Annotated in this window: 47 protein-coding genes (1 of these 47 cut by a window edge); 28 read left to right on the top strand and 19 right to left on the bottom strand. The window is 56.7% G+C overall.

Going from position 1 to position 53,586, the window contains the following annotated elements; all coding sequences use genetic code 11:
• The first annotated feature begins 149 nt into the window (after positions 1–149).
• The 14 genes from FNT36_RS14880 (at position 150) to FNT36_RS14815 (ending at position 16,517) form a co-directional block, all read left to right on the top strand.
• On the top strand, positions 150–1,034 hold the full coding sequence (locus FNT36_RS14880) for a cell division protein FtsX (protein WP_144849189.1): 885 nt from the start codon (positions 150–152) through the stop codon (positions 1,032–1,034).
• A 130-nt stretch (positions 1,035–1,164) separates the two neighbouring features.
• Positions 1,165–1,503 carry a DUF3098 domain-containing protein gene (locus tag FNT36_RS25925; protein ID WP_144849186.1) on the top strand — a complete coding sequence of 113 codons (339 nt, stop codon included), beginning with the start codon at positions 1,165–1,167 and terminating at the stop codon, positions 1,501–1,503.
• A gap of 190 nt (positions 1,504–1,693) precedes the next feature.
• Positions 1,694–2,524 (top strand): undecaprenyl-diphosphate phosphatase, encoded by an 831-nt coding sequence (locus tag FNT36_RS14870; protein WP_144849183.1) that lies wholly within the window; start codon positions 1,694–1,696, stop codon positions 2,522–2,524.
• Positions 2,521–3,369 carry a tRNA pseudouridine(55) synthase TruB gene (truB, locus tag FNT36_RS14865; protein WP_144849180.1) on the top strand — a complete coding sequence of 283 codons (849 nt, stop codon included), beginning with the start codon at positions 2,521–2,523 and terminating at the stop codon, positions 3,367–3,369. The genes FNT36_RS14870 and truB overlap by 4 nt, the downstream gene beginning before the upstream one ends.
• Before the next feature lie 21 nt (positions 3,370–3,390).
• Positions 3,391–4,341 (top strand): bifunctional riboflavin kinase/FAD synthetase, encoded by a 951-nt coding sequence (locus FNT36_RS14860; protein ID WP_144849177.1) that lies wholly within the window; start codon positions 3,391–3,393, stop codon positions 4,339–4,341.
• Positions 4,342–4,384: 43 nt separating this feature from the next.
• Positions 4,385–5,629, top strand: a complete 1,245-nt coding sequence (locus tag FNT36_RS14855) for a carboxypeptidase-like regulatory domain-containing protein (protein WP_144849174.1) — start codon at positions 4,385–4,387, stop codon at positions 5,627–5,629.
• Between the two features lie 297 nt (positions 5,630–5,926).
• Positions 5,927–7,147 carry a carboxypeptidase-like regulatory domain-containing protein gene (locus FNT36_RS14850; protein WP_233635937.1) on the top strand — a complete coding sequence of 407 codons (1,221 nt, stop codon included), beginning with the start codon at positions 5,927–5,929 and terminating at the stop codon, positions 7,145–7,147.
• Between the two features lie 375 nt (positions 7,148–7,522).
• Positions 7,523–9,466, top strand: a complete 1,944-nt coding sequence (locus tag FNT36_RS14845; protein ID WP_233635936.1) for a WG repeat-containing protein — start codon at positions 7,523–7,525, stop codon at positions 9,464–9,466.
• A 44-nt stretch (positions 9,467–9,510) separates the two neighbouring features.
• The gene (locus tag FNT36_RS14840) at positions 9,511–10,206 is read left to right on the top strand and encodes a CoA transferase subunit A (RefSeq protein WP_144849165.1); all 696 of its coding nucleotides are present in this window, start codon (positions 9,511–9,513) and stop codon (positions 10,204–10,206) included.
• A gap of 140 nt (positions 10,207–10,346) precedes the next feature.
• On the top strand, positions 10,347–11,642 hold the full coding sequence (locus FNT36_RS14835; RefSeq protein WP_144849161.1) for a serine hydrolase domain-containing protein: 1,296 nt from the start codon (positions 10,347–10,349) through the stop codon (positions 11,640–11,642).
• Positions 11,643–11,787: 145 nt separating this feature from the next.
• Positions 11,788–12,456: a 3-oxoacid CoA-transferase subunit B gene (locus tag FNT36_RS14830; RefSeq protein ID WP_144849158.1), complete on the top strand. Its 669-nt coding sequence runs from the start codon at positions 11,788–11,790 to the stop codon at positions 12,454–12,456.
• A 151-nt stretch (positions 12,457–12,607) separates the two neighbouring features.
• Entirely contained in the window at positions 12,608–13,759 is a 1,152-nt protein-coding gene (locus FNT36_RS14825; RefSeq protein WP_144849155.1) for an acyltransferase family protein, read from the top strand.
• Positions 13,760–14,032: 273 nt separating this feature from the next.
• Positions 14,033–15,766 (top strand): bifunctional GNAT family N-acetyltransferase/carbon-nitrogen hydrolase family protein, encoded by a 1,734-nt coding sequence (locus tag FNT36_RS14820; RefSeq protein ID WP_144849151.1) that lies wholly within the window; start codon positions 14,033–14,035, stop codon positions 15,764–15,766.
• Positions 15,767–15,845: 79 nt separating this feature from the next.
• The gene (locus tag FNT36_RS14815) at positions 15,846–16,517 is read left to right on the top strand and encodes an energy transducer TonB (protein WP_233635935.1); all 672 of its coding nucleotides are present in this window, start codon (positions 15,846–15,848) and stop codon (positions 16,515–16,517) included.
• Between the two features lie 35 nt (positions 16,518–16,552).
• Here the strand turns inward: FNT36_RS14815 and FNT36_RS14810 are convergent, their stop codons facing one another.
• Positions 16,553–17,314: an RDD family protein gene (locus FNT36_RS14810; RefSeq protein ID WP_144849146.1), complete on the bottom strand. Its 762-nt coding sequence runs from the start codon at positions 17,312–17,314 to the stop codon at positions 16,553–16,555.
• Between the two features lie 96 nt (positions 17,315–17,410).
• Here FNT36_RS14810 and FNT36_RS14805 point away from each other — a divergent pair, with 96 nt between their 5' ends.
• The 14 genes from FNT36_RS14805 (at position 17,411) to FNT36_RS14740 (ending at position 32,310) form a co-directional block, all read left to right on the top strand.
• Positions 17,411–18,376 (top strand): stage II sporulation protein M, encoded by a 966-nt coding sequence (locus FNT36_RS14805; RefSeq protein ID WP_144849143.1) that lies wholly within the window; start codon positions 17,411–17,413, stop codon positions 18,374–18,376.
• Between the two features lie 34 nt (positions 18,377–18,410).
• On the top strand, positions 18,411–19,361 hold the full coding sequence (locus FNT36_RS14800; protein WP_144849140.1) for a hypothetical protein: 951 nt from the start codon (positions 18,411–18,413) through the stop codon (positions 19,359–19,361).
• 43 nt (positions 19,362–19,404) lie between these two features.
• Positions 19,405–20,181 carry a DUF4129 domain-containing protein gene (locus FNT36_RS14795; RefSeq protein ID WP_233635934.1) on the top strand — a complete coding sequence of 259 codons (777 nt, stop codon included), beginning with the start codon at positions 19,405–19,407 and terminating at the stop codon, positions 20,179–20,181.
• A gap of 26 nt (positions 20,182–20,207) precedes the next feature.
• Entirely contained in the window at positions 20,208–21,281 is a 1,074-nt protein-coding gene (locus FNT36_RS14790; RefSeq protein WP_144849134.1) for a glycosyltransferase family 4 protein, read from the top strand.
• A 15-nt stretch (positions 21,282–21,296) separates the two neighbouring features.
• Positions 21,297–21,524 (top strand): four helix bundle protein, encoded by a 228-nt coding sequence (locus FNT36_RS25920; protein WP_317129616.1) that lies wholly within the window; start codon positions 21,297–21,299, stop codon positions 21,522–21,524.
• 161 nt (positions 21,525–21,685) lie between these two features.
• Entirely contained in the window at positions 21,686–23,065 is a 1,380-nt protein-coding gene (locus FNT36_RS14780) for a DUF4350 domain-containing protein (RefSeq protein WP_144849131.1), read from the top strand.
• 205 nt (positions 23,066–23,270) lie between these two features.
• The gene (locus tag FNT36_RS14775; protein ID WP_144849128.1) at positions 23,271–24,350 is read left to right on the top strand and encodes an AAA family ATPase; all 1,080 of its coding nucleotides are present in this window, start codon (positions 23,271–23,273) and stop codon (positions 24,348–24,350) included.
• A 129-nt stretch (positions 24,351–24,479) separates the two neighbouring features.
• Positions 24,480–25,025 carry an NADAR family protein gene (locus FNT36_RS14770; protein WP_144849125.1) on the top strand — a complete coding sequence of 182 codons (546 nt, stop codon included), beginning with the start codon at positions 24,480–24,482 and terminating at the stop codon, positions 25,023–25,025.
• Positions 25,022–26,371 carry a DUF58 domain-containing protein gene (locus FNT36_RS14765; RefSeq protein WP_144849122.1) on the top strand — a complete coding sequence of 450 codons (1,350 nt, stop codon included), beginning with the start codon at positions 25,022–25,024 and terminating at the stop codon, positions 26,369–26,371. Before FNT36_RS14770 ends, FNT36_RS14765 begins: the two co-directional genes overlap by 4 nt.
• A 116-nt stretch (positions 26,372–26,487) precedes the next feature.
• A complete protein-coding gene (locus tag FNT36_RS14760; RefSeq protein WP_233635933.1) occupies positions 26,488–28,407 on the top strand; it encodes a family 20 glycosylhydrolase in 1,920 nt (639 codons plus the stop codon).
• Positions 28,408–28,762: 355 nt separating this feature from the next.
• Complete coding sequence (locus tag FNT36_RS14755; RefSeq protein ID WP_144849116.1) at positions 28,763–29,602, top strand: bacteriorhodopsin; 840 nt, start codon at positions 28,763–28,765, stop codon at positions 29,600–29,602.
• Positions 29,583–30,635, top strand: coding sequence for a Brp/Blh family beta-carotene 15,15'-dioxygenase (locus FNT36_RS14750; RefSeq protein WP_144849113.1), 1,053 nt, complete (start codon positions 29,583–29,585; stop codon positions 30,633–30,635). The genes FNT36_RS14755 and FNT36_RS14750 overlap by 20 nt, the downstream gene beginning before the upstream one ends.
• Positions 30,636–30,682: 47 nt before the next feature.
• Entirely contained in the window at positions 30,683–31,240 is a 558-nt protein-coding gene (locus FNT36_RS14745) for a type 1 glutamine amidotransferase domain-containing protein (protein WP_144849110.1), read from the top strand.
• 164 nt (positions 31,241–31,404) lie between these two features.
• The gene (locus tag FNT36_RS14740) at positions 31,405–32,310 is read left to right on the top strand and encodes a hypothetical protein (RefSeq protein ID WP_144849107.1); all 906 of its coding nucleotides are present in this window, start codon (positions 31,405–31,407) and stop codon (positions 32,308–32,310) included.
• Here FNT36_RS14740 and FNT36_RS14735 read toward each other — a convergent pair.
• The 18 genes from FNT36_RS14735 to FNT36_RS14650 form a co-directional block, all read right to left on the bottom strand.
• Positions 32,307–32,783: a nucleoside deaminase gene (locus tag FNT36_RS14735; protein ID WP_144849104.1), complete on the bottom strand. Its 477-nt coding sequence runs from the start codon at positions 32,781–32,783 to the stop codon at positions 32,307–32,309. The genes FNT36_RS14740 and FNT36_RS14735 overlap by 4 nt on opposite strands.
• A 114-nt stretch (positions 32,784–32,897) precedes the next feature.
• Positions 32,898–36,815: a hypothetical protein gene (locus FNT36_RS14730; RefSeq protein ID WP_144849101.1), complete on the bottom strand. Its 3,918-nt coding sequence runs from the start codon at positions 36,813–36,815 to the stop codon at positions 32,898–32,900.
• Positions 36,816–36,944: 129 nt separating this feature from the next.
• On the bottom strand, positions 36,945–38,426 hold the full coding sequence (locus tag FNT36_RS14725; RefSeq protein ID WP_144849098.1) for a TlpA family protein disulfide reductase: 1,482 nt from the start codon (positions 38,424–38,426) through the stop codon (positions 36,945–36,947).
• A gap of 72 nt (positions 38,427–38,498) precedes the next feature.
• Entirely contained in the window at positions 38,499–42,257 is a 3,759-nt protein-coding gene (locus FNT36_RS14720; RefSeq protein WP_144849095.1) for a sensor histidine kinase, read from the bottom strand.
• Between the two features lie 125 nt (positions 42,258–42,382).
• Positions 42,383–42,784: a DUF983 domain-containing protein gene (locus tag FNT36_RS14715; protein ID WP_233635932.1), complete on the bottom strand. Its 402-nt coding sequence runs from the start codon at positions 42,782–42,784 to the stop codon at positions 42,383–42,385.
• Positions 42,781–43,035, bottom strand: a complete 255-nt coding sequence (locus tag FNT36_RS14710) for a hypothetical protein (protein ID WP_144849091.1) — start codon at positions 43,033–43,035, stop codon at positions 42,781–42,783. Before FNT36_RS14710 ends, FNT36_RS14715 begins: the two co-directional genes overlap by 4 nt.
• Positions 43,036–43,076: 41 nt before the next feature.
• The gene (locus FNT36_RS14705; protein WP_144849088.1) at positions 43,077–43,652 is read right to left on the bottom strand and encodes a DUF420 domain-containing protein; all 576 of its coding nucleotides are present in this window, start codon (positions 43,650–43,652) and stop codon (positions 43,077–43,079) included.
• Positions 43,636–43,944: a hypothetical protein gene (locus FNT36_RS14700; protein ID WP_144849085.1), complete on the bottom strand. Its 309-nt coding sequence runs from the start codon at positions 43,942–43,944 to the stop codon at positions 43,636–43,638. The genes FNT36_RS14705 and FNT36_RS14700 overlap by 17 nt, the downstream gene beginning before the upstream one ends.
• A 393-nt stretch (positions 43,945–44,337) precedes the next feature.
• Positions 44,338–44,691 carry a cytochrome C oxidase subunit IV family protein gene (locus FNT36_RS14695; protein WP_144849082.1) on the bottom strand — a complete coding sequence of 118 codons (354 nt, stop codon included), beginning with the start codon at positions 44,689–44,691 and terminating at the stop codon, positions 44,338–44,340.
• Between the two features lie 85 nt (positions 44,692–44,776).
• Positions 44,777–45,553: a cytochrome c oxidase subunit 3 gene (locus FNT36_RS14690; RefSeq protein WP_144849079.1), complete on the bottom strand. Its 777-nt coding sequence runs from the start codon at positions 45,551–45,553 to the stop codon at positions 44,777–44,779.
• Between the two features lie 47 nt (positions 45,554–45,600).
• Positions 45,601–46,188, bottom strand: a complete 588-nt coding sequence (locus tag FNT36_RS14685; RefSeq protein ID WP_144849076.1) for a cytochrome c oxidase subunit 3 — start codon at positions 46,186–46,188, stop codon at positions 45,601–45,603.
• 83 nt (positions 46,189–46,271) lie between these two features.
• A complete protein-coding gene (gene cyoE / locus FNT36_RS14680) occupies positions 46,272–47,123 on the bottom strand; it encodes a heme o synthase (RefSeq protein ID WP_144849073.1) in 852 nt (283 codons plus the stop codon).
• Positions 47,124–47,174: 51 nt separating this feature from the next.
• Entirely contained in the window at positions 47,175–48,284 is a 1,110-nt protein-coding gene (locus tag FNT36_RS14675) for a COX15/CtaA family protein (RefSeq protein WP_233635931.1), read from the bottom strand.
• A gap of 122 nt (positions 48,285–48,406) precedes the next feature.
• Positions 48,407–50,275: a cytochrome c oxidase subunit I gene (locus tag FNT36_RS14670; RefSeq protein WP_144849065.1), complete on the bottom strand. Its 1,869-nt coding sequence runs from the start codon at positions 50,273–50,275 to the stop codon at positions 48,407–48,409.
• 29 nt (positions 50,276–50,304) lie between these two features.
• Complete coding sequence (locus FNT36_RS14665; protein WP_144849062.1) at positions 50,305–51,405, bottom strand: cytochrome c oxidase subunit II; 1,101 nt, start codon at positions 51,403–51,405, stop codon at positions 50,305–50,307.
• A 91-nt stretch (positions 51,406–51,496) separates the two neighbouring features.
• Positions 51,497–52,810, bottom strand: a complete 1,314-nt coding sequence (locus FNT36_RS14660) for a quinol:cytochrome C oxidoreductase (RefSeq protein ID WP_233635930.1) — start codon at positions 52,808–52,810, stop codon at positions 51,497–51,499.
• 12 nt (positions 52,811–52,822) lie between these two features.
• Entirely contained in the window at positions 52,823–53,578 is a 756-nt protein-coding gene (locus FNT36_RS14655) for a c-type cytochrome (protein WP_317129615.1), read from the bottom strand.
• Positions 53,578–53,586, bottom strand: partial view of a DUF3341 domain-containing protein gene (locus FNT36_RS14650; RefSeq protein ID WP_144849059.1) — the 3' end only. The gene runs 519 nt beyond the window's last position; the window shows 9 of its 528 coding nt (coding positions 520–528); the start codon falls outside the window, past its right edge; its stop codon occupies positions 53,578–53,580. The genes FNT36_RS14655 and FNT36_RS14650 overlap by 1 nt, the downstream gene beginning before the upstream one ends.

The raw sequence follows: 53,586 nt of genomic DNA, 5'->3' as shown, positions 1-53,586 counted from the left end.
GCTGCAAGCACTACTGGCTCACCCCGGACGACTATCGCACCGAGCAAACCCTACGCGACAAGCTCGACTACCTCATGCCCAGAGTCGGAACTGAGTATACGGTTACTTTTAGCTGACCACTTAAGCTTGGCGCTGTACCTTTGCGGCCTATGCCGAAGCGCCGCAAAAAGAAACTTGGCTCCTACCCTACCCCGCTGGTCGTGTTCAGCATCACGCTGGCGCTGGTGGTTATTGGCCTGTTTGGCCTGCTACTGCTGCACGCGCACAAGCTGAGCGAGCAGGTACGCGAAAACTTGGAGGTGCAAGTGTACCTAGAGCGCAACCTGCCCGAAACCGAGCTGCTGCGCTTGCAGCAAGACCTAGAGCACCAGCCCTACGTAGCCGTGAAGGACGGCCGCGCCCAAATTCGGTTTGTGAGCAAGGAGGAAGGCGCTCGGCAACTGCTCGAAAGTACCGGCGAGGACTTCCGCACTTTCTTAGACGACAACCCGCTGCGCGATGCCTACGCCCTCAAGGTTCGGCCCGAGTACACCGATACCATGCACCTGCGCCAGCTAAGCCGCAGCCTGAGCAGCCAGCGCGGCGTATTCGAGATTCAATATCCTAAGTCGTTGTTTGACAGCATCAACCAGAACCTGACTAAAATTAGCTTGCTGCTGGTGAGCTTTGCGGCAGTGCTGGTGCTGGTGGTGGTTATTCTGATTAATAATACTATCAAGCTGGCCTTATTCTCGCAGCGGTTTTTAATTCGCTCGATGCAACTGGTGGGCGCGACCCGGTTCTTTATTCAGCAGCCATTTCTCAGGCGGGCTACGTGGCAGGGATTTGCCAGCGGGGGGCTAGCAGCCCTGGTGCTGGTGGCGCTGCTGCAGTATGCCTACCTCGAAGTGGAGCAACTGAAGCTGCTGCGCGACGACCGCCTTATTGCGCTGCTGCTGGTGGCGGTGGTGGGCCTAGGCACCATCATCGGTTTCTTAAGCTCATACCGCGCCGTCAATAAATACCTCGGCGTCTCGCTCGACGAACTGTATTAAGTTAATTGTCAATGGTTAATTGTTAATTATTAATTGCTAACGACTGAGTAAGCCTTGCTACGCAATATCCTCAAATAGGCTTCTAAGTCATTACTAATTAACAACTAACAATTAACAATTAATCACTACTATGCAACCAACCACTCCGGCCCCGCGCTTCGCTTTTGGCCCCCGCAACTACCGCCTCATGTGGGCAGGACTGGCCGTGCTGGCCGTAGGCTTCATCACGATGATGCTCGATGGTGCCCAGTACGGCGAGGGCTTCCTAGGTCTCACGCTGGGGCCCATCTTGTTGGTAATCGGGTTTATCATCGAGTTTGCGGCCATTTTGGTGCGCAGCAATCCTAGCCAAGAAGTGCCCGTGGCACCGGTGCACCCCGGTGTGGCTGCGCCCGTAGTGGCGCCCACAGCGGCGGCCCCGGTAGTGCCCCCGCCCGCCCCGGCCAAGCCTGCTTACAAGCGGCTCTAACTGCATTCCTACGTCCTACCCTACTTGTAAGTGCGAGGAGGAATGGCGAAACAACTTTTCCTTGACGTTCAGGTTAACAAGCCCACGTGACGGACGAGTTGTTTCGTCATTCCTCCTCGCGCTACTAGGCACTACCTTTCTCGCTCCTACCCGCTCCTTACCAACTACTTACTTCACTCACTACTGCTACATGACTTACTGGCACGCGCTGCTGCTGGCCATCGTGGAGGGAATCACCGAGTTCCTGCCCGTTTCCAGCACCGGCCACATGATTATCGCCTCCCAGCTGCTGGGCATTCCGGCCACGCCGTTTACCAAGCTCTTCCTGGTGGTTATTCAGCTTGGGGCTATTTTGTCGGTGCTCGTGGTGTACTGGAAGCGCTTTTTTCAAAGCTTCGATTTTTACTTAAAGCTGCTGGTGGCTTTTTTACCTATCGTAGTGGTAGGCTTGCTGCTCAAAAAGCACATCGATGCCCTGCTTGAGTCGGTAACCACGGTGGCCGTGATGCTGCTCCTAGGTGGTGTGGTGCTACTGTTTATCGACAAGTGGTTTCCGCAGGAGGACCCCAAGGCGGGGGGCCACCCAGTTACCAACCCCAGCTTCAAGGAAGCTCTATTTATTGGTTTGTTTCAATGCATTGCGGTGGTGCCCGGCGTGAGCCGCTCAGCAGCCACCATCATCGGTGGCCTCAGCCAGAAGCTGACGCGCCGGGCGGCGGCCGAGTTTGCCTTCTTCCTAGCCATGCCTACGATGGCAGCGGCGGCGGTGAAGGATATTTACGATTATTACAAAGAGGCGCACGCCCATGGCGTCGAAATCAGCCAGTTGTTTTCGAGCCAAGAAGTGAAGCTGCTGTTACTCGGCAACGTAGTGGCCTTCGTGGTAGCGCTGCTGGCTATTCGGCTGTTTGTGGGCTTCGTGGCTAAGTACGGGTTTCGGGCATTTGGCATCTACCGCATTCTGGTAGGCGGCTTCTTGCTGCTGCTACTCGGCCTAGGGGTAAATTTGCAGTTAGTATGAGTAAGAAAGCATTAGCTGATTTTGACTTCGAAGCGGGCGAGGTCCTGCTCCTCGATAAGCCGCTGACCTGGACCTCATTTGACGTGGTGCGCAAGGTGAAGAACACGTTGCGCCCGCGCAAAATAGGCCACGCCGGCACCCTCGACCCTTTGGCTACGGGCCTGCTCATCTTGTGCACTGGCAAGAAAACCAAGGAGATAGACCAGATTCAGGCGCAGGAGAAGGAATATGAAGGCACTTTCCGCCTAGGGCAGACCACGCCTAGCTTCGACCTCGAAACGCCTGTAGATGCCGAGCAGCCCTATGCGCACTTGACCGAAGCCCAAATTCAGGCGGCAGTAGCTACTTTTCTAGGTAAAATCGAGCAGATTCCGCCCGTTTTTTCGGCTGTGAAAGTAGATGGCCAACGCGCCTACGAGCTGGCCCGCAAGGGCGAGCAAGCCGAAATCAAGGCTAAGACCGTTGAAATAAAAGTTTTTGAACTGACGCGCATTGTGCTGCCCGACATTGACTTTCGGGTGGTGTGCTCGAAGGGCACCTACATCCGCAGCCTGGCCCGCGACCTAGGTGTGGCTTTAGGCTGCGGCGCGCACCTCACGCGATTGGTGCGCACCCGCATCGGCGAGTACCGCCTGGCCGACGCCTGGACGGTGGCCGAGGTGCAGGCCCTGCGCCCGCCCCGCCCCGAAGCCGCCGACGGCGCGGCGCCCCCCCGCCAGCGGCGCGAGCGGTTAAAGCCCGCCCGTGCAGGCCTCGACTTCTACGCCACCCAGCAGGCCGACCGTGCCCCCGCGGCGGGCCCTGACCTGCCGCTTCACCCGGAGGAAGCTACGCCTTCGGCCTAATTAGCTAGCGCTGCGCACCTTATGCAAGTTATTCGCGACCTAGCCGACTTCCCCTTTCTTACCAACGCCGTGGTGACGAGCGGCACCTTCGATGGGGTGCACCGCGGCCACCAGCGCATTTTGGCCCGGCTGCGGCAGGTGGCCGATGCCGTGGGTGGGCCAGCAGTGGTTATCACCTACTGGCCGCACCCGCGCCTGGTGCTGGGCCCACCGCCCACCCACCCCGAGCTACTAGAGCTACAGCTGCTCAATACCCTCGACGAGCGCATTGTGCGGCTGGCCGAGTTCGGGGTCGATTACTTGCTGGTAATGCCCTTCACCCGCGAGTTTGCGCAGTGGACCTCGGAGCAGTACATCCAGGAAATTTTATTGAAAGCAGTAGGCGCCAAGCATTTGGTCATTGGCTACGACCACCGCTTTGGCAAAAACCGCGAGGGGGGCTTCGAGTACCTGAGCCAGCACGCGGGCCGCTATGGCTTCACGGTAGAGGAGATTCCGCGCCAAGATGTAGACGCCGTAGGCGTGAGCAGCACCCGCATCAGGCAGGCACTGCGCACTGGCGACGTGGCCACCGCCACCCGCTACCTAGGCTACGAATATCCACTTACCGGCACGGTGGTGCACGGCCAGAAGCTAGGCCGCACCATCGGCTACCCCACTGCCAACTTGCAGCCCACCGAGGCGCTGAAGCTGGTGCCTGCGCAAGGCATTTATGCGGTGTGGGCCACCACGGCAGCTGGCACGCGGCATCAGGCTATGCTCAGCATTGGGGTGCGGCCCACCATTGGGGCCGGCTTGGCGCAGACAGTAGAAGTGAATCTGCTTGATTTCAGCGGCGATTTATACGACCAGCAGCTGACGCTGGAATTCGTGGCTTGGCTACGCGGCGAAGAAAAATATGACGGACTAGATGCGCTAACGGCCCAGCTGGCGTTAGATGCGCAGGCTACACGTGCCGCCCTGGCCCAGTAGTTGCTATTCTCCTCCTTATTCTTTTACGCTTTAGGTACTGCTTATGCGCTATTTGCGACTAGTTATCCTCCTGAGCTGCTGGCTGGGAGCGGCTTCGGCCGCCCGCGCCCAGGGCCGCATCACAGGTGTGGTGCAAGACTCCGTGACGCACGAGCCGCTGGCCTTTTCCAGCGTTTTCCTGGCCAACACCACCCTAGGGGCCACCACTAATGAGAACGGCGCCTTCGTGCTGGAGCGGGTGCCCAAGGGCACTTACGACATTGTGGGCTCCTACGTGGGGTATAAGTTGTCGAAGCAAAGCATCACGGTCACGGCGGGCGCTACTGCCCCAGCCGTGACGCTGCGGCTGACTTCGTCGGGGCCGCAACTGGCCGAAGTGGTGGTGAAAGCTGACGCTCATCAGGAAGATAACTATCGCAAGTTCATCGACTTGTTTGTGGGAAAAACCACGTTTTCCAAGCAGTGCCGCATCACCAATCCCGAAGACGTGGATGTGGATTTCAACGACACCACGAAGACGCTGACCGCCACCACGCCCAACTTTGTGCAGATAGAAAATAAGGCCCTAGGGTACCGCATCAAGTACTACGGGCTGCGCTTCGACTATAATACTGAGAGCGAGGCCACGGGCTTCGATGGCCAAACAGTCTTCGAAGAAATGAAGCCTAAGGACGAGCAGCAGCGCCGGCAGTGGGCCGCCAACCGCGTGGCCGCCTACAACGGCTCGCTCACGCACTTTTTGAAGAGCGTGTACGACAACCAGGTGAAGGAAAATAACTTTTTGGCCCAGCAGGTGCGCCTGGTGCAGCCGCTTCGCGCCGTGCGCGGCGAGCAGGCTTTGAAGCAGAAAAAAGGCGCCTTCACGGCTGCCGACCGCGATTCGATGCGGGCCTGGGACGAACTGCCGGCTGTGGCCCAGCTCAACCCGGCGGCTCGGCCCATCGATAGCCTGCGCCGAGTATCGGCCGATGGGCGCACGTTTTTGCGCTTCACCAACGAGCTGCAAGTCGTTTTCTTTGGCGAAGCACCCGACCCCGGCTACACGCAGCCCATGTCGCCAATTGGACCAATCAGCGCCAAGTCGCCTACTAAGCGGCAGGTGTCGCGCCTGACGCTGCTGGCACCCGAAACCGAGATTCAGCCCAATGGCACGCTCGCCAACCCGCTCGACGTGGTGAGCGGCGAATACTGGGGTTTCCAGAAAATTGGCGAGTTTTTGCCGCTCGACTATGCACCGCCCGTGGCAGCGGCGGCAGCAACGCCCGGCACGTCGGCTGCGAAGAGGTAGCTGTAGCGTATCATAGCCAAACGCCTTGGCGGGGTGACCTAAGGTCGCCCTGCCAAGGCGTTTTTGCTTAAGAGTGCTTATGAGCAACTAAGCATAAAACTGACCGCAGTGGCTTCGTAGGCCGCAGCAGGTATCGGGCTGATGGTGCGCCGCGTGGGCCGGGCGTGGCCGTAGGCGAGGCTCAGCCACAGCCACTCGGCTACGAAAGCCGTAAAAACGTAAGCTGACTCGTTCGGTATGCAAACGCCCTTGGACTTGGTTTCCGCCGGAGTTATTCCACCCTGCTTCTTCCCAAACGTGCGCCTTCGCCTTGCTTACTTATTGCTGTGGCTGCTGCCCGGACTAGCCGTCGCCCAAAGCAGTCTCAGTGGCACTGTGCGCGATTCGCTCACGCAGAAACCGCTGCCGTTTGCCAGTGTGTTTCTGGCTAATACTACGATAGGGGCTACCACCACCGAGCAGGGCACTTTTACATTTGAGCGCGTGCCGGCGGGCAGCTACGATATAGTGGCCTCTTACGTAGGCTATCGACTAGCTAAACAGTCTATTACCGTGGGGCGAACACCGCAACAGCTGGCACTAGCGCTGGCCCCAACGGGTGCTCAACTTGGCGAAGTAGTAGTGCGGCCACGCCCCAACAAACCTAGCGATTATCAGCGATTTAAGGAGCTCTTTTTGGGCTACAGTACATTTTCGCAGCAGTGCCGCATTCACAACCCCGATGATGTATTGGTTGACTTTGACCCCAAGACGACTGAGCTAACGGCCGCTGCCCGCAACTACGTGCAAGTAGATAACCAGGCCCTAGGTTACCGCGTGAAGTATTACGGCCTGCGCTTCACTTGCAATTTCACTGAGCAGGTCGTCACATTCTATGGTCAGCCGGTATTTGAAGAAATGACGACGCGCTCGGCGCGCCAGCGCCGCCAGTGGGAGGCCAACCGGGTGCGGGCCTACCTAGGCTCGCCCACGCATTTTTTTCGGAGCCTGCGCGACAGCCAGCTCACGGCGCAGGGCTTTGTGGCTCGGCGGCTGCGCATCGTGTCCAACCCGCGCTTTGCCCGTGCCGATAGCTTGCGCCAAGCGTTGCTGCGGCAGCGCCGCGCCTACTCGGCCGTCGAGCAAGACTCGCTAAAGCGCTGGGCTGGCGTGCCGCCCAGCTTCGCTATGCTCTATATGGCGCCTTTGCACGTTGATAAGTTGCGCCGCGTGGCAGCCGATGGCCAACGGGTATTTTTGCGTTTTCAGGACCAGCTGCAAGTGACGTACCTGCTCGCCGGCCCCGACGCCAACTACCGCCTTCAGCCCTCGCGGTATGCGCGCGGCCCCGCGCCGCCTCTACCCCAAGACCGGCAGGTGTCACAGCTGATACTGATGCAGCCCGAGGTGGAGATTGAGGCCAATGGCCAATTGGCAAATCCGCTGGCCATATTCACCGACGAGTATTGGGGGTTCGAAAAAATGGGAGAATTTCTGCCCGTCAACTACCTGCCTCCCGCACCCTCCCCCAACCCATGATACCTATGGCACGCGGGCTGACCTGTCTAGTATCGCTGATAGTATTATCCTGATAACAGGTAGCATATCCAAAAATATCTTGGCGGAGCCGCTGTACTTAGAGATGCGCGGCTCTCTGCGCCTAGGTAGCAGGTGTTACGATTACCGCTGTTAGTAAGCAAGGCCGGATAACAGCCCAACAGCTAGCTAATAAATCCTCTGCAGCGAGAGGATGAGCAAGTTTTACCTTTGCTTTATCAGCCAACGGGTAGTTTTAATGAGGCTGGGCAGGTGAGAATAGTCACTTGTTTTCCATAACGCCGCATGCTCTTTCGTAAATTGCTTTTCCTCGGCTCGTTGCTGAGTGCTCACGTTACCGCCTGTCAACCAATAGCTTTGCCTCAAGCGCTAGGCCCTACGGCTGTATTAGGCCAGCCGGGGCAGTGGCAAGGACCAGTAGCCGCCGTAGCTGCGGCATCACAAAAAATTACGGCCCGCGTGGTGCCCTTTTGGCAAGGTGGCAAGTACGGGTTGCTGACTCCGCAGGGCCGGGTAATACTGGCCGCCACGTCTAGCTTCATGCCACAGCCCGTATCGCGCAGCGGGCATGTGTGGGCGGCAAGTGCACCGGCCGGCGCCGCTGGGCGGCTGGTGCTGCTCACCGACAGCGGGCGGGTGCTGGGCTACTTCGAGCAGGCCCAGCCAGCAGGCGGCCGCTGGGGCTGGGTGCAGGCCCTAGGTGCCCGCCACACCATTACGTTATTCGACTCGGTAGGATACCTACTGCGAGCCACGCCATATGGCAAGCTGGAAGAACCGCATGAAAATCTGCTGGTGATGGCGCTCCCCGACTCAACCTTGCCTGGTACCAGCGGGGCAGTGCTGCCGGGCCGGCGCGGCCTCCTAGACCAGCAGGCCCGCGAAGTGGTGCCGCCGCGCTACCGCTACCTCGCAAGCTTTAGCCACGGCTACGCACCCATTGCCGAAGACCGCGGCCCCCGCCAGCCTCTCCGGCACGGCGTGCTCGACCACCAGGGCCACGAACACTGGCTGGGCACCACCGGCAGCGAGGCCGCACTCCGCTACCAGGGCGGCTTCTTCAGCGGCTACTCCAATGATAAAGGAGCCGCTATCGCCCTAGGTATCGATGGGCAAGTGCTGGTACCTTACACGGCCGGGCTGTCGCGCATCGAGCGCACCCAATCTGGTGCTCCCGGTGGGCTGATTGAGGTGCGTGGGCAAGACCGCTCGGTGCTCAACCAGCGCCGCGAAGGCTGGGGCCTCTACGATACGCTACTGCGCCCCACCCTACCCCCACGCTACCAAGGCCTGCGCGAAGGCACCCGAGACTGGATAGTATTCGAGGACTTTGCGGCCACCGGGCTGGGGGCCCCCGACCTGCCCCGCAAAGGCGCTGCCTGGCATGGGCGCTTGGCGGTGCCGGCTACCTACTCCAACGTCCAGATTACTCCCGATGGCCGTTTTGCGCTGGCGGGCGGATGGCAGCCCGACACGCGCACGGTGGTGTATGCCTTGTCGGAGCGGGGCGGGCCGCTACGCCTTTTACCAGGCTACACCGCTGTCAACTACCTAGGCCATGGGGTGCTGGCCGTGCAGCAGGGTGGCCGCTGGGGCCTACTGCGAACTGATGGCCAAGTGCTGCGCCCATGCCGCGACGAGCAGCCGCTCACCGAGTTGCAGCAGGGCCTCTACTTCAGCCAGGGACCGGGCCCCTGGAACTTACCCCTGGCCGACACGTTGGGCCGGGTGGTATTGCCAGCTGGGAAGTACGAAACGGCAGCCTGCTTTACGCCTACCCTGGCCTGGGTGCAGCAGCAAGGCAGCTACGGCATCTGCAACTTGCGCACCGGCCAGGTAGTGGTGCCGCCGTGCCTGGCCGAACCGCCGCGCTCCCTGACCGGGGGCTCCTACTGGGGCCACACGACCGATGGCACCACCCTGATAGGCCACGATGCGGAGCCGCCCATCCGCATTGCTGGCAGCGACTTTCAACCTGTCAGTATTCAGTGGCCCTACCTAATAGCGGGAATAAAAGGCCGTAATGACTGGCAGCTTTATAATGGGCAAGGCCAACTGTTGAGCACCGAGGTTACGCGCCTAGAGGGCAGCTTCCGGAACGGGGTTATCTGGGCCGGTAACGCGGCTGGGCGCTACGCCCTGCTCGACACGCGTGGCCGAGCGCTGACGCCCTTTCGCTACCAGCTTATTATGGACCTAAGGCAAAATTGGGCACCGTTTGGGGGCGGGCTGGGGCTCGCCCGCACCGAGGCTGGCACCACGGTAGTAGTAGACTGCTTTGGCCGGGAGTATGCCTGGTAGCACATTCGCCGTTCTAACTTGCCGACCCATTTCCCATCCAACCCATGATAAACAAAGTAGTGCCCGACGCCCAAGCCGCCTTGGCCGGCGTCGCCGATGGCATGACCCTAATGCTCGGCGGCTTCGGCCTGTGCGGCATCCCCGAAAACGCCCTGGCTGAGCTGCTGCTCCTAGGGGTCAAAAACCTGACTTGCATCTCCAACAACGCGGGCGTCGATGACTTTGGCATTGGCAAGCTTCTGCAAACCAAGCAGGTGCGCAAGATGATAAGCAGCTACGTGGGCGAAAACGCCGAGTTTGAGCGCCAGCTGCTGAGCGGCGAGCTGGAGGTAGAGCTGATTCCGCAGGGCACGCTAGCCGAGCGCTGCCGGGCGGGCGGCGCCGGCATTCCGGCCTTTTACACGCCCGCCGGCTACGGCACCGAAGTGGGCGAGGGCAAAGAAAGCCGCGAGTTTAACGGTAAGATGTACCTGCTCGAAACTGCCCTGCGCGCCGACTTTGCCCTCGTGAAAGCCTGGCGCGGCGACACAGCCGGCAACCTCATCTACCGCGGCACGGCCCGCAACTTCAACCCCATGATGGCCACGGCCGGCATCATCACCGTGGCCGAGGTAGAGGAGCTGGTACCCGCCGGCGAGCTTGACCCCAACCAGATACACACGCCGGGCATTTTCGTGCAGCGCATTTTTCAGGGCAAAGACTACGAAAAACGCATCGAGCAGCGCACGGTGCAGGCGTAAACGACCGTGTTTGTTTACGTTCGTCATACAGCGCTTAGCGAAGTTGCTCGCGTGACGCAGTAGATTAATAACGTTCGCAAACGTCAGCACGCGAAGTGCTTCGCTGCGCGCTGCATCACAGATAAGACCTTGTTCATACTATGAAAAATCTATTCTTTTCCCTTCTACTCCTAGGTAGCACCCCGGCGTTTGCCCAGATGGCTAAGCCGGCCGTGTTGCACGAGGCCCCGCCCACGGCGGCTGGCGTAAGCGCCGAAAAGCTGCACGACCTCGACGCGCTGCTACAAGGCTACGTGAGCGACGGGCGCGTGCCGGGCGTCATTGCGCTGGTGGCCCGCGATGGAGATATAGTGTACCGCAAGGCATTTGGGTACAGTGACGTAGCAACCAAGACACCGCTGCGCCCCGACGCCATCGAGCGCATTGCCTCGCAGACCAAGGCCGTCACGAGCGTGGGGCTGATGGAGCTATACGACCAAGGCAAGTTTCAGCTCGACGACCCTATCTCGAAGTACTTGCCCACGTTTGCCCACCCGCGGGTGTTGGCCACCTTCAATCCCAAAGATTCGAGCTATACCACGGTGCCGGCTCGCAGCGAGATTACCATTCGGCAACTGCTGAGCCACACTTCGGGCATCGGCTACGCGGTTATCGGCACGCCCGAGGCGCGGGCCATTTATGCCAAGGCGCACATTCCGAGCGGGGTGGGTTCGCCGGCCGGCACCCTAGGCCCTGCCATCGACGCGCTAGGCAAGCTACCGCTGTTCAACCAGCCCGGCGAGCGCTTCACCTATGGCTTGAGCGTGGACGTGCTGGGCCGCCTGATTGAGGTGCTGAGTGGGCAGCCGCTCGACCAATACCTGCGCGCTCATGTGTTTGACCCGCTGGGCATGCGCGACACTTACTTCTACCTGCCCGCCGACCGGCACAGCCGGCTCGTGCCGCTTTATACTGAGTACCAGGGGCGCACCGTGGCCATGCCCGCCACCGGCATGCTGGGGCTGCGGCCCGATTTTCCAACTCAAGCGGGCACTTACTTTTCGGGTGGCGGGGGCCTGTCCTCCACCATCGACGACTACGCCGTGTTTCTGCAAATGATGCTGAACGGCGGCATCTACAACGGCCACCGCCTGCTGAAACCCAGCACCGTGGTTCTGATGACGCAAAACCAGATTGGCGACGTCAACCAGGGCCTCAACAAGTTTGGGCTGGGTTTTAGCATTGTAACGCCTGCCGGCGCGGCCCAAACCGGGCAGTCGGTAGGCAGCTACGAGTGGGGCGGCGCTTTTGGCACCGATTACTGGGTTGACCCCAAAGAGCACCTAGTAGTGCTACTTTACACCCAAAAATTTCCCCACAACAACACGCCGGATATGGTGCCTCGCTTCCGCAAAGCTGTGTACGCCGCCCTGGCCAAGCGCTTGGCGGCAAAATAATTACATCTTTTCACGGTCGTCATGGGGCGCAAAGTATCCCGCGTGCTGCCGTTAACAAATGGTAGCGTTTACTGCGCCAGGCGAAATGCTTTGCTACGCGCTGCATGGCAGCTGTTTTTAACCTTCTTCCTTACCATCCCCACCCATGCCTTTAGACAAACACGGCATTGCGCGGCGCATCGCGCAAGAAGTGCCCAATAACTCCTACGTCAACCTAGGCATCGGCATTCCGACGCTGGTGGCCAACTACATTCCGGCGGGCATCAATGCGGAGCTGCAAAGCGAAAACGGCCTGCTCGGCATGGGTCCCTTCCCGACCGAAGCCGAGGTAGATGCTGACCTCATCAATGCCGGCAAGCAGACGGTGACCACACTACCCGGCTCTAGTCTGTTTTCATCGGCCGACTCATTCGGCATGATTCGCGGCGAGCACGTCGACCTTACCATCCTAGGGGCTATGGAAGTAAGTGAGCGCGGCGACATCGCCAACTGGAAGATTCCGGGCAAAATGGTGAAGGGCATGGGCGGCGCCATGGACCTGGTAGCCTCGGCCAAAAACATTATCGTGGCCATGCAACACGTGGCCCGCGACGGCAGCAGCAAGCTGCTACCCAACTGCACGCTGCCCCTCACTGGCTTGCACTGCGTGAAGAAAATTGTGACCGAACTAGCTGTGCTTGATGTCACGCCCGACGGCTTTGTGCTGCGCGAGCGGGCGCCCGGCGTAAGCGTAGACCAGATTAGGGCGGCTACGGCGGGCCGGCTAGTGGTGCCCATGCCCGACGAGGCCGTACCTGAAATGCACGGCGTATAGCACTAGAATTAGCCCGCCGAAGACAGCCGGGGGACTGCATCACCTTACTAGATTATCCTAAGCACTTGCGCCGAGTCAAGCTGTACCTTGCAGCCTTGGCTCGGCGCAAGTGCTTAGCATCGGTGCATCCTGCGTTAGCTCTAGTATTCCTATGACAAGTTTGATAGCAGCCCCAGAAAACAAAGTTTCTGCCGCATTCACGGATACCAAGCCGCACTACACCATCCTTGATGGCCTGCGGGGCGTGGCAGCAATTACGGTGGTGTGCTTTCACTTATTCGAAGCCTACGCAACCAGCCATGTAGACCAACGGATAAACCACGGGTATTTGGCGGTCGATTTCTTTTTTATTCTATCGGGCTTTGTTGTGGGTTATGCTTACGACGACCGATGGAGCACCCTGACTATCAAGGCGTTTCTCAAACGCCGATTTATTCGCTTGCACCCGATGGTTATAATGGGGGCCATCATCGGCGCGGGCATTTTTTACTTTCAGGGCTGCGCTGCCTGGGATGTTTCCAAAGTATCGGGCCCTAGGTTGCTTGTCGCCACACTATTAAACGCAGGCTTAATCCCGGCCGCTCCCAGCTTCGAGATTCGGGGCGTTGGCGAGATGTTTCCTTTGAATGGCCCAAGCTGGTCGTTGCTTTTCGAATATATCGGCACCCTCCTGTACGCGCTTTTTCTTCGCAAGCTTCCGACCAAAGCGCTGGCAACCTTGGTGCTAGCTGCCGGCTGCGGCCTGGCTGCCTTTGCCATCTGGGGGCCCTACGGCGATATCTGCGTCGGCTTTGCGCTGACCCCAGACAATATGCTGGGCGGCTTTTTGCGGCTGCTTTTTTCATTTTCGGCCGGCTTGCTGCTATCGCGTGTGTTTGTGCCTGTTAGAGTAAAGGGCGCCTTTTGGCTGGGCGGCTTGGCGATTGTTGTGCTAGCCGCGATACCACGAATTGGCGGCAGCGAACACCTCTGGCTGAACGGCTTATATGATACCCTTTGCTGCGTCGTATTCTTTCCGTTGCTAGTATACCTAGGTGCTTCCGGCAAGACTACGGATAGTGCGACAACCCGCGTGTGCAAGTTCCTAGGCGACATTTCTTACCCTTTGTACATGGTGCATTACCCATTCATCTACTTGTACTACGCGTGGGTTAAGAACAATAATCTCACCTTCGAGCAATCTTTCCCTGGTGCCGCCGCGCTCGTTATCGGCTCTATCTTACTGGCTTACTTGTGCCTGAAGCTGTATGATGAGCCTACGCGCAAATTTTTGACAAAGCGCCTTTTACGAACGCAGCCTTAGTTTTTGCTGGGCCTTTACAAAACTCCCCTCCCGCGCCTACTCCCCTATCGCTATGCGGGTGACGCAAACTGCCCAGGCCGCAAGTAACCTTCTGCACCTATCGGCTCGTTTAGCTGTTGTAAAGCCCGTTGGCCCTAGCCAGCGGGCTTTTTTAAGGGTAATTTTGACCTAGGTAGCGATTTTAGCTGCTGGCTGCTAGCTAGGTGCTTAAAACTTTACAAAAAGCTAACAACGTACTACTTGGCTTCTTGCTACTGCATTTTTAGTTAATTTATGGCTACTTCTTCCGATACCGTCAACAAAGCCACACCCGGCGGCACGCATCACAAAAAAGGCAACAAGCTGGGTCCGGCTACGGCCGCTATTGACGAGCGCTTGACCCCCACTGCCGTACCGGCCCACAAGCTGGTACTTCGCCAGCTACGCCGCAATGATTTTAAGCCTATCAAGGCCATCATGGAAAAGGTGTACTCCAATATGGAGGGCGCTTGGTCGCAGGACGAATACAATGCCCTGCTGCGCAAGTTTCCGGAGGGCCAGATTTGCATCGAGGACAATGGACAGGTGGTAGCCGCTGCGTTGGCTATTATCGTGGACTACAGCAAGTTTGGCGACAAGCATACCTACGCTAAAATCACGGGCAATGGCAAGTTTGACACCCACGACGCAGAAGGCGACACGCTCTACGGCGTCGATGTTTTTGTGGACCCCGAGTACCGCAGCCTGCGCCTAGGTCGCCGCCTCTATGATGCCCGCAAAGAGCTGTGCGAGAACCTAAACCTGCGCGCCATGGTGGCTGGGGGCCGTATTCCCGGCTATGCCGCCTACGCCAACGAGATGACGCCCGCCAAGTACGTGGAGATGGTGCGCAACAAAGAACTGGTTGACCCCATCCTCACCTTCCAGCTCTCCAACGAGTTTTATGTGCGCAAGATTATCCGCGGGTATCTGCCTTATGACTCAGAATCCAAGGCTTATGCCACGCTGCTAGAGTGGATTAATGTGTATTACGACGAGGAGTTTGACAAGCTTATTGGTAACCCCAAGTCGAACGTGCGCATTGGCATTGTGCAGTGGCAGATGCGCGCCACCAAGAGCCTAGAAGACTTCTTTCAGCAAATCGAGTTCTTTGTAGACACCGTGAGCGGCTACAAGGCTGACTGTGTGCTGTTTCCGGAGTTTTTTAATGCTCCCATGATGGCGCTCGTCAATGAGGAGTCGGCGGCAGCTTCTATCCGGGGCATGGCGGCTTTTACCGAGCCTATCAAGACGCGGATGATGGAGCTGGCGGTGAGCTACAACATCAACGTCATTGCGGGTTCGATGCCAGTTTACGAAGATGGCAAGCTATATAACGTTAGCTACTTATGCCGCCGCGATGGTACTGTAGACGAGCAGTATAAGCTGCACGTAACGCCCGACGAGGCCAGCTACTGGGGCATGCGCGGGGGCGACAAAATCAAGTGCTTCGACACCGATTTTGGTAAAATAGGCATTCTGATTTGCTACGATGCGGAGTTCCCCGAGCTAAGCCGCATTCTGAGCGATGAGGGCATGAAGATATTGTTCGTACCCTTTTGGACAGACACCAAGAACGCGTACCAGCGCGTGCGTATTTGCGCCCAGGCTCGCGCCATCGAGAATGAGTGCTATGTGGCCATCACTGGCTCGGTAGGCAACCTGCCTAGGGTCGAAAATATGGACATTCAGTACTCGCAGTCGGCTGTGTTCAGCCCCAGCGACTTTGCCTTCCCGCACGATGCCATCGTGGCCGAGGCCACGCCTAATACGGAGATGACGCTCATCGCCGACCTTGACCTCGACCTGCTGAAGGACTTGAACACTAGCGGCGCCGTGCGCAACCTGCGCGACCGCCGCAAAGACCTGTACGGCCTGAGCTGGGTGAAAAAAGCCGATTCTGCCCGCGACGAAGAGTTGCTGGCCCAAGGCGAAGAACGCCAGCCAGCAACTAAGCTCAGCCGCCGCAAGGCTATTGCAGCCGGGTAGGGCCTAGCGGCTCATTTTCAAGTGTGTTACATAGGGTAGGCTGTACTTTTACAGCCTACCCTTTTTGTTGGCACGCACTATGTTGATGAAGTACTATGCCACGACACTTTTTCTGTTATTGGTCAGCACATTATCTTTTGGTCAGATTGTCAATATTGCTACCAAGTTCGAGCGAGGTACCCTTACCAAGGGGCAGCCGACGGGTATCTGGAACTATCTGGATGAAACGGGTCAGCTTGAGTTGCGCATGAACTACGATTCAAGACGCATTAACTATCGCCGGCCCGATACAGCACGCTATGAGTTGCGCATCAACGATACGTGGCAACTAGTGCACCCAACCCGGGCTCCCGGCTTGCTAGGCAGCCGCGCTGCCCGCCGCCAAGAGTTGAGCAAGGGGCTTCGGTATCCTGTTGCAGCATTGCAGGAACATAGGCAGGGAGACGTGTTAATCTCTTACGTAGTACAGCCCGATGGAAGTACTAGTGATTATACTGTATTGAGTAGTTTGTCACCAGCCTGCGACCAAGAGGTATGGCGGATGCTACAGCAGCTGCCTAGCCGCTGGATTCCGGCTATTTACCTAGGGCAAGCTAGGGCTGCCCGCTTTTATTTACGGGTGCACTTTGAAACGGCAACCGCCCGTAGCCTTGATGAATACAAAAAAACGCATACTCAGGCGGCAGCCCCGCTTTCAGGTCCATTTACAGACGCCGTTACTGTTACGGCCATAGCCATTGAGCGGCGCTAATTCTTGCATCCAGCCAAGCCCTAGGTCTTTCCTTTTTATGCAGTGGCTGCTAGGTGCGCGTGGTCGCGCAGCACGGTGCGCAAAAATGCTTCGTCGGACATATTGCTTTGCACGTGCAGCAGTCCTTTTATTTTATTGGCTGTTTCGTTGAGCAGCACGTAGTTGCCGTGTTGTAGGCTGCGGCTCAGCAGCTGGTGCAGCAAAGCCACATCGTAATCGCTAAGGTCGGCCGCCTGCGGAAACACCGGCTGGTAGTCTTCGGGTAGTGGCGGCCCTAGGTCGGGTAGCACACTGGTAGGCGCCTTGGTACTCACAACGGTGGTGCCGGCGGCCATGTCGCCTAGGCGCTGGCCTTTGCCATTGACGGCAATGGTGATGATGGCCACCAAGCCGCCCGCGAAGGGTAGATACAAATCGACAAGGCGCAGCAGCCAGCGCAAAAAATAGTCGCCTAGGCGCGGAGCGGTGCCGTCGAGGCGCACCACGCGCAGGTGGCGGGCCTTTTTGCCCAAGCTTTGGCCATTGAAAAAGATTTCGCTGGCCAAGCTGTAAAAGACGAAAGGCGCTACGATACAAGCAATAATAATGATGGCGATGATGCCTGCAGCGCTACTCCAATCTGTGGGCTCGTGGCTGCCCGCATCAGAGTCTACGCTTCGGAAAATAAGGCCCCACAGCACGGCCCAGGCCACCAGCACCAAGGAGTCAATTAGGGTGGCCACGATGCGGTCGCCGATGCTGCCGACCTCATATTCGAGGGTGACATTTTGCGTGGTATGAATGCGAATAGTAGCCATAAAGTAGCCGGAAGTAAATAGGTCCGAAAAATACACCGGGCAGCTTTAGCTGCCACCAGCGGCTGCCTACCTTTAAGGCCTAAACCTTGCCGACTTATGCGCGAAGCCGCTTTTCTGCGCCAAAATCAAGCCCGCTGGCAGCAGTACGAAACCCAGCCACCGGCTAGTCCCGACGAGCTGGCCGCTCGTTTCATTAGCCTCACTGACGACCTGGCTTACGCGCAAACTTTTTACCCGGCCTCGTCCACTACGGCCTACCTCAATACTCTTACTAGCAAGCTCCACCAGTCGCTGTATCGCAATAAGCCCGAACAGCGGCACCGGCTGGCGCATTTTTGGGCCACGGAAGTGCCGCTGGTAGTGGCCCGGCACCAGCAGGCACTGGCCTGGGCCTGCGGGCTGTTTTTACTGTTCACGGCCCTAGGTGTCCTGTCAGCGGCCTACGACCAGAATTTTCTGCGTGTAGTGGTGGGTGATGAATACGTAAACCAAACGCTGCACAACATTCGCAAGGGCGACCCAATGGCCATTTACAAGTCGGGGCCTTCGTCGCTGATGTTTATTGGCATTGGGACCAATAATCTGCTGGTGGCCTTGCGCACGTTTGCCCTAGGGCTCACGCTAGGCATCGGCACGCTGCACTCGCTGTTTGTGAACGGGGTGATGCTAGGCGGCTTCCAATATTTCTTTTACCAGGAGCATGTGCTACTGCCTTCGCTGCTCACCATTTGGATACACGGCACGCTCGAGATACCGAGCATCGTGTTGGCGGGCGGAGCAGGGTTTATCCTAGGCGGCGGGCTATTATTTCCGGGCACTTACTCGCGGCGCGAGTCATTGGCCCGCGCTGCCCGCGACGCCGTGAAGCTCGCCCTAGGGCTAACGCCGGTTATTGTAGTGGCAGCTTTTCTAGAAAGCTTCGTGACGCGCCATACCGAGATGCCGGTGGCCCTGAGCTTAACTATTATCGGCGGCTCAGCAGCCTTTATCATTTGGTACTTTGGCATTTACCCGCGCCTGGTGCAGCGGCGTGCGGTGCTGGTCGAGGCACCACTCAACTAAGCATATTTCTTCTTTTTAATACAAGTAGCTAGTTATGCGTAACACCTTTACAAAACCCGCCGACTTCTGGCAGCAGCGCGATTTTGGGCAGAAAATATCTGCCACTTTCGAGTTTATGGGCGCGCACTGGCGACCGCTGGGCCAGGTGCTGCTCTACTTGGCAGTGCCAATAGCCTTGGTGCAGGGCATCCTAGGTGCCGTGCTACAGTCGCAGACACTGAGCACCATTCAGCAGGCCGGCTATCGGTACTCGAGCGGGAGTGGCTATTTATCGGGCCGCTTTGCTGCGTATAGTACCATGCTGCAATCGCCGCTTTACCTGCTCAATAATGTAGTAGCCGTGGCCCTGCACGCAGTGCTCATTTTGAGCGTGTACGGCTACCTGCTATGCTGCGTGTACCCGGCTCAGGAAGACGCCTCCGTGACGGTAGCCGACGTGTGGGAAGTGGTGAAACGCCAGTTCCTTAGCACGTTTTTCTCGCTCTATGGCATCTGGATTCTCATTGCCCTTGGCCTATTACTGCTGCTGGTGCCGGGCATTTACTTAAGCGTAGTAGTTAGTTTGTTTTTTGTGGTAAAAGTGCTGGAAAACACAGGCTTCAGCACTACTATCAGCCGCTGCCTGAGCCTCACCAGTGGTAAATGGTGGTCAACCTTTGGCTTGATAGCCGTGATGCTGCTCATCATCTACTTCATGTTTGCCACCGTGGGTATTATGACGGCGCTATTTGGGGGTATCAATTCTCTACTGTTGAGGTCGGACGGTAAGTCATCGATGCTGGTAGTTCTCAGCGCTTTTTCGGGGCTGCTTTCGCTGCTACTGTATACGCCGGTGATGCTGGCCATCGCGTTTCAGTATTTCAACCTAGTCGAGCTCAAGGAAGGTGTAGGACTACGCTTGCTCGTCGATAAGCTAGGACAGGCCAACGCCCAACCGGAAGCGCAATCCAGCTATTTTCAGCCCGATGAAGAAGGCAGTTACTAGCGCCCACAGCTGCCGTAGACAGGGCCTGGCTAGTTGCCTAGTTTTGCTGCTGCTGGCCGGCTCGGTACTAGCTGCGCCCCAGCCGGGGCGGCGCGTGTGGCAGCGGCGTACCCCTCCCCCAGCCGATAGCTTGCTGGCCACGTCCCTCCCCGCCGACGCAGCGGCGCAGCCGCCCCTGCGCCGCCCGGCCGCCGCACGCCTGCAAGAGCTCAGCCAGCAGCACGAGTTTCAGTATACCGACGTGACGGAGACCCCAGCCAACCCTAGCCTATGGGACCGCCTGCTGAGCTGGATATGGGACCACCTCAGTCGGCTACTGGACACCCGGGGCGGCCATCTTGTTTGGAATACGCTGTGGTATGGCCTGATGGGTGCTACACTCATTTTTGCCGTGCTCAAGCTGCTGCAAGTCGACATTACCAAGGTATTTGGCCGCGCGCCGCGCGCGCTGCCGCTGGCCTACGAAATGGGCCAGGAGAATATTCATGAGCTGAACTTTGCCGACGCCCTGGCCCAGGCCGAGACGGCCGGCAACCTACGCCTGGCCGTGCGCCTAGGTTACTTGCAGCTCCTCAAGCAGCTCACCGACCGCGATTTTATTGCCTGGCAGCCCGATAAAACCAACCAGACCTACCTGCGCGAGCTGGCCGCCAGCCAGCCCACCGCCCGCCCCGCTTTTGCCGAGCTCACCCGGCAGTTTGAGTACGCTTGGTACGGCGAGCTGCCCGTGTCGGCCGCGCTCTACCAACGGGTGCGCGAAACCCAGCGCCAGTTTGGGCAGCAGCTCAGCGGCGCTGGGCGGGCTGCCCACCTGACCTAGGGTGCTCCTGGGCACCGTCTTTTACTATGCCGCTTCCCCGTATTATTCTTGATTGTGAGCCGCTAAAGGACCGCGACAGTGGCTTCAGCCACTTTGTGGTGCCGCTGGCCCACGAGCTGATTCGCCAGAACTACCGCTACCGCTTGTTTTGCTACGTGCCGCCCGCCGAAGTGGGTGGCCTTGGGCGCCGGGGCGTGCGCTACCTCACGCAACGCAGCTTTCATAAGTACTTCAACCCGCCCAGCTACACTTACCGGCTGTGGCACGCCACCTCGCAGCTCAGCTGGTACGTGCCCACCAGCCCCTTTACCAAAGTGGTGCTAACGGTACACGACCTAAACTTTCTGCACGAAAAACCCGACGAGCGCACCTACAGCCGGCAGCTGGCGATGGTGCGCCGCAACATCAAGCGGGCCGACTACCTCGTGACGATTTCGGACTATGTGCGCCAGGACATTTTGCGCCACGCCGACTTATTGGGCTATTCGCCTAGCACGCCCCTGCGCTACGTGCGGCGCGGCGTAGAGGCGCTGGCCCCGCTGCCGGCCGGCTACGCCCCAGCCTACGCACCGCGGGGACCCTTTCTTTTCGGCCTAGGCTCCATCAATAGCAAGAAGAACTGGCACGTGCTGCCGCCACTACTGCAAGGCACTAACTACGAATTAATTATTGCCGGCAGCTTTGCTGAAGGCGACTATGTGCAAACCATTAAAGCGGCAGCCGAGCAAGCGGGGGTGGCCGACCGGGTACACATTCTCACGCGCATCAGCGAGGCCGACAAAACCTGGTATTACCAGCACTGCCTGGCCTACTTGCAGCCCTCACTGGCCGAGGGCTTTGGCCTGCCGGTGGTCGAGGCCATGCAGTTGGGCAAGCCTGTATTCTTGAGCCGCCTCACGTCGCTGCCCGAGGTAGGTGGCGCGGCGGCTTACTACTTCGATGACTTTTCGCCAGCCACCATGCAGCAGACGCTGAAGACTGGCCTGGCGCAGCATTCACCGGCCCGGTCGGCGCAGGCCCAGGCGCAGGCGGCGCAGTTTAGCTGGGCGCAGGCGGCAGCTGACTATCTAGCTATTTACCAGGAGTTACTTGGCAAATAGTGATTAGTGAATTACATGGCAGACAGTATTTTAAAAGTAAAAAGCTTCGCCTTTGCCATAAGAATAGTTCGGCTTTATCAGTACCTACGCGCTCACAAACAAGAATATGTGCTTTCAAAACAGCTTTTGCGCAGTGGCACTGCCATCGGTGCAATGGTCCGCGAAGCTGCTTATGCCGAGAGTAAAGCAGACTTCATTCATAAGCTCGCCATTGCGCAAAAGGAAAACAATGAAGCACTATAATGGCTCGAGTTACTAGCCAACACGGACTATCTAAGCCCAAGTCAAGCAGAAAGCTTGCACAGAGATGCGGTAGAAATTTTGAAAATGCTGACCAGCAGTATAAAAACTACCAAAGGCAGCCTCAACTAATCACTAACCTCTACTAACTAATCACTAGCAACTTGACTACTTTTCGCTGGTACATACTGGGGTTGCTGCTCTTGTTTGGGAGCTACGTGGCGCTGGAGTACTACCGCCCCAAGCCGCTCGACTGGTCGCCTACGCTCAGCAACAAGGATAAAATTCCGTATGGCACTTACGCGCTGTACGATGTTCTGCCGCAGGTGCTAGGCACCGACTCGGTGGCGAGCGTGCGCCTACCCATCTACGACCAGCTGCTGGGCACCGAGGAGCCCGACGCACGCCGCGGCCGCCCCACCAACGTCACCTTCACTCCTGACTCGGCAAACGACCAGTCAGAAGCTGATAGCGCAGCGACTGATGCTGCCCAAGACGAAGCCAACGACCAAGCAGCCGCCGAAACGGAAGCGGCCGCGACGCCCTTAGTCGCGACGCGGGCTAGCTACATTTTTATCAACCAAGGCTTTTCGGCTACCCGCCTCGAAACGGCCGCCCTACTGCGCTTCGTAGCAGTAGGCCACGATGTCTTTATTGCAGCCGAAGATTTTGGTTCTGGGCGCCAGGGCTTTCTGGCCGATACATTGGGCTTCCGAACCTATGAGGCCGACACAACCCGGCAGCTAGCCACGCCCCGCACCGACTCGGTAGGCGTGCGCCTGCTGCGGGGCCGACCGGGGCTACCTAGGGCCGACTTTTACTTCAAGCCGGAGGCAGCGGGCTATCGGCTGGCTCTTAACAAGCGGCGCCCGCACCGGGGCGCTACGCTCGCAGCCGACGCGGGTGGCCGGCCCGTGCTGGTGCGCATCGACCATGGGCGCGGGCATTTTTACCTGTGCTCGGTGCCGCTGGCCTTTGGCAACTACTGGGTACTGCGGCCTCGCGCTGCCGACTTTGCATTTGCGGCTCTCTCCTACCTGCCAGCCGGCCGCCCCGCTTGGTGGGACGAGTACCAGAAGCAGGGTCGCATAGGGGAGCAATCGACGCTTCGCATGATTATGGCGCACCCGGCCTTGCGCACGGCCTACTACCTCCTGCTGGTAACTGGGCTCTTATTTGTGCTGATAGAAGCACGGCGCCGGCAGCGCATTATTCCTACAATCAATCCCTTGCCCAATACAACCCTGCTTTTTACGCGCACCGTGGCAGGCCTTTACCAGCAAGGGCGCAACCACGCTCAGATTGCTGAAAAGAAGACAGCTCTCTTTCTGGATTACTTGCGCACCCGCTTTCACGAGCCTACGCCCGACCTAGGTGACGAAGCCTTCCGTGAACGCTTGAGCCAGAAAACCGGTGTGCCTAGACCTCGCATCGATGAGCTAGTGCGTCTCATCAACTTCGCTCGCACCGCGCCTGCCGTCACCGACCGCGAGTTGCTTATCTTGAGCCGCGCCATTCATGATTTTAAGCGCGAATCACAATAGAATTTCTTTTTGCACTTAGTAGCAAAATTATCTTTTTCTAATTTATAATTATTCAAATAAACTTACCGCTTTCACTTATAATAGATATTATCATCAACAATTTCACCTATAAGAAAGAGTTGTTATTTCACTTTATCAAGTAGCAAACCTTACCATATTCTCAGTCGCTGCCGCAAGCTACGCTAGCTTACAAACTTATCTTCCAATGGACCCCCAACCTCTCCACGAACCTACTCCCTTAGTTGCTCAAGATGCTGAGTTATCACCGGCCCTAGCTTCAGAGGCACCTACCAACACGGCGCCAGCTGACGCGGCTACGGGCTTTGTCCCACGCACTGACCTTTCGGCGCTGACCGGCCAGGTAGCAGCGGTGCGCCAGCAAATTGGGCAAGTTATTGTGGGGCAGCAAGACTTGCTGGAGCTGTTGCTAGTGGCGCTGCTCGCCGATGGCCACGTGCTGCTGGAAGGCGTGCCGGGTGTAGCCAAAACGCTCACGGCCAAGCTTCTGGCGCGCACGCTTGACGTGCCATTCAGCCGCATCCAATTCACCCCCGACCTGATGCCCGCCGACGTGCTGGGCACCAGCATCTTCCGGCCCGCGCAGGGCGATTTTGAATTTCGGCCCGGCCCCATTTTCGCCAGTGTGGTCTTGATTGATGAAATCAACCGGGCGCCTGCCAAGACGCAGTCGGCCTTGTTTGAGGTGATGGAAGAGCGCACCGTAACCCAGGATGGCACCGCGCACCGCATGACGGCGCCCTTTGTAGTGCTAGCCACCCAAAACCCTGTGGAACAAGAAGGTACCTACCGCCTGCCCGAAGCCCAACTCGACCGCTTTCTTTTCAAGCTAAATGTGGGCTACCCCACCCTAGCCGAAGAAGTGCAGATACTGCAAGGCCACCACAGCGGCTTTGGCGGTACGCCTTTGGAGAAGGTAAAGCCCGTGCTATCGGCCCAGGACTTAACCGCCTTGCGCCAGCAAGTGGGCCAGCAGCGTGTGGAAGCCAACGTACTGGAATACATTGCCAAAATCGTGGGTCAGACCCGCGCGCACAAAGCGCTGTACCTAGGGGCCTCACCCCGCGCCAGCCTGGCTCTGCTCAATGGTGCTAAGGCGCTGGCCGCCCTGCGCGGCCGCGACTTCGTGACACCCGAGGATGTGCAGACGTTGGCCGCGCCGGTGCTACGCCACCGCATCATGCTCACGCCCGAGCGCGAGATGGAAGGTGGCACGCCCGATGAGGTGGTAAAGGCGATAGTGCAGAGCGTGGAAGTACCTAGGTAGCGCCTAGGTCATCGCTGTCATGCGGCGCGCAGCGAAGCCTCTCGTGTGGCGCAGTATTCTCCAACATAAGCAAACGTCAGCACGCGAGATGCTTCGCTAGGCGCTACATGACAGACGTTTCTGATTAGTATGACTTACTCTCTTACTTGGCTCCTCAGCCAGCCGCCGGCCGAAACCAAATACCTATTCTTCTGGGGTCACACGCCGAAGCAGAAGGGCGTGGTAGATAAAAGCTGCTTTAGCCAGTGGTTTCCGGCTGCGTTTGAAGTAGCGGGCGATACCTATGCCACCGCCGAGCACTGGATGATGGCTGAGAAAGCCCGCCTCTTCGGCAACGACGAGGTGCGCCAGCGCATTCTGGCCGCTAAGCACCCAGCTGAGGCTAAGAAACTAGGCCGGGAAGTAGTCGGCTTCGACCCGCAGGTGTGGGATAAGCAGAAGTATGAGCTAGTGACGACGGGAAATTACTACAAATTTAGCCAGCATCCAGCGCTTAAAGAGTACTTACTAAGTACAGGCAGCCGGGTACTGGTCGAAGCCAGCCCAGTAGATGCCATTTGGGGTACTGGCTTAGCCGCCGACCACCCCGACGCCCAACTGCCGGCCCAGTGGCCGGGCCAAAATCTGCTAGGCTTCGCCCTGATGGAAGTTCGCGACCAGCTACGCCGCTCATGAGTCTTTTCCTACCGCTCCGCTTTTTCTACCTCTGCACAGGCCTCATTGCGGGGTTCGTCTTGGCATTTTTTCTGCCGTGGCTACTAGGGCCGGTGCAGGTGCTCCTAGGTGCCACCATCTTGCTCACGCTGCTCGATGCGCTGCTGCTGTACGCGCCGGGACAGGGCGGTGGCCAGCCGGTGTTTGGGCGGCGTGTGCTAGGCGACAAGCTCTCGAACGGCGATGAAAATGAGGTACAGCTGTACCTGGAAAACCGCTACCGCTTTGGCCTACAGGTGGACGTGATTGACGAGATTCCGCACCAGTTTCAGCGGCGCGACGTGTTATTTAAAACTAGCATTCAGCCGGGCCAAACGCAGGTGATTACGTATCAGCTGCGGCCCACTAAACGCGGCGAGTACGAGTTTGGAGCCTTGAACGTGTACGCGGCCTCACCCCTAGGGCTGGTGCGGCGGCGCTTCCGCTTCGACCAAAACCGCACAGTGCCGGTGTACCCATCATTTTTGCAGATGCGGCAGTACGAGTTGCTGGCCATCCATAATCGCCTCACGGAGGTGGGCGTGAAGCGCATCAGACGGGTGGGCCAGAGCATGGAGTTTGAGCAAACCCGGCCCTATGCCAGCGGCGACGACCCGCGCAACATCAATTGGAAAGCCAGCGCGCGGCGCGCTACGGGTGGCGGCAATGACACCCTGATAGTTAACCACTTCCAAGACGAGCGGGCGCAGCAGGTGTACTGCCTCATCGATAAGGGCCGCGTGATGCGCATGCCCTTCGAGGGCCTGAGCCTACTCGACTACGCCATCAATGCTACGCTAGTAATGAGTAACATCGCGCTCATCAAGCACGACAAGGCAGGGCTGGTCACGTTTTCGAACAAGCCCGGGGCCACAGTGCCCGCCGAGCGCCGGCCGGGCCACCTGCGCACCCTCTTGGAAGTGCTGTATCGGCAGAAAACGCAGTACCTCGAAACCGACTACGAGCGGCTCTACGCCACGGTGCGGGCCAAGATTAAGCAGCGCAGCTTGCTAATTTTGTTTACCAACTTCGAAACCCTACAGGGCATGCAGCGTCAATTGCCCTACCTGCGGGGCCTGAGCAAGGCGCATTTGCTGCTGGTCGTTTTCTTCGAAAACACCGAGCTGCGCACCTACCTCGACGCGCCGGCTGAGTCAACGGCGGACGTATACAACCAAACCATCGCCGAAAAATTTCAGCAGGAAAAGCGGCAGATAGTGCTGGAGCTGCAACGCTACGGCATTCAGGCCCTGCTGACGCCGCCGCAATTGCTGACGGTGAACACGATAAATAAGTACCTGGAATTCAAAGCCAGGGGATTGATATGAGTAATTTCCCACAGTGTTTCGCAGAAGTAAGAATAGGGTTTCGCAACGTTTTTTTCTCCAAGCCCAGTACTAGCCTGCGTTTTAACTCTGTGAGACTTTGCGGGATAGTAGCGCTCTTGCTGCTCGTTGCGCTCACGGCCCAGGCCCAACGGCCCCTCATGCCGCTGCCCGTGCAGGCTGCCTGGCAGCCAGGCTACTACCGCTTTGCTACGGCGCCCCTAGGTGCCCTGCGCCGGCAGGTGACCGGCCCAGCCGGCTCGACCGACGAGAGCTACCACCTGCGCGTGACGGCTGGCGGGGCCAGCCTCGTGGCGGTGAGCCCCCTAGGTATTCAGCGGGGCCTAGCTACGTTTCGGCAGGTGCTAGAGCGCACACCGCGTGGGTGGCGGGCGCAGTACTGCGACATTCGCGACTGGCCGCGCTTCAAGTGGCGGGGGCTGCTCATTGATGCGAGCCGGCACTTTCTGCCGGTGGCCGTTATCAAGCGCAATATCGACGGCATGGCGGCCGTGAAGCTGAACGTGTTGCACTGGCACCTGAGCGACGACCAAGGCTTTCGGGTCGAGAGCCGGTTTTTTCCGCGCCTCACTAAAGCTAGCACCGACGGGCTGTTTTATACCCGCGCCCAGGTGCGGGAGGTGCTGGCCTATGCGACGGCTCGGGGCATCCGGGTGGTACCCGAGTTCGACATGCCCAGCCACACCACGAGCTGGATTGTGGCCTACCCACGGCTAGCCTCGGTAGACTCGGCCTACGCGCCCTACCGTCTCTGGCGCACTACTAATGTGGCCATCGACCCCACCCGACGCAGCACGTTTACCTTCATCGACTCGCTGCTGACTGAGATGACGGCGCTTTTCCCCGACCCGTACTTCCACACGGGTGGCGATGAGAATGACGGCCGGCAGTGGCGCCGCACGCCGCGCATTGTGGCCTTTATGCGGGCGCACAAGCAGGTGAAGGCCGACGGTGTAACGCCCGACAAGCACCTGCTGCAGCTCTATTTCAGCCAGAAGGTAGACTCGCTGGTGCGCCGCCACGGCAAAATAATGGTGGGCTGGGACGAGATACTGGGCCCCGGCCTGCCCCGCGATGTGGTAGTGCAAAGCTGGCGCGGCGCCAAGGCCGTGACACAAACCGTGCAAAAAGGCAACCCCGCGCTGCTCTCGGCCGGCTACTATCTTGACCTAAACCTGACTGCCGCTAGCTCTTACGCCTCCGACCCGCACACGGGCGTGCCCGACTCGCTGCGCGCCCGCGTACTGGGTGGTGAAGCGGCCATGTGGGGCGAATTTGCCGACAGCGTGGTGTATGACAGCCGCGTGTGGCCCCGCGCTGCCGCCGTGGCCGAGCGCTTGTGGAGTCCCGCCGCCCTCACACAAGACGTGCCCGATATGTACCGCCGCATGGCCTACGTGAACGAGGAACTCGACGCCCTAGGCCTGCGCCACCGCCGCGCCCCGGCCGCCCTGCTGCGCCAAATGGCCCAGCCCTACCCGGCCGCCCTACCAGCGCTGCAGACGCTAGCCGCCGTGTCGGAACCCGTAAAGGAATACAAGCGGCACTTTCAAGGCTTTAGCTACACCACCGAAACGCTGTATAACCGCTTGGTAGATGCTGCACCGGCCGAATCGGAAGTGGCGCGGCGCTTCGGGGCTACGGTCGATAGCCTGATGGCAGGCCAGCCGGTGCTTACCAGCCTCGTGCCCACCGTGGCGCCCATGCCCCTGACGCCCGCCGCTCGCGGCCAGTTGGCCCGCTTGCAAAAGCAGGTGCAGCAGTGGCAGCAAGCCACTCAGGCCCTGACACCGCTTTTTGCAACGTCGCCGGCCATGGCCGAGTACGCTCCGCTAGCGGTGCAGCTAGGTGCGGTGGCTGCGGTGCTGCAGCAGCGCCTAGGTCAGCTCGAAAGTGGCCAGCCGGTGCTACCGGCCTGGCAAACCGAAGCCAAGGCTCAACTAGAGGCCGCCCAAAAACCAGTGGGGCAAGCCGAGCTCGCCATCACCAAGGCTGCCAAAAAATTAGCAGGCTTGTAGCTGCCCTAGGTACCTGTCTGTCTCTCAAAAGCCGCTGGAGGCACTGTTAGCGCGACGTAGACCGCCCGATATAGCGGCGTACAACATTTCGGCTTTCAACTAGTGGCCCCGGCCGCTCCTGCACTACTCGTAGTGCAGGAGCGGCCGGGGCTTTTTGTGTCTTTCTAAAGACGTTATCAAGCCCAGACAGCTTATTATCAAAACAATAAGCTAACTACTTGAAAATGAATACAAAATGAAGTTTAATTAAATATTCTTTATTGACAACCTATGAGTAGATAGGCTCCGTACCCCATCTCAATTACTCGCTAGCATTCCGCTAGTTGAGCTTCCTACACTCTAGCTTCACCTTATCATGACATTCGGCGACTCCTTTGTGCCCACGGCGGGCGAAGTGGGCATCCTCTCAATGCTCACTTATTTCTTTATGGCCGTGGCGGCTTATAGCTTTTTGGGCAACCTAATTTTTAGCTTGGCCACGCAAAGTAGCGTAGTACCCGAGCACCGTATTTCGCGGGTGTACGGGGCCATTATTGCGGCGGTAGCGGGCGTTTCGTATTTGCTCATCACGCATTTCTACCACGAGTTTTTGCATGAACTAAGCCGCCATGGGGCAGATACGGCGGCGGGCGAGATACTAACGCGACAGAGCTACCAGGCCATTGGGCAGCTTCGCTACATCGACTGGGCCGTAACTACTCCTTTGCTGCTGCTCAAAACCGTTTCGATGCTGCGCATCTCTTTCCGCGAAGCTACTAAGGCCATTATCGTACTGCTGGTGGCCGACTTCTTTATGGTCCTGACAGGCTATATCGGCGAGCAGCAGCTCACGGCTTCGGGCGAAATCATTGCGAGCGGCAAGCTGCTGTGGGGCGCCATTTCGACCCTAGGGTACCTCGTCGTACCGTTTGTGCTGTATGGCCTCTACAAGCGCTTTGGGGCGCGCAGCCACGAGCAAGAGCGCTGGGGCTTCCGGTTTATGGCCTACACCACGGTTACGAGCTGGGGCGTGTACCCACTGGGATATCTTCTGACGCTGACCAGTGTAAACCTGAACTATATTCATCTAGCATTCAGCTTAGCCGATATTTTCAACAAAACTGGTGTAGCCATTGTGGCCTACCTAGTGTCGAAGCGTCTGCTCGATGAGCGGCTAGACGAGAAGAAAATCATCGATGGCTATTCGGTGGTTTAGATGCCGCGGGCCGCAGCGCTATTCCTATGTGGCGCTGCTGCTGGCCGCTGCCGTGGGCGTGCTGGCGCCGGGCCGGGCGAGCTGGGTGCTAGGACCGGTGCTATTGCTGGGTCTAGCGCTGCTGGGTGTGGCCCACGGCGCCTGCGACCAGTTTGTGGTACCCGCCACCCGCCCAGAGCTAGCCCAACACAGGGGACGCTACTGGGCCGTGTTCCTAGGTGGGTACCTAGGGCTGGCGGCGGCCGTAGGGCTGCTGTGGTGGTGGCAGCCGGGGCTGGCGGTAGCCTTTTTCTTTGGGCTATCGGCCTGGCACTGGGGCTCGGGCGATGCCCCTAGGGCGGTGCCCCGCGGGCTATGGGTAGCGCATAGCGTACTACGCGGCGCGCTGCTGTTTGCGGTGCCCCTGCTGCACTGGCCCACCGAAACCCTAGCGCTTACCAACAACTTACTCACCCTGGCGGGGGCGACCCCACTACCCCTTGCCTCGGTGCTGCGGGCGGCGCAGTGGCTGGGGCCACTCGTGCTGGGGGGGCACCTGCTGCTGTGGCTTGGCTACTGGGCACGCGGCCAGGCCACCCTAGCCACTACCGATATGCGGGAAGTAGTGGTACTCGGCACCTTGCTCTTGGCGCTGCCTCCGTTGCTATCGGCTGGGATGTACTTTGTCTTTTGGCACAGCTTGCAGCACGTGCTGCGCATGAATGCGCTGATGGGCTTGTCGCCAATAGGCAGCCGGCCCACCCTAGGGGTGCAGCTAGGTTTCTTTTTGCGTCGCTCGGCGCCGCTCTTGGCTATTAGCCTAGGGGCGCTGGCCGTGGTCTATGGCCTGGCCTGGACCCGGGCGGCGAGTGGCGCTACATTCATCAGCCTAGCGCTGCTGGCGGCCTCGGTCGTGACGCTGCCGCACGCGCTGCTCGTGACGCTGGGCCTCGATGCCGCCCGCTGGCGCCGTGCCCCACTTGCGCCTAGCGCGCCAACGAAGGCTCCTATTGCTGGGCTTATTTCAGCAACCACCCCCGCAGTCCCAGCGTAAACCTTAAACAGCAGGCGAGACTATTCGCCGCTTAGTTTTTATTCGCAATGTCACTTTTTGGAACCGATAAATTGAAAGGGAAGCGCGTGGCTATTATTGCCACCGATGGCTTTGAGCAAGTAGAGCTGACCGAACCGCAGAAATATTTGAAAAACGAAGGCGCCGAGGTCGATGTGGTGTCGCTGAAAAGCGGCAGCATCAAGGGCTGGGACATGACGGACTGGGGCGACAAGGTAGACGTAGACAAGACCATCGATGAAGTGAAGGTGGAAGACTACGATGCTCTAGTGCTGCCCGGCGGCCAGATTAACCCCGACAAGCTGCGCCTAGAGCCTAGCGTGGTTGATTTTGTGCGCGAGTTTGCCCACACCGGCAAGCCGCTGGCTGCCATCTGCCACGGCCCCTGGACGCTCATCGAGGCCGACGTGGTGCGCGGCAAGCACATGACCAGCTGGCCTAGCCTCAAAACCGACCTGCGCAACGCCGGGGCCGAGTGGCAAGACTCGGAAGTGGTAGTAGATGGCAACTTCATTACCAGCCGCAAGCCCGACGACCTCAAGGCCTTCAACCAAAAGATTGAAGAGCTGCTCACTACGCCGCGCTAGCCCCTAGGTAGCGTGAATAACTAAAAGCCCGCCCTGGCTCGCATAAGCGAAGCTGGGGCGGGCTTTTAGTTGCTAGAAGAATAGGTAAGTTAGCGCCGAAATGAAGCTATAAGTCTGAGCCAATAGGCATAAATCTTACTGGCTTCTTGCTAATTACCTAACCCATGAAGGCCCTTTTTATTGCCGTGCTGTCACTCACTTGTGTGTCACAAGCTTGCCAGCAGCAGTCAGCCGAAAAAGCCGCTAGCCAAGCGCCTAGCAGGGAATCCAATACAGCGGAGGTCCCGGTTGCGGCACCTACCCTAGCCCAACGCCTGAGCCCCGTGCTGAATGACTACTGGGTAAGCGCTGACTACTTGCGGGAGGTAGCCCGCACGCGCTCGCCGCAAGCCGCCTTCGACGGTGCGTTATCGCCGACCTCCTTAGTGATTGAGGACTTTGCCGGCCAGAAAGACAGCGTAGAGATTGGAGCTTCTTACGGCCTGCACGAAGGGGGTAGCCTGACGCTGTTGTTGCAAGCCGGTACCCAACCGGGCTCCCTCAGAGTAAGGGAGCCTTACGGTGGTGAAGCAGGCACGCGTAATGAACTGGCTTATCGGATAACCTCAACCGATACTACGCTACTGTACATCACCCGGAAGAGCAGCACGAACAAAATAATCAGCCAACTAGCCTATCGCCGAACCGGTATGCCCGGCAAGACCTCTGACCTCGAAGCAGGGGTTGAGTTAGGCATCAACAAACTGCTGCTTGCTGGGAGCTATACGGGTACCGATTCTACTAGGCGGGCAGTAGCCGTTCGCTTCTTCACCGATGGCACCGTGTTAGGCTTGCCCTTTAAGAAGTACGTGATTCAAACCGATTTTACAGGGCCTACTCCTGGTGATGAGTTAGTGTTTGATGGATACACCAAGCAACAACAATCATTTGCCGCTTCATTTGGACGTGACACCCTGAAGCTCTACACTATGCGCAGCCTAATTGGTATTCCGCCCGGTGGCACCGATACCACGGAATACTTCATACGGGGCCGCCTACGCTACCAGCTAATCCGCACCAAGCAGCTCTAATATACCGTTTTGCTTTCGTGGTCCTCCCAGGCTTGGAAGCCAGCAATGGCCTCTTCGGGCAGCAGTTGCTGCATCGGGATGCTGCGCTCGCTCAGGGGCTTGTCGATTTCGTCGTAGATAAAGTGGTCGTCGAAGCCCACGGCGGCGGCGTCCTGCTTGGTGTTGCCGTAGAACACGCGAGCCGGCCGCGCCCAATAGATGGCACCTAGGCACATGGGGCAGGGCTCGCAGCTGGTATAAAGGTCGCAGCCCTCGAGTTGAAAGGTACCTAGGGCCTGGCAGGCCTTGCGGATGGCATCGACCTCGGCGTGGCAGGTGGGGTCGTGGGTGGTAGTGACTTGGTTGAAGCCGCGGGCGATAATCTGCCCATCTTTCACTACTACCGCGCCGAAGGGACCGCCAAAACCGGCCTGCATTTTTTCGATAGACAGGCGAATGGCTTCGCGCATGAAGTCGGGATTAGGAGCAGTCATTTTCTTTGTCTTTAGTTATTCGTTTTTAATTTTTGGCTGGCCTGCGGTGCATTGGGCAAGGATAGTAGTACAGTTAAAACCGAACAACGTTTAGGCAAAGACCAAAAAATCATCCTAAAACAGTACCGCCACCTGCATGCGGCCGGTGTGCACCACACCCAGGCCGCTCGACTTGCGCCCGTCGTAGGCCACCGTGATGTTGAGGCCATTGGCGAGGCGCTGCTCCATATTAAGATTCCAGGTAAAGTTGGAGCCGGGGCGCAGGGCTTGCAACACTTCGAGGCCCACTACTGAGGCTACGTTGCCCTCGAACGTGACGCGCGTGACGTGCGTAGCGGCCGTGAGCGTGCGCTTGCCTACCTGGCTGACGCGCGTTTCGAGCCCTAGGTCATCGAAAGTGCCGCGGGTGTCGTTAGCCACGTCGGGCTGGCCCGTGCGGTCGAGCAGGTCGCGCTTGGCCACGTGCTGCAAGGTGCCCGTGAAGCGCAATGCCGTGTTGGGCTGGTAGCTGATTTCGGGCTGGATAGTGTAGATGCGCAGCCGGAAGTTGCGGGCGCTGAGGAAAGCGCTGTTTGTGCTGTAGCTGCTTTGGGCCTCGCGCACATCGCGGGCCACAGTGAGGCGGCCCGTAAATGACTGCGCCAGCGTGCGGCGCAGCAGCAGGCTCTGGGTGGTGAGGTTGCGCAGGTCAAAACCCTGGGCGAGCAGCGTTTTCTGCTGGGTTTGCTGCGAGGTAAGCTCGGCGCCGAAGGTAGGGTTGGCCCGGTTGAGGTACAGCGTGTTGCGCACGAGTTGCGTGAATGCCAGCAAGCTGGCGTCTTCCTTCTCGAAGCTGAATGGGCTCAAGCGTGCCCCTAGGGCCTTACTGCCGGTGCGCCTATCGACGGTAACGCTCGTGATGCTGCTGAACCGCGCCACCAATGCCTGCCAGCCGCCGGCCTCACGCCAGCCGCGGGGCGCGTTCACGGTGAGGCGGTAGCTGAGGCGGTTTTGATAGGCGGTGAGGTAGTCGGCGGTGGGTAGGTACACCTTGATGTAGGTGCGGTACTGGGCATCGGGGGTTTGAGCTTCTAAAAACTCATCGCGGTCCTCCACGCCGTTGCGGTTGAGGTCGCCGGCGTAGTAGTGGGTGCCCTGGCCGGCCGGCACGGCCAGAAAGGAGTAGTCGCGGCGCAGCTCGCGGCCAGTTTGCACGCTATAGCTCAGCTCCGAGCGTATCTGGTTCTGGAGCAGCGTGGCGTTGTAGTCAATTTTGCCGAGCACATTGCGCTGGCGGGTACTGTCGGCGTAGGCCACGGGGTTGAGGTCGCGGTAGGTGGCCAGCACGCGCAGGTCCTGAGTGCGCCCTAGGCGAGTGGTGACATTGCCCTGCCAGGTCTGCGAAATGGTGCGCACGCGCAGGGTCGTCTGCTCGGCGGTGGGCGTCTGGTCGCGGCGGTAGCTGTAGTCGAAGCGGTAGCGGGTGCGCCCGGTATCGGGGCTTTGCAGGAAGAAGGTGTGCTCGTCGAAATAGTTGGCCGAGCGCACCGAGTCGCGCCCCGGCGACACCACCCGGTTTTTATCGAACTTGTAGCTGTAGCCCGGAATGAGGCGCCCGCCGCCGTAGCGCACGCTGGCCTCGCCGCGGGCCCAGGTAGACTGGTAGCGCCCGGCCTGCGAGTTGAGCAAAAACAGCGCCCCGCGCAGCTCTACGCGCCCTACTTGCTGGGCCACATCGAGCCAGTGCTGCAAGCCGTTGACCTCGCCCGGCCGATAGCGGCGGCTGAGCCGGTAGTTGACGCTGTGTGTGGCATCGCGCGTCAAGCCCACCGCGAAGTTGAGAATATTGTCTTCCCTAGGTACCGTAGTGGTGGCGTTAGCGGTGCTGACGGTGCTCCAGTTGCGGTCAAACTCGATATCGCGGTAGCGGTCGATGGGCGCGAACTTGGGCGCCGTATACTCGTAGTCGAGCGCCGAGCTGAGGCGGTAATTGCGCAGTGCAGCAGGCGCCCAGTTGGGCAGGGCGCGGTTTTGCACGCTATAGCCCAGGCGCATAGCGCCGCCCTTATCCTCGGTACCTAGGGCGAAGCGGTTGCGCTGCAATTGTGAGCTGGCCAAGTCCACAAACACCGCTGCCGTGGGGTCGAGTTGAAAAGTGGCGCCCGCCGTGAGCATCTGCTTGAGCAAGGGCGTGGGCAGCACTCGCACCGGCGCATAGCTCCCCTGGCCGGGCCCGCGGTACACGTACACCCGGCCGTTGGTGCCCGAGGTGGTGTTGAGGCTATAATCACCGCGACCTGCCCCTACGTTAGTAAAACTCACATTGTAGACTGGCTTGGTCGAGTCGGGCGGGAAGGTGTAGGTTGCCACCTGTTGGCCCGTAGTGGGGTTGGTAATGATAGTACGATTGTACTGCACCAAACTGCGGTTGTAAGCCGCCAGCGTGTCGCCCCGGGTTTGCACAGCGGCCACATTGCCAGCGCGGCGCAGCGCCTGCTGGTCGGTGGCCGAGAGCGAGAGATTGGCAGTGCTATTGGGGTCGTCGGCCTCCTGATAAAAATTACCACGCACTTGTAGCTTGCCCACCTGCTGATAATGGCTCAGGGTGTAGAGCGAGCGCGAGTAGTTGAGGTCCGAATACTCAAAATCAACCTTAAGGCGCGAATTCTTAGTAATAAGGTGGCGCGGCGAAAATGTAAGCTCGGCTAGGTTGTAGTCGATGGTGTAATCGTAGTCAAAGCCCCTGGTCTGGAGCCGCCCGTCGAGGTACACCCGCTCGGAGCCCGCCAGCACAATGATGTATTGCTCACCATTGGGGCCAGTAAGGCGGTATGGCCCTTGCACGTTCTCGATGGGCGCAATGTCGAGCGAGGCAAACTTGCCCTTGGCCACGCCGCCAGCTATCAGGGTTGAAGAGCGAATTTGGCCTTTTTGGTCGCGCACGGTTACTTCGCCGCTACCGGTTGGGCCAGCTGCTCCGGTACCAATGCCACCAGTAGCCAAGGAGCCTGCCGTACCAGTGGGCGTTTGCAACGTTTGGTTGGGCGGCACCACGGTGCCAGGCGGCGTTAGGGTTTGCGAGCTGTTGCCGGTAGGCGCCGCGCTATTGGTCGTCACGCCGTTGGTGTAGGTCGTGAACGACGAAGGCGGCGCGTTGCTCACGCTGTTGTTGCTGGCGCCGGCCTGCAAGGGCTGTGGCCCAGGTGCCCCTAGGTTGGCTTCGATGGCCGCGCCTTGGATGTTCTTGTAGTAGCGCAAGAAGTAGTCGGGCTTGTTGCGCAGCACCACATCGCCGGCCGTTAGGTTCCACTGCGGGCCGGTGAGCGTGATGTAGATTTTATCGAATTGCTGCAGCGTCTGCGTATTGCCTTCGGGCTGAAACGGCACGTTTTGGTCTGATATCGCGGCCGTCAGGCGAATGTTCTCCGTGAGCTTGCCTTCGAGTTGCAGGTTCAGCGCCGAGTTCACGAACACGTTCTGCGTATTGCCGAACGAGATGCCCCGGGCCAAATTACCCGTCTTGCTAATGCCTGGCGTGCTCAAGATTTGCTCCTTCTGCGAGAAGTCTTCGAGCCGCAGCATCTTGCGCTCTCGAAAGTCGATGCTGTCCATGAGCCGGGGCGGGCGGCGGTAGCGCTGAGCCAGCAGCTGCACTGGCAGCACCCGGTAGCATAAGTACACTGAGTCGGGCAGAATACTACCGGTACTATCGGCGGCCGGCGCCGGCCGCACAATACGGTATTGGTTGGTAGCCACATCGTAGGCTACCGGCCGCCCGTTGGCCGTGACGGTAGCCGGCACAATGGTCAGGGAGTCGGTAAGGGCAAACGTCGTGGTATCGCGCCCCAGGGCCAAGCGCAAGTAGCGACAGCGCTGCGTAGTAGGCGGCGGCGCCGCCGAGGTGGGCGCCCTAGGTGCCACCGGTGGGCTAGTCGGCGCAGTAGTCGCTGGAACTGGCGCCGCTTGCTGCGCCCAAGCGCGGGGTATACTCAACCACAGCACCGCCAAGAGCAGGCCCACGAGGGGAAAGCACAGACGGTAGCGTTGGGTCATAGAGTAAAGTTCGGCACTAGCGGGCCCACAACGCTAGATGGCCCCCTACTAGTGCCTTGCAGCGGTGCCAATTGCTCCACGTGTATCTATAGCAATTGGCAGTGCTCTATCTAAACTATTCTTACAAGCTCACAGCAACTGTTCTACCAAGGCCCCGAAGCGTACGTCGCCAGGCCGTAGGGCATCGGGGTTGCGCACAGTGCCGCTACGGTCAAGAAGCATGTAGTGCGGCACCGACCGCACATCAAATTCCTGGCGGAAGGCGGAGGCCCCTGGGCGTATGAAACGATACTGGAGCCCCGCGCCCGCCGGCAACTGCTTAAGCGCCCCGCGCCAGGCCGTGGGGTCTTCGTCGATGGATAGATAAAGCACTACCAGCCCCCGCTTGCCATAACGCTTGGCAGCGGCTATTGATAGCGGTATTTCTTCGCGGCAGGGCACGCACCAACTGGCCCAGAGGTCGAGCAGTACCACTTTGCCGCGGTAAGCGGCCAGCAGGTCGGTGAGGTGCCGCGGTGGACCGGCTGGACCAGCCAGTGAATCGGAAAAGGCGGCATGCGGATAGGAGCGTAATGGCACGGGCGGTCCGCCGCGCAGCATCTTCAGAAACTCATCGTGCGGCTTCACCCAACGGGCGTAATCCTGTATATAGTAGCTAAGGTTCTGGCGCTGCTGCCCATCCTCTAAAATTAAATAGCATGCCCAGGCCTGGTGAAAGCCACTAAATAGCTGTTTGGCCATCTTATAGCTTGCCCCGGCGGTGGGGTATTGCCGCGCCAGTACGCACTGGTATTCGGCATACTGGCTAAGCGCCCCGCCTAGCCCCTGGCTTGCCGCAGCAGGTAGCGCCTGCATAGCTAGCACACCACGCAGCTGCGCGGCTACCGTGTCGCGGTAAGCGTCCGGTGGAGTGCGTAGGGTATCGCGGCGGCTGTTGGGCTGCAGAGGGTTGAGCAGCATCGAAAATAGCCGTAAGCGTATCTGCCGGCCTAGGCAAGCTGCCACCTCAGGCCGGATGCCAGGCGTGCGGCGCAACTGGGCCAGGCGGGCGTCGCCTTCTAGCCGCAGCCGCTGCCACAACGGCAAATATTGCGTAAGGCGCTTGCGATTAGCCAAGTTTCGAATGTTCGCATCCTGGTAAGTAATGGTCGAGTCCCCCTCTACTGGCTCGCTCAATTCGCCTGGCACCCCATCTAGGCTGAGCGCGCCGCGCCACAAGCGCACACAAAAATCTAGTTCGGCTTGGTGGCGACCCTTGAATTGAAAGCTATTGCGGGCGGTATTATGCAGTATCGTCACGGTGTCGCCAGGCATTAGTACTAGCACCGGCGGTTCTAGCAGGCGGGTGCGCGCGGGCGGGTTCTGCACAATACGATTTGTGAAACGAATTAGCGTTGGTGTATAAGAACCGTTCCCAAATTCTACCCAGCCAACGCGGCTGCTAGTAATCAGGCCCCTATCGTTCGCCGTTCCATATAGGTTGTAGTAGCTGAATATAATCGGGTCGCTACCGGCTTGCGCCCGCAGCACGGCTCTAGGTGGGGCTGCACCTACTGGTATAACCAGCAGCAGTAGCAACGAAAACCAAGTGGTAAGAAGCGCGTTTGCCATAGTGCACAGGGTAAGTAGTCAGCTGATTGATGCCAACTTACGCCATTATGTACATAGCTAATTCTTACCAATTTATCCTGCCAGCGGCAGTTCGATAAAGAAGGTAGTGCCCTCGTCTTCCACCGTTTCAAACCAGATGCTGCCGCCCGCGCTCTCAATGCCGCGCTTAGCTACCGCTAGCCCAATGCCCGAGCCGGTGGCCTTCGTGGTAAAATTGGGCCGAAAGACTTTGTCGCGCACCTCTTCGGCGATGCCGCTACCATTGTCGGCAATGGTGATGAGAACCTTGCTAGGACTACACTTAAGGGCTACCTCCTGGCGAGGCTGACGGCCGGGCGGCACGGCCTGCTTGGCATTGAGCAACAAGTTGTTGAAGGTGCGCACCAACAGGCTTTCATCGGCAAATACGGTGCACGACTCATTGTCGGGTAGGGCTAGGTGTAGCTCGCCGTCGTCCCCATCCTGCTCCCGAAAGAGGTCGGCGCAGTGTCGCAGCACGGCCGCCACATCGAGGCGCTCGGGGCGCATGGTGGGCAGGTTGGTAAAAGTGCTGAACGAGGTAGCAATGTCGGAAAGCACATCAATTTGGGTGATGAGCGTCTGCGAAATGCGGGCTATCAAAGCTTCGGTGTTGGGCCTTCCCTCATCAATGGCCTTTTGCAAGTATTGCAGGCTCAGCTTCATAGGCGTGAGCGGATTCTTGATTTCGTGGGCTACTTGGCGGGCCATCTCGCGCCAGGCTGCTTCTTTTTCTTGCGTAGCCAACTCACGCTTGCTGGCTTCGAGCTTGCCAAGCATGGTGTTGTACTCGCGCACCAGCAGCCCGATTTCGTCGTCGCTGCTGCGGTAGTCGAGTACTTCGTTCTGGCCTGTGAGCGTGGTGCGTTTCAGGCGCTCGGTCAGCAGCTTGAGCGGAGCCGTGAGCTGGCGCGTAGCTACGAACGCTAGCACCAAGAACAGCAAGCCCATAAGTGTAAATATGTTGAGGATAGTGGTGAAGAGCTCGGTCAGCTTGCTATCCAGTTCCTTCTGTGAGTCGAAGAAGGGAATACCCACATAGCCTAGCACAGGCCCGGCCACGGTGCCGCCGCTACTAGGCATTCGCACAGGCAAGTACAAGGCACTGAATGACAACGACCCAGCCCGCTCAGTGAGCAAAATGCGGCTCATGGCCCCCTCCCGAAAGGCTACGATAGCCTGCGGATTGAGCAACGACCCTAGGAGGCCCGCTTCAAAAATGAGCGGCTGGGAGCTCACCAGCAGCTTGCCTTGGGCATCATACAAGTTGAGGTCGGTTTCGGTAAGGGCAGCTACATTATGCACTAGCCCGGTAAGCGCCGGGTCATACCCAGTAGGGCGATTAGTACTATCTGCCAGCAGGTCGCGGCGGCGCAGTAGACTTTCGAGGGCAATGTGGCCGCGGCGCTCGTAGGTACGAAGCAAATCGCGGCGGTAGCTCGAAATAACTTGGCTAGCTGTGGCCACGCTCACTACTACCAACGACAGCAAAATACCCACGTTGAGCAGCACCTGAATACGGGTGCTGAAATTGAGCTGCCAGGCGCTGCGCTCGCGGCGCAGCAGCAGGTATAGGCTGGCCGCCAGCACCCACAGCACGCTATTGAGCAAGAGTTGAAATGAGAAGTTGGACAGCCAGTCGGCTAGCGAGTAGGTCGAGGTCGTCACCACCACCGTGCGGCCTTCTGCCCCATGCACAGCTAAGTGGTGAAACCCACTGAGCACTATGCCCTCTTGGTAGAGGCGCGGGTCGCGCAGGCGACTAGCGGGCAGTAAGTTGGCGTAGTCAAAATCGCCCTCACTATACACTAGGCGTCCCGCCGCAAAGCCAGCGTAGTTGAGGTCAGTAGCAAGGCCCGGCTGAAAAAACTTTTGGTCTACGAGCAATTCGGGCAGCACACTATAGCTCGATAGCTTGCGTAGGCTAAGCGTGAGCACAATGGTGCCGGCCGGCGCCGGGGGCCCAATGCCCACTATCGGCGGCGCCACCAGCGGCACCACGGCCGCGTAGCGCCGCGAGCTAAACGAATTTTCTGATTTTAACAGAAATACGCCCGCCTGGTCGGTGGCCGTGGCCGTGCGCGACAGCAGTTCGCGGGTTTGGCCAAAGGTGAGCGTATCGCTTCCTTCCGTGTCTACGGGCTTGCCCGCGGCATCGAATAAGCTGATGCCGGCTTCGTACTTATCAAAATAGTCGCGCAGGTACTGCCGACTCACGCGGCGGCGCACCGCATCAGCCCGCACAGGCTGGGTAGCCAGCATTTGAGCAATAACCGGGTCGGCGGCGAGCAGGCGAATGCGCTCTCCTAATAGAAACTCCCCCTGCAAGTCATTATCAACTAGAAGATTGTTAGCTAAACGCTGCTTATCCAGCAGTAATTGATGCCCAAACTGCTCGTATTGCGCCAGGGCTCCGGTGGCAGCCCCTAGCCCTAGCAGTAGTAGTGCTAAGTAGGCTAAGCCCCTAGGCCCCGGCCCCGCCATGCGCACCAGCACAAAATAGCTAACAGCTAAAGCCGCCAGGCAAAGCCAGGTCCAACCAAGTAACGCGCTCAGCCCCAGTAGGGCCAACGCGCCCCCTCCCGTGAGGCCGAGTAGCAGGCCGCCGTGCGTCAGCCGCCGGCCGGGGCCTAGCAGCCTTGTCAGTAGCAGTAGCAGCAGCAAAATGGCAGCTGTGTGCAGCACGACGGCCAGCGCTAACACTAGGCGAAAGCCCGTAACTTGAATACTCTGGGTAATATCAAGATTGAGCTGACCACTGCTAAATGCCATGCGGTAGTAGCTATGCAGCAAAAGCAGCAGCGAGCTAAATACCACGGTCAGCCCGATACGCCAACCCATGCGGTTGCCGACTTGCGCGCGAGTTTGCCAGCGATAGTGAATACTAAGTAGCCACACTGCAGCAGCAATAACCAGCGCTAATGCAGCATTCAGCAGCAAGTCGCCCAGCGATGGTGCCCAGCTTGACACGGCGTACACCCGAGGGTCGAATAGCGGCAGCTCTAGCATTGCATAGGGTAGCCCCAATTGCAACAGTACTATTCGTAGCGCCAGTAGAGGCAGCACCAAAGCGGCTACGGCTGCCCCTCCTCGCCGGACTAGCCACCAGCGCCACGCCAGCGCTAGCCAGCCTCCTACGTACAGCAGCACGCCGAGCGCCAATAAGGCCAGCGGCAAATAACGCCCTGCCAGCGAGCTATTTTGCAGCCATTGCACCGCAAACAACGGCTGGCCAGTGGCCTCTCGCACCAGCGTGCTCGGCTTAGCCCCAATGGCTGATTGCACCTGCACATCCAATCCCTGTAGTAGCGCACGGCCGTAACCTTCACGCAAGTAGCGGTTACTGATGCCGTAGCGCTGCAGCAATGGGATATATACCAACACTACTATAGTCCCGTAGGCGCGCCGCACCACTACAAAATCACCTAGGGAAGTTTGCGAAAGCCACTCTGACCGTTCATCGGCTATGTCCTCGGCTTTAGGCGAGGGGCCCGCTGCCGACCATTCGCGCAGCTGCCCATTTTCTACGACAAAAGCTGGATAAGTGCTTTGACTCAGCAGCTGGCTAAATCGGAGGTTTTTTTGGTATCGACTGGCTTGCAGAATACGTTCTGCTTCTTGGCTAGCCGTGGCCGTGGCCTGCTGCACTAGGTGCTGCACCTGACTTGTACCAGGCTGCGACTCATCGCCGGCACCAGGCCCATACTGGCTAGTTAAATAGCTAGCGCTAAATGCCAATAATCCACTGATTACTAGCAGCCAAGCCCAAGCAATACCCCAGCCGCGACGAACCAACGAGTCAGAAAGCTCCATAGGTAGCTTAACTAAATACCCTGGCCAACTGCCAGCACCTTAGTGCTGCGCAGCCAACCAGGGCTTTCTTAAGAGATAACACCGCCGCTATCCTTACAAAAATCGGGCGAGGATAAACCTAAATACTAGGTAGCGCTACCTTTTTCAAGGTAGCGTTTGTTAAAACGCACACCGCCAAATGCATACAGCATCACAGCGCGCGCATAGCGAAAAGATGGCGGCGTGAGCAATAGCATCACGACAGCCACTGTCGTTACATACACCCAAGTCGGCGGGTCGCCAAAAAACCAGTACAGCACTGCTCCGCTCACAAGCACTATCGGCACTGCAAAGGTGAAGCTGATGTACATAGCTCCCCAATAAAATCCTGGCTCAGGCTCGTAGTGCTGTCCACACACTGGGCAGCTCTCAGGCATGTCCGTGAAGTGGCCTAGGTTGTACATGCCATAGTTGAACAATGGCCCTGTATGGCAATGCGGGCAGCGTAGCGCTAGCAGGGCTAGCCACCACGCTCGGATAGGCTTCATGCTACAGGCGTACGCTTGGGGTGCGTGCGCCGATACCAGAAGTACCCAATAGTCCCCATTAAGATATAGGGTATGGTCATCATGTACACGATGCCTTTGTTGAGGCCAGCTACATCGTAGTCGTCGCGCTCAGCCCGAGCCGCTTCTACCTGCGACTTACACATCACGCACTGGGCACGCGCCTGCTGGCTCAACCCAAGTTGACCTAGAAGTAAATAGCTAAGTGTCAAGGCAAAAAATAGCTTTTTCATAAATTCAGAACACTAATATTCAAGGAAAGTTTGCTACCTACCTAGGCAGCGGGGTAGTACGGAGCAATCATGAAGTATACGATGACGCCCGTCACGGAGACATAAAGCCACACCGGGAACGTCCACCGTGCAATGGCTTTGTGCTTGGTATACTGCCCCGTTAGCGCAAAGTAAAGTGTAAATAATACCAGCGCCACGGTCACTACAGCCAAGCTGATGTGAGTTAAGAGCAGAATAAAATAAATTAAACGGATAGCCCCTACCCCACCAAAATGCGTGCTATCCGCTTGCGAGTGATAAGCTACGTACGAGAGCAAAAACAAGCTACCTAAGCCAAACGCAATGCCCATCATGGCCCGGTGCCGCACTACATCTTTTTGCCGAATAAAATAGTAACCTGCCAGCAGGCAAATAGCCGTCAGCGAGTTCAGCCCTGCATTGATAGCAGGCAGCATTCGTACCTGGGCCCCCGGAATACGGAAAGTCTGAGGAAAGAAGTATAGCACTGCTACCAGCAAGGGCACCACCGCCCCTAGTACGCCCAGGATAATCTTATACTTTGTGTAATCACCCGGCTCTAATACGGGCGGCTGCAACTGCTCAGTGGCGGTGGTCATAGATATAAAGCAAAACGTTAACTTCCGTAATGAGCCGCTCTATCTCATGGATATCGGCACCATCGTAGATGCCACGCACATGCTGGTCGTGGTCAATGAGCAACAACCGGCCCGCGGGCAAAGTTGCCGGCTCAGTAGCAGGCCTAAAAGGCAAATGCTCTGGGCGCAGAGCGGTCAATCCTAGTTCATATTGGGCTAGGCGCTGCACCGAGTCGGGAGCTGCCCCTAGGATAAACCATTTGCCACTAATGGTACCATACTGCTCGCTCAATTTTTCGAGCTGCGTATTCACATCAGAAGCCTGAGGTGCGGTTGATTTCGAAATTATCGTGGCCAATCGCACCTGAGGCTCTCGGCGAAACTTCTCTTGTAAACGCGCCATTTCACGCGTAGCCTGTACACTAGCATCCCCTGGTGTCAGAATCTGTAGTATATACAGGCCTTGCCCAAGCTCTTGGCTTGTTACATACCGCCCACCAGCTGCACGGAATTTAAAAGACTGCACCTGGTGATAAACAGTATCGCGCTGCCACCCTCCGCCCGCAACACGGACAGAGTCCGCCCGCTCAGGCAAGTAGGTTGGCAGCGCGTAATGATTGGAGCCGAAGCCGTAGAGGAACAGAAACGCTAATACGGGCAACAGCAAGAGCAGCCCCAACAAAATGGTTTGGCGGGGCCGCATTGATTAGCTGAACATGTGCGAGAGAGTTTCGCCGATAGACGAACCTTCTGTAACTAGGGCAACTACCAGCCACACCAGCAGCGCAGTGGGGATGAGGATAGTCCAGATGAGACTCTTAGTCTCATGCTTCAAGTGCATGAACTCTCCCACAATAAAGAAAGCTTTCAAAATCGTGAGTACGATGAAGATGCTGTTGCGGAAGGTACGCAGCCCGGGGCTCGTCATGGCGAAAGCAATAGCAAACTCCACCGCCGTGATGATTACTAGTACCCAGAAGGTTTTCCAAATCCACCCAGTGTTGGGTTTGGCGATTTCGCCCGGAATGTAGGCGTGTTCGGTAGTAGCGTGAGCAGACATTTTTTAAATTTTTAGGTCTTGAATGCTGAATGCTGAACACCATAAGTTAGGTATTCAGCATTCTAAACAACATCCAAAATTTTTGTTACACCAAGTAGAAGAAAGTGAATACGAACACCCACACCAAGTCTACAAAGTGCCAGTATAGACCAATTTTTTCCACCATTTCGTAGTGGCCACGCTTCTCAAACGTACCATTGGTGGTAGCAATGAAGCACCATACCAACAAGCACACACCAGAGAATACGTGCGTACCGTGGAAACCAGTGATGAAGAAAAACAGGTCAGCAAAAAGCGGCGGGCCATACTGATTGACCGCTAGGTTAGCGCCAAACATGCGGCTGCCATCAGCCATTAAAGTACCTTTTTCATCGCCGCCAATAAAGTGGGTCCACTCCCAAGCCTGCGAGCTGAGGAACATTGCACCAAAGAGGATAGTCCACAGCAACCACTTTTGCACATCAGCCTTGTCCATACGGTGGCCAGCTTCTACGGCCAGTACCATCGTTACGGAGCTGAAGATGAGAATCATCGTCATCAACGCCACGAAGGCCAATGGCAAGTCCATGCCATGGAGGCCTGGGAACCCGTTAAATACCTTTTCGGGGATAGGCCAGTGGGCTGTGCTAAAGAAGAACTTATCAGCGGTACCGGTAAAAACGCCGTGCTTGTGGCGAATCATGCCGTATGCTGTCAAAAACGCTCCAAAAGTGAAGGCGTCTGATAGCAGGAAGAACCACATCATTAGCTTGCCGTAGCTCGCTTTAAAGGGTTCATTGCCACCATCCCATGTGCCGGTGCGTGGTGCATCGGAGTAGGTAGTAGTGGCAGCAGTGGGCTCTAAGGTGGTCGAATGGGCCATAGCAGGCGGCAAAATAGACGGGAAGTTATCCTACGACAACTCGCGGATTAGTGGTTCAAAAGTAGGAACAAATACAGGTACAACCAAAGGCCGCCCAGGAAGTGCCAGTAGATGCTGGCGTTGCCAATCGAGAGCATAGCTCGCGAATGCACCTGATAGTTAAGGCTTCGCTTAAGCACCACCGCTACGAAAATAAGCCCCGTAATCAAGTGGAAGGCGTGCACGCCCATGAGCACGTATACGAAAGAACCCGATGGATTGGCGTCGGCGCCTCCAAAAAAGGTGCGGCCAGCTACTAGGTCACTCCACGAGTGCACCTGCCCAAATAGGAAAACGATTCCCAAGCCCAGAGTCAGCAGCAACCCAAGCTGGGTGCGCTTTACTTCATTGTGCTTAGCTGAGTAATAAGCCCATTGCATAGCCGCGCTGCTCAGCGCGATAGCGATGGTATTGAATAAGAGGCTAAGAGGCAAGTCAAACTCGCGCCAGTTACCCTCATCACGACGCACAATGTAGCCGCTAGTGAATGCAGCAAACATCATGATAATACTGAAAATGAGCAAGATAAGCACAAGGCGCTTTGGATGCAGCCCTAGTCCTTCTTCCTTCTCAACCAGCAGTTCTGAAGTATTCATAAACTTAGTAAGAATTAGTTGTCAGTTTCGCCACCTAGGTGACCTTGTTACTGGTTTGGTAACAAAAAGCAGGCGATTAAAAGTCAAACTTTATCCAGAACCAGCGCAATTTGTACAATAGGTAAGTATAAAAAAGAGGCAAACATGATGCTTAATGCCGCCTTGCGGTCTTGTGTACGCATAAGCTGCACCGTCATCAACAAGAAAATAACTCCGCATACTAAAGCCACCCCCGCTGATACACGTCCTGAGATGCCTAAGACAAGAGGTAAGAGCGACACCGGAATCAATAAGACAGTATAGGTCATTATCTGAAAAGCCGTGCGCAAATCACGTTCGCCTGGCGAGGGCAGCATTTTAAAGCCAGCGCGCTTATAATCATCATCGGCCACCCAGGCAATTGCCCAAAAGTGCGGGAACTGCCACATGAACTGTATACCAAATAGTACCCATGCTGGAATACCTACAAAGCCCGTAGCAGCCACCCAGCCTATCATCGGCGGAAGTGCCCCTGGAATGGCTCCGACGGCCACACACACAGGCGATATGGTTTTTAGGGGGGTATATATGAAGCCGTATAAGATGAGTGACAACAATGACAGAGCAGCCGTCAATGGATTGAAGAAATAGGCCAGCAGCGCTAAGCCTATGACTCCTAAGACTACGCAGAGCACCCAAGCTTCATTAGGCGAAACACGGCCAGTAGGAAGCGGACGCCCCTCAGTGCGGCGCATACGCTTATCAAGGTCTTTTTCGAAAACCTGGTTGATAATATTAGCTGACCCTGTCACTAATAGGCCACCGAGTATTACTAGCAGCGCCCGGCTCCAGCTTAGTTCTCTGGCTCCTAGTAGATAGCCAATGGCGCTAGAAAACGCCACCGTAAACGAAAGCCGGAACTTGAGAAGTTGGAAATAGGCGCGGGCCTTTGTCATTCAGCTATTGCCGGTGCTCGCTTTGGCGCAGCTAGAAACCGGACTACAAAGTTACGCATGCGCCGGCTGTGGCTGGGCTTGCCGCGTGCGAGTCTTCTCTTGTTGCCACGTTACTAAGGTTAAAAATTGAGCTCCGAATAACATTGTTGCCAATGTGAGGTGCACAGGCTGCATTATCGCTGGTAGCGCTAAGTAAGCTAGCACTATCCCAGCTACTATTTCTAGCCCTAATAATCCTAAAGAAGTAGAAAGCAAGCGACGAAGCCCCGCTCCAGCTGTAGGCCATAATCTGTATACAGCATAGCCATTCAGCAAAGTAACCAGCACTGACATGGAACGATGAACTTTGAATACACTACCCAACTGGCTTACCCAATTGCTACGATTCATATAGTCTGCGGCCGAAGCAACTTGGTCAACTTGTTCTCGAACTTGTGTGCCTAGCACTATTTGAATGAATGTGGCTACTAGCGCTAACCATAAAAGCGTGGATACACCGCTTGAATCGACTAAAGTGACAGGAGCAGACCTATCACTAATTCTATCTTGTGTTGAGCTAGGCTCCACCCAACGCTGAGCCCTGTTAGCCGCATATAGCAGCATGGCTACGATTAGCAGCGCTAAGCCCATGTGAATTGTGACCATAATCGGCAGCAAGTTGGTTGACACCACCAAAGAGCCTAGCCAGCCCTGTATACCAGTTAGTAGCCATCCCCCTACCGCCAACCAAACAATGGCTCGGTCGCGCCGCCAATAAGGCAGTGCCACTGCGGCAGTTACAAAAACAAAAATGCCTATTAGCGCACCTAGAAGGCGGTTTATATACTCAATCCAGGTTTTTGTTGCGTTAAAATCGGTTTCGATATACTGCGTAGGATGGGCGAAAATCTCACCAGCAACTTGCTTAAACCCTAATCCAGCTAATGTGCGAGCTAATTTCTGATTCTTGGCTACACGCTGCGCAGTATATACTTGTTTATAATCAGCTGGCAACTTACTAACGTCAGTAGGAGGCACCCACTGGCCAAAGCAACGGGGCCAATCAGGGCAGCCCATTCCCGAGCCTGTTGCTCTAACCACTCCTCCAACTAAAATGAGCAGATAGATACTTATAACTGTCAAAATGCTCCAGAATCGAAAGCGGCGCACAGAACTATCCATTTGCATAGCAACTATAACTACAACAAGTTTATTTCAGCCACATACTAGGTGAGATAACAGCTGAACAAAATAAAACGGGCCGCCGTTGCGCGGCGGCCCGTTCAGGCAAAACATTAAGTTTTTTAGTCTTCTATTTCTCGCTCATAAGGCAAGTTTGAAGAAGCCGTTTGTGAATACGGCACGTTCTGAGGGATAAAGTCTGTCTCAGAACCTGGCTTGCTGTAATCATACGGCCAACGGTATACTGCTGGAATCTCACCAGGCCAGTTGCCGTGACCAGGTACAATCGGCGTAGTCCATTCCAAAGTCGTAGAGTTCCAAGGATTCTGCGTGGCACGGCGACCACGGAAAATGCTATAGAAGAAGTTGAAGATAAAGATGAACTGAGCGAAGAAAGCAAGAATCGCAGCTGCTGAAATAAACTTGTTGAGGTCAGCAAATTGGCTGAATGCGTCGAAACCTGTCCAGCTATAGTAGCGGCGTGGGAAACCCGCGATGCCAACATAGTGCATTGGCATGAATACCAAGTAAACCCCAATAAAGGTCAGCCAGAAGTGAATGTACCCTAGCTTCTCATCCATCATGCGGCCGAACATCTTGGGGAACCAGTGATACACACCAGCAAACAGACCAAAGAAGGCCGACGAACCCATTACCAAGTGGAAGTGAGCTACCACAAAGTAGGTATTGTGCATCTGGATATCAAGCGTAGCGTTACCTAAGATGATACCGGTCAGACCACCCGAGATAAACAGCGACACGAAGCCGATGGCAAACAGCATTGCTGCAGTGAAGCGGATGTTACCCCGCCATAGAGTTGCCAGCCAGTTGAATACCTTCACCCCAGAAGGCACTGCGATAATCAGTGTTAGGAACATGAATACCGAACCTAGGAACGGATTCATACCAGTTACGAACATGTGGTGAGCCCACACAACGAATGAGAGTAGCGAAATACCAATCAGCGAACCAATCATTGCCCGGTAACCGAAAATCGGCTTACGAGCATTGGTAGCAAGGATTTCTGATACCATGCCCATAGCGGGCATAATCACGATGTATACTTCAGGGTGACCTAGAAACCAGAACAAGTGCTGGAACAGTACCGGCGAACCACCTTGGTTATGCAATGCTTGTCCGGCGATATAGATATCAGACAAGAAAAACGATGTACCAAAAGAGCGGTCAAACACCAGCAGCAAAGCTGCAGAAAGCAGTACTGGGAAAGATAGAATACCTAGGATAGCAGTGAGAAAAAAGGCCCAAATAGTGAGGGGCAGCTTGCTCATACTTAAGCCACGAGTACGTAGGTTAATAACTGTCGTTACGTAGTTAACACCACCTAGGAGCTGAGATACGATGAAAAACACCATCGATACCAGCCACAATGTCATACCCATACCTGAGCCTGGAATGGCTTGTGGCAGTGCACTTAGCGGCGGGTAGATTGTCCACCCTGCAGCAGCTGGACCAGTTTCCAAGAACAGCGATACAAACATGATAATGCTCGACAGGAAGAAGAACCAGTACGAAAGCATGTTCATAAACCCTGATGCCATGTCACGTGCCCCAACTTGCAATGGAATCAAGAAGTTAGAGAATGTGCCAGATAGACCTGCGGTCAGCACGAAAAACACCATGATAGTGCCGTGCATTGTAACCAAAGCCAAGTAAAACTCTTTGCTGAGTTTACCTCCGTCAATCCATTTACCTAAGAGTGGTTGTAGCCAATCCAAAGTAGCTTCAGGCCATCCCAATTGCAATCGGAATAGGCTTGAAAGTGTTCCACCTACGATAGCCCAAAACATTCCTGTGATTAGGAATTGGCGTGCTATCATTTTATGGTCTTGGCTGAACACGTACTTCCACATCCAATGTTGGTCGTGGTGCTCGTCGTGCTCATGCAGGTGCTCATCATGCTCAGTATGCGGTACTGGAGCAGTACCGATACCTCCTTGAGCATTCGCAGATGCGGGAAGATTAGTAGCCATATAAAAAACAGTTATCCGTAAAAATCAACTTACATCGCAGTCTGCGCCGATAAAGGAGCAGCAGGGGTTTCGCCAGTTTCTTCAATGGCAGCGGCTTTAGCACCCAGGCTGCCACCTTTACCTAGACCTGCATTCTGACTAGTTTGCTTATAAGAAGCCATCATATCAGCGTTAGCGGAATTAGGGCTTTGCTTAGCATACCAAGCTTGGTAATCATCTGGCTCATCCACAATGAGCTTAGCTTTCATTGCGAAATGGCTTGCTCCACAAATCTGATTACATGCTAGCTCATAATCGAACTTTGGGTTGCCTAAGTGCGCCCGCATTTCGTCGGTCGTCATTGTTGGCGTGAACCAAAAGCGAGTAGGCATACCAGGTACAGCATACATCTGTACGCGGAAATGCGGCATATATACGGCGTGTAATACGTCGCGAGAACGAATTTTAATCAACACTGGGTGCCCTTTAGGCACGTGAATCTCAGTGCTAGTGAAGTCATCAAGAGCAGCTTTATCGCTCAAGTCAAAGCCAAAGTCATTTGAAGCATCAATGAGGCGATAGTTTATAACACCAAGCTTCATATCACGGCCTGGGTAACGGACAAGCCAGTTGAACTGCTTACCCATCAATTCAACTACTACCGAGTCCTTAGGAGCTGGCCCCGTAATGCGAGTCCAAGCTTTCCAACCTGCAAAAATCAATGAAGCCATTACAATAGCTGGGATGATGGTCCAAACTACCTCAATGGTGTTATTGTGAGCAAAGAAATACGCTCGGCGGCCTTCTTTATGCTGGTACTTATATGAGTAAACGAACAGCAAAGCTTGTGTAAGGACGAAGGCAATGCCGATAACGGTCATTGTAGTCCAGAACATCCGCTCCATGGCATGACCATGAATAGACGCCACAGGCGGATTCATTTTGTTGAAGTTCTCCGAGAAAGACCAAAAGAACGCCGCTCCCCCTACTACCATGAACACTAGCATCAACACCGCATTAATGCGATTGCTCATGCCAATCTCTCGGACGTAAGTGCCGGAAAAGATAGAGGTCAGAATTTGGAGCCGGAACAGCAAGCCGAAAACGACTAGCAAGAGGACCAGCACCAAGAGGATTGTTAAAGCAGTCATTGAATATAAGCTAGAAGTCAGGAGCTGGAAGCTAGAAAAACAGAACAGTTACTAACTGACTATCAACTTCTAGCTGCTGTATTCTATGATGTTAAGTCGTGTGGTGAACGCTTTCTTCTATGAAAGGGTGATTAACAGGTACTAGTGACGCTGAAGCCAAACGACGTGTCACAAGTATCAAGAAAGCACCTAGTAGGATTAGCGCTACACCAATCTCAATCAGGAACCCATTTTCTCCTTTCATAGTGCCCGGCATGAACATCAAATAAAAGTCAGACCAGTGGCCTACTAATATAGCGATACATACTATCTTGAGCATAATCATCTGACGCTTTGCATCTCGCGTCATCAATGCCAAGAAAGGGAAAGCAAAATTGATAAGTAGATTACCGTAAAACATCCACGTGTATCGGCCATCGAACCCACCTAAGCGCTGGTTAAAATACACCGATTCTTCAGGGAGGTTAGCATACCAAATGAGCATGAACTGCGAAAACCATACGTAGGTCCAGAAAATGCTAAAGCCAAACATGAACTTACCTAAGTCATGAAAATGGTTGGAATTCAGCATACGTAGGTAACCGGCTTGCTTCAAGTAGATAGCAATTAGTGTAGTTGCCGCAATACCAGATACCCACCAAGAAGCGAATACATACCAGCCAAACATGGTGCTAAACCAGTGTACGTCTACAGACATAACCCAGTCCCAAGCCGACATAGAAGAGGTTACAGCAAACAGCACTAGGAAGAGAGCTGCTGTCGTGATGCTAGTATGGAAATAGCTGGTACCGCCATTCAGGTCCTCTTGTATAGACAGCTGACGCAACCGTTGAGAGAAGGTCCACCAGATGAATAGATAAGACAGCATGCGAATCAGATAGAAAGGAATGCTGAGGAAGCCGCCTTTACCCGCAATGATAGCGTCATAATTTGCACTATTCTTATCCATAATACCCGGTACGGTCCAATGGAATAGGTCATGGTTGATAAGGCTAGCTGCGAAGACTAGCACCATGATGACACCTCCAGGAAGTATCCATGCGCTCAAGGCTTCATTAATGCGCTTGATTACTACTGACCAGCCAGCGTATGCCACATATTGGATAGCCATGAAGACCGTACCTACTACCGAAACACCGATTAGAAAAACGTTGCTGTGCCATAAGCTGACCAGCAAGCGTTTCAACCAGATAGGGCTGCCGCTATGTTCAGCGTGACCAGCGGCAGTGGCCATGTGGCCAGCTGCTTCATGGTGTTCGCCCCAGCCCATAAAAGCAGCCAATAAGCCGAGAGCTAGAACGATAACACCAGCTATTATAATGGTAACGAACGTGCGTTGTAAGCCCGGATGCTCTCCTAAGTGCTCGGCTACAACGGGCTCGTGATGATGTGTCAGAGTTGCCATATCTATCAAAAATTACATCGAGCCGTTATGAGCCTTGGTGTTGCCCTGGCCAGGTGTCTCAGAACCAGTACCTGCTTGTGCTTGACCTTCGGCCTTTTGGTTGGCTCCATCAGTTTGCTGAGAGCTATTGCCTGCTTCAGTATCGGTAGTTGGTTTCTCTGCCCCAACTTTTACAAGCTTAGGAAGGTCTGCAGGGTCATTATTAAGCTGTAGTACGTGAACGTACATTGCTATTTTCCAACGCTCCTCTGGATTTACCTGCGAGCCATGCGGCATCATACGGTTACGTCCCCATTGGATGACATGATAGATGTGGCCATCATTCATTGTCTTATAAGCGCCCGAAGAGTAATTGGGTACGCCCTTAAATTTTTGACCTACAGGTCCATCACCTTTACCGCTTTCACCGTGGCAATGTTGGCAATTGCGAGTATACAAAACTTGTCCTTCCTCAAGGTTCGCCTTGGTATAAGGATAAGGATTGCTCAACTGGCGCTCTGCTATCCGCACACTATCCTTGGGAATGTGATCGTAGTAGTTAAGCTTACCACGAGGCACAGTACCAGTAGCTGGAGTACGCTCGTTGATGCCAAAAGCGTTAATCTTGTTGTAGCTTGTTTGGCGTAGCGGCTCGTAAGGGATAGACTCGTACATCTCCGGCGCATATTCTACACCAGGGTCGTCGGCACGCGTCGAGCAAGCTCCAAGGCCGGTACTCAGCAGCAAGGAGGCCGCGTACAGCCCGTGTTTGAGGGAAGGCGACATCATTAGAATTT

It is taken from the genome of Hymenobacter setariae, assembly GCF_007713685.1.
GTDB classification, from domain to species: Bacteria; Bacteroidota; Bacteroidia; order Cytophagales; family Hymenobacteraceae; genus Hymenobacter; species Hymenobacter setariae.
The sequence above is the reverse complement of the archived record's forward strand: the minus strand, read 5'-3'. Positions and strand labels throughout refer to the sequence as shown.

Bases quoted from the DNA above. Each gene is read 5' to 3' on its own strand.
- FNT36_RS14750 (WP_144849113.1), top strand. From the start codon at position 29,583: ATGGCTATTCGGTGGTTTAGATGCCGCGGGCCGCAGCGCTATTCCTAT.
- FNT36_RS14655 (WP_317129615.1), bottom strand. From the start codon at position 53,578: ATGATGTCGCCTTCCCTCAAACACGGGCTGTACGCGGCCTCCTTGCTG.
- FNT36_RS14800 (WP_144849140.1), top strand. From the start codon at position 18,411: ATGCGTAACACCTTTACAAAACCCGCCGACTTCTGGCAGCAGCGCGAT.
- FNT36_RS14870 (WP_144849183.1), top strand. From the start codon at position 1,694: ATGACTTACTGGCACGCGCTGCTGCTGGCCATCGTGGAGGGAATCACC.
- FNT36_RS14880 (WP_144849189.1), top strand. From the start codon at position 150: ATGCCGAAGCGCCGCAAAAAGAAACTTGGCTCCTACCCTACCCCGCTG.
- FNT36_RS14705 (WP_144849088.1), bottom strand. From the start codon at position 43,652: ATGACCACCGCCACTGAGCAGTTGCAGCCGCCCGTATTAGAGCCGGGT.
- FNT36_RS14730 (WP_144849101.1), bottom strand. From the start codon at position 36,815: ATGACCCAACGCTACCGTCTGTGCTTTCCCCTCGTGGGCCTGCTCTTG.
- FNT36_RS14755 (WP_144849116.1), top strand. From the start codon at position 28,763: ATGACATTCGGCGACTCCTTTGTGCCCACGGCGGGCGAAGTGGGCATC.
- FNT36_RS14835 (WP_144849161.1), top strand. From the start codon at position 10,347: ATGAAAAATCTATTCTTTTCCCTTCTACTCCTAGGTAGCACCCCGGCG.
- FNT36_RS14670 (WP_144849065.1), bottom strand. From the start codon at position 50,275: ATGGCTACTAATCTTCCCGCATCTGCGAATGCTCAAGGAGGTATCGGT.
- FNT36_RS14810 (WP_144849146.1), bottom strand. From the start codon at position 17,314: ATGGCTACTATTCGCATTCATACCACGCAAAATGTCACCCTCGAATAT.
- FNT36_RS14710 (WP_144849091.1), bottom strand. From the start codon at position 43,035: ATGAAAAAGCTATTTTTTGCCTTGACACTTAGCTATTTACTTCTAGGT.
- FNT36_RS14770 (WP_144849125.1), top strand. From the start codon at position 24,480: ATGACTTACTCTCTTACTTGGCTCCTCAGCCAGCCGCCGGCCGAAACC.
- FNT36_RS14830 (WP_144849158.1), top strand. From the start codon at position 11,788: ATGCCTTTAGACAAACACGGCATTGCGCGGCGCATCGCGCAAGAAGTG.
- FNT36_RS25925 (WP_144849186.1), top strand. From the start codon at position 1,165: ATGCAACCAACCACTCCGGCCCCGCGCTTCGCTTTTGGCCCCCGCAAC.
- FNT36_RS14735 (WP_144849104.1), bottom strand. From the start codon at position 32,783: ATGACTGCTCCTAATCCCGACTTCATGCGCGAAGCCATTCGCCTGTCT.
- FNT36_RS14675 (WP_233635931.1), bottom strand. From the start codon at position 48,284: ATGGATAGTTCTGTGCGCCGCTTTCGATTCTGGAGCATTTTGACAGTT.
- FNT36_RS14695 (WP_144849082.1), bottom strand. From the start codon at position 44,691: ATGTCTGCTCACGCTACTACCGAACACGCCTACATTCCGGGCGAAATC.
- FNT36_RS25920 (WP_317129616.1), top strand. From the start codon at position 21,297: ATGGCAGACAGTATTTTAAAAGTAAAAAGCTTCGCCTTTGCCATAAGA.
- FNT36_RS14825 (WP_144849155.1), top strand. From the start codon at position 12,608: ATGACAAGTTTGATAGCAGCCCCAGAAAACAAAGTTTCTGCCGCATTC.
- FNT36_RS14665 (WP_144849062.1), bottom strand. From the start codon at position 51,405: ATGACTGCTTTAACAATCCTCTTGGTGCTGGTCCTCTTGCTAGTCGTT.
- FNT36_RS14855 (WP_144849174.1), top strand. From the start codon at position 4,385: ATGCGCTATTTGCGACTAGTTATCCTCCTGAGCTGCTGGCTGGGAGCG.
- FNT36_RS14805 (WP_144849143.1), top strand. From the start codon at position 17,411: ATGCGCGAAGCCGCTTTTCTGCGCCAAAATCAAGCCCGCTGGCAGCAG.
- FNT36_RS14720 (WP_144849095.1), bottom strand. From the start codon at position 42,257: ATGGAGCTTTCTGACTCGTTGGTTCGTCGCGGCTGGGGTATTGCTTGG.
- FNT36_RS14660 (WP_233635930.1), bottom strand. From the start codon at position 52,810: ATGGCAACTCTGACACATCATCACGAGCCCGTTGTAGCCGAGCACTTA.
- FNT36_RS14745 (WP_144849110.1), top strand. From the start codon at position 30,683: ATGTCACTTTTTGGAACCGATAAATTGAAAGGGAAGCGCGTGGCTATT.
- FNT36_RS14815 (WP_233635935.1), top strand. From the start codon at position 15,846: ATGTTGATGAAGTACTATGCCACGACACTTTTTCTGTTATTGGTCAGC.
- FNT36_RS14740 (WP_144849107.1), top strand. From the start codon at position 31,405: ATGAAGGCCCTTTTTATTGCCGTGCTGTCACTCACTTGTGTGTCACAA.
- truB (WP_144849180.1), top strand. From the start codon at position 2,521: ATGAGTAAGAAAGCATTAGCTGATTTTGACTTCGAAGCGGGCGAGGTC.
- FNT36_RS14690 (WP_144849079.1), bottom strand. From the start codon at position 45,553: ATGGCCCATTCGACCACCTTAGAGCCCACTGCTGCCACTACTACCTAC.
- FNT36_RS14860 (WP_144849177.1), top strand. From the start codon at position 3,391: ATGCAAGTTATTCGCGACCTAGCCGACTTCCCCTTTCTTACCAACGCC.
- FNT36_RS14715 (WP_233635932.1), bottom strand. From the start codon at position 42,784: ATGAAGCCTATCCGAGCGTGGTGGCTAGCCCTGCTAGCGCTACGCTGC.
- FNT36_RS14775 (WP_144849128.1), top strand. From the start codon at position 23,271: ATGGACCCCCAACCTCTCCACGAACCTACTCCCTTAGTTGCTCAAGAT.
- FNT36_RS14790 (WP_144849134.1), top strand. From the start codon at position 20,208: ATGCCGCTTCCCCGTATTATTCTTGATTGTGAGCCGCTAAAGGACCGC.
- cyoE (WP_144849073.1), bottom strand. From the start codon at position 47,123: ATGACAAAGGCCCGCGCCTATTTCCAACTTCTCAAGTTCCGGCTTTCG.
- FNT36_RS14840 (WP_144849165.1), top strand. From the start codon at position 9,511: ATGATAAACAAAGTAGTGCCCGACGCCCAAGCCGCCTTGGCCGGCGTC.
- FNT36_RS14685 (WP_144849076.1), bottom strand. From the start codon at position 46,188: ATGAATACTTCAGAACTGCTGGTTGAGAAGGAAGAAGGACTAGGGCTG.
- FNT36_RS14725 (WP_144849098.1), bottom strand. From the start codon at position 38,426: ATGGCAAACGCGCTTCTTACCACTTGGTTTTCGTTGCTACTGCTGCTG.
- FNT36_RS14765 (WP_144849122.1), top strand. From the start codon at position 25,022: ATGAGTCTTTTCCTACCGCTCCGCTTTTTCTACCTCTGCACAGGCCTC.
- FNT36_RS14820 (WP_144849151.1), top strand. From the start codon at position 14,033: ATGGCTACTTCTTCCGATACCGTCAACAAAGCCACACCCGGCGGCACG.